Origin of the sequence: Henriciella mobilis, assembly GCF_003576315.1 — a bacterium.
Taxonomy (GTDB): Bacteria; Pseudomonadota; Alphaproteobacteria; order Caulobacterales; family Hyphomonadaceae; genus Henriciella; species Henriciella mobilis.
The window spans coordinates 1-57296 of record NZ_QWFZ01000015.1 but is presented as its reverse complement, the minus strand read 5'-3'; the positions used below and the strand labels follow the sequence as shown (position 1 = coordinate 57296).

The following is a 57296-nucleotide window of genomic DNA, read 5'->3' as shown; positions in this document are numbered from 1 at the left end:
GGCGGCCTGCACGCAGGCGATCACGGCAATCACAAGCACGAGACAGGAGAGGACACGCCGCATCAGGTCTGCTCTCCGAGCAGCGCCCTCAAGGGTTTGAGCCCTTCTTCGTAGCGCCGCCACTTGCCGACCGACGAGGCGTAAAGCGGCTGGCGGACTTGCGCTGCGCTCGCCGTTGCAGAGGGTGATGTGTTTTCGTGGAAGGCCAGGCACGCCGGGTCCCAAGCCAGGCCGAGGAAGTCCAGCATGCGTTCGGTCTCAGACCGCAGGTCTGAAACCACCGCCTCATAGTCGATATCAAGGATGCGGCCCGGCAGCAGCGCCCTCCAATGGCGCATCAGCCGGTCCTTCGCATTCATGTAGGCGGCAAGATCATTGAAATCGTAGGAGAATGGATACCCCATCCGGAACAGCGTCTTGTACATCGCGAAGGCATTATCCATCGGATCGCGCCGCATATGGATGATCCGGGCATTGGGCAGGGCCTTCGCGATCAGCCCGATATAGAGGTAATTGAGCGGGGCCTTGTCGATCATGTACCGGCACTTTCCCGACGCCCGCTCTCCGATCCGCTTCAGATAGGCCTGCCCGAGCCGTTCAGGGTCGAGCTTTGCAGCGGCCGGCACAAGGTCTTCTCCTGGAAATCCCTGCCGGCAAAGCGCTGTCAGCGCCATGGGAAAATCGGTCAGCTCACCGAGGCTCTCGACCTCTGCATGGGCGCTCAGAATACGATCGACCAGCGTGGAGCCACTGCGCGGCAGGCCGAGAATGAAGACCGGCCCTTCCGAAGTGTCCCCTTGCGGACCTTCCTGCAGAAAGTCCGCGTCGAAGACGGTTTCAATCTGCTGCATGCGCTGAACGTCACGCTCAACCTTGTACGCCATTCCGGCACGGCGCGCGGCCGCCCCGGACTGAAGGGCCGTGAAACTTTCGGCATACCGGCCGAGCGCCTCCAGCTCGTGGGCAAGCGCATAGTTAAGCTGCACACGGCCCAGGCCCTTGGCGCGGCCGGATCCAAGTGCCGCGCGCATGGCGTCGACGTGATTGTCCTCTTCGGTTGGCTTGCGCAGCGTGGCCCGGTTGTACCAGGCATCAAAGTCATCCGGGTCGCGTTCGATGATGGCGTCGAGTTCGCAGGCGGCGTCTTCGAGCCTTCCGAGGGCTACGAGGGCCGACGACAAGGCGAAGCGGAAGGCGGTTTCGTTCGGCCGGAGCGCCACAGCCCGCCGCGCGCATCGCTCGGCGGCGGCAAAATCACCGCATTGAGACCACGCCTCGCTCAGCCGGCCCAGCCATGCGGCATCGTCAAACGCAGCCAATTCCATCTTCTTCAAGGCGTCTTTCGCCTCCAGGATACGCCCAAGATGGATGAGTGCTTCGGCCTTCATCAGGCCGACGAGTGGAGAGCCCGGTGCCAGCTCGTCCGCCTTCTCCAGGCTTGCGTGCATCGCCTCGAAATCAGCCAGCATCTGCGAGAGACGCGCCCTTGCAATCCAGCCGTCCACCTGGTCCGGCGACGATGCCAGCATTGCTTTGATCAGCTCATTGGCCTGGCCCAGCTGCCGCTGCTTGAGGGCCCTGTCTATGGCGGCAAGTGCGCGCTTGTCTGGTTCCGTGAGCATGGCTGAAGGCATGAAGGTTTCCGGCGTAGCGGAGCAAGTCCGCTACGCCGGCCCTGGCTAGAATTTGTAGCGCACCGTAGCACCAATCGTCCTCGGGAGCGCGATCAGTTGCTTGTTCGCGTTCCCGAAGTAACCGAGGCTTGGCGCCGTGCCCATATAGGCTTCTGTGAACACGCCGGTCACACCGTCTTCGTTCGCAATGTTCTTGATCCATAGCGAGAGGTCGAAGTCGTCATTCGACAGTGTCGTCGTGGCGTTCCAGATCGCAAAGCCATCAAGCGGAACATTGAACCTCGGCGATGTCGTCACGGCATTGCGCGTTTCGGACTGGTAGTAGCCATCGACACGCGAGAACCAGGTCCAGTCCGACCCGACCGTTGTGGTGTAGTCGAGCGCCCAGTTGAGAGCGTGCTCCGGCGTGCCCGGAAGCATGGCCCCGTCCAGCGCGATGGGCGCGGCTGGCGCTGGCCGGTCCGGCGCATAGAAGTCGCTGGTCAGCTCGGCATTCACATAGGCATAGCCGAGCGAATAGTGCCAATTGTCGCTGAGATAGCCGTCGAGGGAGGCTTCAAGGCCATAGGTCTGGGCCTCCTCGCCGTTCTGGACCACGAAGAAGCCCCAGTTGGTCGTGGAGGTGTTCAGCTGCGGGTCCTGCCAGTCGACCAGGAAGGCGCTGACATCATAGCGGATATCGCCCCGCTGGGCATTGTCAAAGGAACTGAAATTACTACTTCGCACCGCAATTTTTTGCCGCCCGTGCGAGGCAAAAATCCAATAAAATCCAGCGCCCTTGGTAGCGGCTTAAGCCCTCGAATACAGTATTTGATTTTCCCCTGACAATACCGCATCAAGCCTTTTAAACACGACAACCAACCTGGCCCAGAAAGCCGAGGCACAACTAGACATTGCTTCGGCTGTGTGGGTACGATCTGTCTAAGTCCGGGGACGCCAGATCATGAAGTCGCTAACTGCCATTATTAGCTTGATGTCCTGTTGCGCGGTTTTTGCGATTGCAAATGCGCAACAAGCGGAGTTGAGCGTTTCTCCAGATGATTTTTCAGAAAGCTTCATGGGAGCGGCCGAGGTCTCCAGCGCAGGCGTGCTTGTCGGTTACTCTGTCGGCACTGATGTGGACTGGAAGGCAAATCAGATCCCAGTCGCGATCCCGAACAACTACGACGGAGAACTCTGCCTGAGAGCGAGCAGTCTGGATGGTCGCTTCTGGTCGTTTAACCCTTACCGCATTTCGGCCTCCTCCACCAAAGTTGAGCTTGGTCCGGTATCACGAGGCTTTATGCAAACGTTGCGACGAATGCCGGATAGCTACATGGCTTTGCGAGCGTCGACCAAGAGCGGCGACGGATGCGACGATCTACGAGAGGTGCGCTTCTTTCCCGTGATTGGCGCCACTTCGGACGAGATATCCTTCCTCGTAAATAGCAGTGGTCGAAAGGCATATGCGCGGATTCGCTTTGATGAAGATACCGTCACAGAAGTCGTGGAGTGTACCCAGATAACCGACGTCATTCCCGTCGCGGCCGACAAGAGGTGCACTCTGGAGCCTTCAGACCGAAAGGGACAGGCGCAGGTCGAGTTCGCTTTCATTGGAAGCACAGGTCAGCCTGAAGTGCTGCAGTACGAAATCAGCGTGCCGTAGAGAAATTACCATCTTCGATAGGGGGAATTCGTGCTGAAGCGATCACTATTTGTGTCGGCCATCCTGGCACTAGCGGGCCTGATTGGCTTGTGGATGCTGCCAAAACCAGATGCGTTGCTGTCGCTTTCGGCGCAGACGAATTATGTCTCGTATCGTGTCATGGACCCGAACGCTTCGGCCTTGCAGCTCATCAATGCGCGTCTGATCCAACGACCATCCGACCCTTTTTCAACGGAGCCTGCGTCAGAAACTTGCGTCTCCGGCCGGCTACTCCCTCAGCTTGGCAATCAAGTGAGCTATGAGACGATCGGATCCGACGTGATATCGATTTCGATTGCCGGAAATGGCCAAGCCGGATCGACCGCAAGAATTGAAACCGTCGATAACCAGATCCTGGAGCTGAGCGAACTCGACCGCCTCGAACTTTCGGCTGAACGCGAAAACTGCAAGTCAGAATTTGGCGCGCTGCCGGTATGGGGGCCTGGCGAGATTGGAAGCGTGCGAACCTTCGGAGCGACGCAGTCGTTCAGCAAGGAACTGCTCAGCGGAGAAATTATCATTTCGGCAAAAGCCATCGAAAAGCTGTTCTTCGTGATCCCCGGCGCAACAGGTCTTTATGAAGCAGGAAGAGTCACTCTTCCTGCCGGCTCTCAGGTTCGTCTGGATGAAGGGGGCTGGATAGGGTCGGTGAGACTGCGTCCCGACGTGGGAGGAACACTGCTTCAGGCTGACTTGTCGACAGAAAGCGATACAGTCTGGTTATGGCGTGCCGGAGCCTCATCGGACGCAGGGGCGATCCCAATTGGCGCGTCGGCATTTGTCCGCCAGACTCGCGACCCTGGCGTGATCGGGCTTCAGATAGCGCTCGCGATGATATTGCTGATAACTCAGACGGTCTCCGGGTTGGCGCAAACTGTCCGGAGTTGATCACGCCATGCTTTTTCCAAACGCCAGTCGTATCTTCGCTATTGGACTTATGGCAGCTCCAGCCAGCGTCTTCCCAATGGGACCTGTTTTGCAGGATGCCGCAAACGCTCAGCCGGTTCGGGTTTTGCGTGCCGACGGCTCAGGCAGCTTCGGTCATGGATATGTATTTGGCGACAGGGCGACTGGCGATTGCAGGATAGTTTTACCGGCGCACGTCGTTCGCACGATCGACGGCCGGCTCTCTTCAGCGTCATTAACAGGCCTGGACGGGACAGGCGGCGCCGCACAAGGGTTTACGCAGCCGGATGCAGACATTGATATAGCTTTTGGTCGCGTGGAAGGCCTCGGAGGCGAGTGTCTGTCCCGTCTCCCTGCACAGCCAATCTCCGACAGCCTACGGGCTGGAACGACTGCACGGCTGACCTTCTCGGATACCGCAGGTGGCGGAACAAGAACGATGCCGGTTCGAATCCGAGACCAGGGATTAAACGGTCATTTCTCAATCGAACCGATCGCCAGCAGCGCGGACGAAAACCCACGGATACTGCCAGGCTTCTCGGGGTCCCTGGTAGACAAGCTTGGAGGGGCGGCGCTCGGGGGCGATCTTCCTCTCGGACTCGTCATAAGCGTCTGTGACGGTGTGGGTGCCTCTGAGGCTGCACTGGATTCCGTCTTCAGCGATGCGCCGTCTGTAGTCGCGTGCGGTGACGGCCACTATGCGACAGTCGTTGGGTTCGACATCATACGTGAGCTCTCGAACCGCGCGCCAACTGTTGGCGCTAAATCAGAATCCAAAACAGCTGATTGGCACATAGTTGGATATGAAGCAGATGTTGTCTCAGGCACTTCAGCAACCCTTGCCAGCGGAGATGACTGCTTTCTCGTAAAACCCCGCTCTGGTGATTCAGCGATCTCGCTTGATTTCAATCTACTTGGAGAAGGTGCATTGACGGCTGTTACGCTGGAGTTCTGCGAAGAGCCTCTCAGGCAAAAAACTGTCAGCGTCGGCTCCGCAGACCGAACCTACAGAACCGTCAATGCAAGCGACCGATCAGTTCAATTCACGGTCGGTCGTCGTCCAAGAATTGAGACCTGGGTAAAGATTACACCTGAAACGACCGACACAACGGTGGGCCTTCGACAGATAACGTTCCATAGCGATCAGTGAGCAAGTACTAACCGTCAGGCTGTGAGGGTTGTTCAATTCAGTTTGATCGAGGCCGCTGCAGAGAAACGAGAGTCTTCGCACTGCATTGTACCCACAAATTCTGGTGCATTTTCGGCCAGTTGGAGGTCGAGCCTGCATTTATCGACCATTCCGGAGACACTGCAGTGATGCTGAAGCGTTACGGAGTCACCCGTCACATTCCCGATAAACGTATAGCGCTCATCCGGTTTGGACGTTCCAGTGAGACACAAACCTTGAATAACTCCAGAGTCTTCATCGTAGCCGCCAATCAGATAGTTAACGGCCGGCCGATACAGCGTGACTGTCAAATAGCTTGAACGAAACTCGCTTTCTACGCTGTCCGGCTTCTCACCCGCGCTCAATCTTCGAGCCTCCTCGGTTGCAAGAGCCTCGGATTTATCAATGCGAACAGAGAATGACTTCTTGGTCTTGAAGAAGTGATTCACCGCGAGAGATCGCACGGTCGAGTCGGCACTTGCGAACGCCTGCGTAAGAGCAAATTCACGAACGGCTTTGGAGTCGTCCGCGAGTGCTTCATCCAATGTACTCAAACGAACGATTGCACTTGCATCATTCAATCCTGCCTCGACAGCAAGAAGCTTGTCCTTCGTTGACTGCGCGTATGACGGAAGTCCCGCAAGCAGCAGACCCGCGACAATGACTCTCTTCCAATTAAACTCAAGCATGTCGGTGCTCCCCCTCACGTTTCCGCAAACGTGCAAAAGTGAATCGCAAAAAGCAACTCTGGATTTCCGATTTCATCGACAACTCGTTTTCTGAGGGAGTGGAAATGACTGGACAGACCTAAGACACGCCTGATCCACGCATCACGCCTTGAAAACCTGCACCACCAAAGCAGCCGGCCTGCTCCAAGGCTCCAATCGGTGCTGTCAGTCTAATGCGAACCCGTCTCCAGCGTCGTTAGGCGCGCCGTCGCTATCCAGCCAAAAGCTGACGCCATTCGAGGAGAGCGGCATCACGCTGGGATTTGAAAGTCTGTCGGCGGTTGATGTGGCGGTCTAGATTGAAGTGATTGTGGAACGAGGCATGGGTCGAGGCGAATTTCTGGAGGCTCGACATCCGCCTGAACCTCAGCATCGCCCGCTCTCGTCGTCGGAATGGAAGGTGGCTGTTTTCAGCCCGATTATTGATGTGGCGACCGACCTCCTGTCGGTCTTGGTTGCCAATCTCTTTCATCGCAGCGCCGTAGGACCGCAGCCGGTCCGTGACGATGGTTCTGGGCGCGCCGTAGCGCTTCATGGCTTTCTTCAGGAAGCGCAAGGCCGCTGATTTATCACGTGTTTTCGTGACGTAGCTTTCGAGGACTTCTCCCTCGTGATCGACTGCACGCCAGAGATAATGCGTCTCGCCTCGGATCTTCACGAAGACCTCGTCGAGGTGCCACTGCCATTGCGTGATTTGGCGCATGTAGCTTGCCCGCCGCACCCGGATCTTGCCGGCAAACATCGGCCCAAACCGATCTACCCAAGTTCGAACACTCTCATGGCAGACGTCAATTCCACGCTCGTGAAGGAGGTCTTCGACGTTGCGAAGGGACAGCGGAAAACGAACGTACATCATGACCGCGAGCTGGATAATCTCGGGCGACGTTTTGAAGTAGCGGAATGGATTGCGGGTCATGAAGCGAAGCTAGCGAGGCTGCCCTCCTCGCTCAATCGGCCTGTTCTCCTGACAATGCCTCACCGCAAGCTGGATGATCTCAGGCGATGTCTTGAAGTAACGAAAAGGCGAGTTGGGCATTCCCTACCCTAGCGGATCCGACGAAATCGGGAAGTTCCGCTGACAATGCCCCCTTCAGAGCAACTCGACAACTGCATCATGATTTCCGCATCGACAGGCGACATCGGACATGCGGGCCTTCACGCCAGTGCCAAGGTCGACCACCGGTTCAGCTCTGACCTGTCTAGATGTCAGTCGAAGCTCATCACCTTCGGCCGAACCTGCCCATTCACGGGAGTCGAGATGGAGGTTGCCGCTCGCACAGTCAAACAGCAGTACCGGTCCAGCAAGAACGCAACGTCGTGCATCTAGACCTGGCATCGCTTTTACATCCTCGTAGGCGTCCGGCCGTGCCCAAATCGTCCTGCCCTTGAACACGCGTGCCGCATCGTGGCCCAACATCTTCAGGCCATCAAGCGTTTCCCTACCAACGCCCATCATCGCCACCGGATTGAATTGACGACTAAGCGATTCAACGCGCCCCGCATCGTACGGGCTGAGATCAGCGTTCGTGCCGTACATTCCCAGAATCTGGACAGCGTATTCGAAGGGTGCAAACTGAATGACTTCTGGTGTCGTCGAAACATTGGTGATCACGCTGCCGGGACTGAAACCGAAACTTTTCAGCGTACGGACCATGTTCACGCCCGCACGGTCGAGTTCGGTCCGGCGCGACCCGTAAAAGTGCATTCTTCCACCGACCGTATAGCTGCCGATGACGTCTGGCCGTGGTGTATTCATGACTTTGTTACCCGTGGAATCTTGTGAGGAGGTCCAAGCTTCAGTAATTCCTGTTCGTCGACGAGCTCGACAATCAGAGGCACACCAATCTCACTGGCGATTTTGTCATGAAGCCGGCCGCGAAGGGCGCCAGGCGACCCCGCAAGTCTCTCGGTGTTATAACCGATGCGAAGTTTCAGCGTGTCCATTTCGCGATGTGTACGGACGATCTGGAACAATGCTGCACGCGTTTCGCTCTCATTCTCAACCAGCCCCATGATTTCGCGAGGCAGAATGGAACGACCCTCAACAAGGATCTGATCCGTGGCGCGACCGAGCAGGTTGAATTTTGCATGAGTGCGTCCGCATCCGCAGGGTGTTCGGTCGATGACAACAAGATCCCCGGTTCGATATCGCACCAGCGGCGAGAGGCGATCCACCAGCGTTGTTACAACGAGTTCGCCAACTTCTCCATCTGCGACCGGTTCAGCAGAGATTGGATCGACGGCCTCAATGAAAGCGAGGTCCTCATACGCATGAAAACCGTCGTGCATGCGACATTGGCTGGCACCAGCAACATCGCCAAGGCTTGTAGTTTCGAAGATTTCCAATCCCCAGGATTTGGTCAAGTTCTTCAGCCTTTCGCCAAGGGGCTCACCGCCAAAGACCGCGCCTTTATAGGACTTGAACACGTCGACAGGATCGTCGCCGGTCTTTTCGAAATATTGCTCCATCGCCAAGATCAATGGTCCTGGGAATATGCTCATTGTGACCGGCCGATAGATTTTTGAAGCCTCGATCAGGCGAGGAATTTCTGTCGGTGACATCGAAAAGGCAATCTCGCACAGACCGAGTTCCATGGATGCACGACGCCTGTGACCTCCGCGAAAAGTGAACATGATATGGCAGATATGATCGCCGGGGCGCGCGCCGATATGCCAAAAATCACGACTGTAACTTTCTTCGGAGGGCATGCGCCGCCAATTGGGCACGGGCGTTGGATCTCCGGTTGTTCCGGACGTCGTTCCAATCGAAACGGTCTGACCCGGAATGCTCACGCTCATTCCACCCGATGGGTCACCGTTACGATCGCGAAACTCGCGGATATCATCCTTGGTGATGAACGGCGCCTTTTCCATGAAATCAGCGGTCGACTTTATGTCGGATGGACTGACCCCCGCTCTTTTCCATACTTCGTTTATCAGGGGGGCATTTTCGAAAGCATGCCGACTCATCGCCCTGATTGCGGCTTCCTGATGCGCGTCGAGGAATGAACGCGGCGCAACTTCGATCGGATCAAGTACGTCTGGCCATTCTGCTTGTGATTGTGACGCCATGATTGGTCGCCTCCTCCTTTTTCGGTGCCGGCTTTAGCCGACTTTTGGATAACCTCCGCCACCGTAGGCTTGGTCAACCTTTGCCCGGTCAACAACTCCGCCTGGACCGCGCGGAAGCGCTTCAGCGAATTCAACAATCTTCGGCTTTTTGTAGGATGCCAGGCGTTGGCGGCAGTGCTCGATGAAGTCCTCGGGCCCATGTTCGCTGCCAGGCTTCCTGACTATGATGGCCTTCACATTCTGGTCCCAGGTCGGGTCCGGCACACCGATGACGCAAACATCAGCGACCCCGTCGTGAGTTTTAAGGCAGGCCTCAACTTCCGCAGGATAAATGTTTTCGATGCCAGATTTGATCATCGTGGTTTTCGGCCCGACGAAAACGATTGATCCATCCTCCAGCCGCTTGCCCAGGTCATTGGTTCGATGCCATCCATTAACGACTCGTCGGGCGTTTTCCTCGGGGCGGTTCCAGTAGCCGCACATAACGAGCGGACCTCGCGCCAGGATTTCTCCCGTCTCGCCAATCGGTAATTCCTCGCCATTATCATCGGCGATCTTTGCCTGGAGGAAAGGCGATGGACGGCCGGCCGCTTCGCCTCCCATCCATTTGGTGATCGTCAGGCCGCCGATTTCCGTCTGGCCGTACCCACCCGGTGCACTCATCATAGGTGATGATCCAGGCATCACCAGAGGGATCCTGTAATCGGACATTTGGGCATCCCTGAAGATGCTCGAAACGTCGTATTTGCCATCCTTGTTGATAGCCCGCATCTGTTCGATCGTAGGCGGCGCAATAAAGGCATGGGTAAGCTTTTCGGATTCGATAATCTGCAGGAGTTCTTCAGGATCAACCCGGGCCACAAAGGCGTTCCGGCCTCCGGCCATGAATGTGGCGAGTGCGCCCATCAGCACACCGACATGAAACATGGGACCTGATACGAGGTAGCCTGATGTTTCCGTAACCCCCTGCCCCACCTGGTTCAACCAGGACACAATCAGCAGGGATTCATGACTGAGCAGAGCTGCGCCGGGTTTGCCGGAAAACCCGGCCGTATAAATCGCCAGCAAAGGCTTTGATGTCTCAACAGGGTCGAACTCCCTTGTCGGGTCGGCAGTCGCAATCAGATCCTCGTAATTCGTTTCGCCTTTACAACCATCATGGCAGATCCAGTTAGAATCAGGACGCCAAGCATCCCGGGCCCCGCGATTGATTTCACCAACGTCCTTATTTTGCCACAGGACGACCTTGGGATCGAAATCATCCAGCGCAAACGCGATCTCTTCAGGCGACCATCTCCAGTTTGCTGGACACATGATTGCGCCGACCCGGGCACTCGCCAGAAGAGCTTCCAGAACGCGGAAGCTATTTTGTCCAAGCCATAGCACCCGGTCACCCCGGCCAACGCCATGATTGCGAAGAACCGTGGCAAGCCGATTTACACGGTCGTCGACTTCTTGGAATGAAAAGCGGTGAGCACCTTCGACGATGGCGGTCAGGTTCGGGCGACACCGCGCCTGTTCTTCCAGCAGATCACCCAGCCCATAGGCATGGACACTGAGATACGGTGCAAGCGCCTGATGCTGTTTCATGACATCTTGCTCCTTAAACTGGTCGGAAAACTGGCAACAGCCAGCCATCCTGAATCGGGTTCCAGTCGACCTTGACCTTCATGCCAATTTCGACTTTCTCCGCGTCGATGCCGACAAGATTTGACACGAGGCGGGCGCCAGGGGCACCGTCAAGATCAACAACAACCGGGACATAGATGAGTGGCTCGCCAGAATATGGCGAGCGGGTGCAAATCGCGAAGCTGAAGACGGTCGCAGTCCCAGGCAGCTCGGGCCAGTTCATTTCCCGACTCTGACACTCAGGACAATAAGGCGTCGGCGGCATACGGAAATGACCGCATTTTGCGCACTGGCAGGCCGTGAGTTTCTTCTCCTTAGCCATCTGCCAGAAGGGCTCTGTCGACGTGTCTGTGCTGATCGCAATCTTGTCGCCGGGCAGCAATTGCGCGGGTCCATATTCCAGAGACATATCAGGCCCTCCTCAGAATGCAGCCGGACACGGGAAGGGACGCTGGCCCACCGGTTACGAGAGCGAATTCGGCGTCGTCGACCTGATTCACGGCAACCCCTCGCAATTGCTCGACCGCCTCGCGGGTATGGGTGGCGCCGATAATGTAGGCTTCCGACAATTGGCCACCATGAGTGTTTACCGGAATCGAACCGCCCTTGTAGCGAATGGCGCCGCTCAGAACGAAATCATTGCCCTCACCCTTTTCGCAGAAGCCGTAGTCTTCAAGCTGCATGAGAACCATCGCGCTGAAATGATCATAGATCAGCGCCACGTCCATATCGGCAGGTTTCAATCCGGATTGTTGCCAAAGGCGATCGCCGATCGGTTTGTGTCCGGAGGATCCGAAATGAGGGTCCGGCATGCCCATCCAGGCAAAGGCTCGCCCCCATTCGCGCTGCCCGCCATGCGCTGCCGCGTGGATGAGGACCGGCTTTTGCTTCAGATCCCTGGCTCTTTCTGTACTCGTCGTGATCCAGGCCACCGCGCCGTCCGTTTCGAGGCAGAAATCGAGTCTGCACAGCGGGTCGGCCAGCATCGGGCTGGCAAAATACTCTTCCTTTGTCAGCGGGGTCCGCCGCATCGCGCCTTCCCGGTTCAAGGCATTCTCACGCTGGCTGATGACGATTTCAGCAAATGCGTCCCGCGTCGTGCCGTAGAGATGCATATGCCGGCGCGCGAGGACGGACATCAGATGGCCCGGCCCGACAAGGCCGGAAGGCTGCAGGAACGAATTTTCAGGGCTGGGCGCGCTCGCGCCGAATACAGTGCCAAGGCGCTGCTTATACTGCTGCAACGCCATGACGGTAACGACATGCGTCGCATCTTCATTCATGATGGCCGCCGTGGCGAGGCCAACAGCTCCAGCTGCACCGCCGCCGCCACTCGTCAGCGCCGCGGTAAATTTCACCTCGGGAATACCGAGCATTTCCATCAGGGACGCTGTGTCAGCCTTGTCTCCATAGCCCATCTGGGCACCAGAATAGTAGGCGAATCCGTCAATCTGTTTGACCGAAATACCGGCATCGTCGCAAGCCTTCAGAATGGCTTCGCCGACCATGTCGTTGATTGTGCGCGGATGGCTCTGTCCGCGGACATAATAGTCCGTTGCCCCGACGCCGACGATTGCGCACCTGTCCTGATTGATCCAGACCAAAGCTGGCCTCCCTATTATCGGATCCTCGGATCACTTATATAACTAGGTTATAGATAGACAGAATGCGCTTTGTCCAGCGCTACACGCCAGAAATTGCGATAAATCGACCTAAGAGAAGTGAAGGCGGCGGTATTTGCCACCAAAGTAGAGCAAGGGGTCTCGCCGCGGCTCAAACTTTGCGCGAAGCACTTCACCAATCAGGATTTCATGGTCGCCACCGTCAACGATCTCCTGTTGGCGGCACTCGAAGTTCGCCAGTGCCCCATTGATGAGAGGCACGTCATGGTTCCCCCGCTGCCAGGGGGTTTGGGCAAACCTGTCTTCACCTGGTTTCGCGAAGGTGTTCGAGATACCTTGCTGCCCTATGTGCAACACGTTGACGCCGAAGTGCGACGCTGCTTTCAGGGAGCTGAGAGAACCGGCCGATTTGGCGATACAGACTAGCAGTAGCGCCGGATCAAGAGACACTGATGTGAAGGAGTTGGCCGTCAGTCCGATTGGCGACTGTTCTCCAGTCATGGCTGTAACGACTGTAACCCCGGTCGCGAAGCAGCCAAGCGCATCCCGAAGGGTTCGCGCATCCGAACCGGATCTATACTCAGGCGTGAACCTCGGAACTCGCCGCTCCAGGAAATCGACAATCGCGGCATTGAAAAGATCTGAGCGTTCTTCTGTTACAAGATGACGCGATTCCTTGATCTCGGCGAATTCCGGATTCTTGAAGCTCTCAAGAAAGCGGGTCGCAGCTTCATGTTCAGTAAGCTCTGAAAGCGCACCCCGGACGAAAAGGACAGGAAGCTTGATATTGGTCGCGCTGCGCGTGATGCGGGCCAGGGTCGACTCGATATCAAATCCATCCAGAAACCGAACATCCCAGGGCAATGATCCGGCGTCCGTTTCAGCGCGTTTCTTGAGCGCATCCGATATCTTCCGAGCCTTCCTCACATCTATTTCGGGCGGCGCATCAACCAAGACCAGACCCGTTGCAAGGTGACTGCCCTCTTCACCAAGTGCGACACTGGCAATCCAGCCGCCAAGCGAGGCTGCAACAATGACCGGCCGCGACCCAAGTTCATTGAGGACGGACTTGAGGTCGCCAACATACGCATCCAGATCGTAGCGCCCGTCTTCGGGCCAGTCGCTTTCACCATGGCCGCGCAGGTCAAGACTGATGACATAGCGACCGGCCTTGACCAGAGACTCCACGGTTGGCTTCCACATGTCCCGTGTCTGGCCTCCGCCATGCAACATCAGGACTGCGGGGTCCTCGGGCCATCCCTGCACATCCGCCTGAAGTCGTGCCCCTGCGAACCCGATATATTCCTGAAGTGGCATAAGATCTTCCTCCCTCATTCATGCTTTCGCAGATGCATCTCTGTTCAACCATTCGGTAATCATTCTGGACCGCCGCTTGATCATGAGACGAGCGATCTCCTCATCTCTCGCTAGTACAGCATCGCAAAGAGCCAACTGGAGCTCGCGGGCGCGGCGGCGATCTTCCACTGTCTGGAAGAAGCGCAGATTCTGTTCCTTGCGACCAAAGGTGTAGCCGATCTCGATAAACAGCATGAAAGCAGGGTTGCCGCTCATTTGCGCCAAGAGCCTGGCCAGCTCTGTTTCCTTCCTGATCAAAAGGTCGGGCGTTTCATCAGTCTGCAGCGCGTTTTCTGCATCCGCTCTGAACATGGCAAGCTTCTGCCAAAGCCCGGCATCGGCACAGCTACACGCCGCGGCAGCCGCTTCTTCTGCGAGAGGAAGAGTGACCGCCTGGATATTTTCAATTGTCGCTCCTTTTAGCCGAAGATACCGGGCGGGCGCCCTGATCACATCAACAGCATTGGGGCGCGATGCAAAGAACCCTCCGCCTTGCCCCTTGCGAACGTCGATCATGCGGTCTGCCGCCACAAGCTTGGCTGCCTGACGCAAGGTTGGGCGGGATACGTCGAAACGAGCGAGCAGGTCTGGCTCGGAACCGAGAAAATCGCCCTCGCCAGCGGTCATGGACATTTCGGTAAGCTGGCGTGCGGTTCGCTCCACGAGCGAAAGCCTTGTTTCATCAGGTTCGTCAAACGGCATCATGCGATCTCCGATATAATAGTTACCTTTTAGGTGAGTGATATCAAATAATCAATGTTGATATTTGTGGCACTTAGTTATATTAGTTACCCATTAAGGCGGACTGGATGAACCGCCCCAACTAAGCGGAGTGTTCCATGCAACCATTCGTATTCAGCGCAGACAGCCATGTCGTCGAACCGAATAGCCTCTTTCTCGACGGACTTCCGGCATCGCTAAAAAAACACGCGATCCACGCCTACAAGAAAGACGATTACATCATCACCGGCACCGAGGACAAAACCATCTACCGACTCCGGGTTGGCAAGAAAGGCGAGAAGGAACTCGGCGACCGCGAACGGCGCGGCGTTCGGGAAATTCCTGGCCGAATCCTCGACATGGAGCTGGATGGCATTGATGCCGAAATAGTGTTCCCATCGCTCGGCCTCTGGCTTTATTGCCTTGATGACCCGGAGGCTGAAGCTGCCTCGTGCCAGGTTTATAATGATTGGAACCATGACTACTTTGCCGACCATCTTGACCGGTTCGTCAGGTGCGGTGTCCTGCCAGTTCTAGATTTCTCAAACACGATGGCTGAAATGAAGCGCCTGGTCGGCATGGGGATCAAAGCGGCGATGCTTCCCGCAGTGACACCGAAAGCGATTGCCAAGTATAATGACCCTGCCTGGGATCCGGTCTTCAATCTGGCAGGCGAGCTTGGCATGGTCTTCGTGCTGCACACTGGCACAGGACTTGAAACCGTAATTCACGAGCGCGGGCCCGGCGCGGCCGTCATCAATTATTCAAATCAGATGAATGACGCCATCAACTCGTGCCAGTACCTCGTCGCCGGCGGTGTGCTCGATCGTAATCCGAAGGCAAAAGTAGCGTTTATCGAAAGCGGCGCAAGCTGGCTCGCAGCCGTTGCCGAACGCATGGACGAAGTCTATGTGGCGCACCATCATTTCGTGCATCCGAAACTCTCAATGATGCCGAGCGAGATCATCAAGCGCCAAGTATACGCCTCCTTTCAGCACGATCGGGCCTGCATCGTCCATCGCCATGAAATCGGCGTTGAAAACATCATGTGGGCGTCGGATTATCCGCATGCAGAAGGCACGTTCCCGAAATCCAAGGAAATCGTCGACGGGCTGTTCGCAGGCATCGATATTCCAGAGCGGGAAAAGCGACTTATTCTCGGCGGGAATGCAGCGCGCCTGTTTGGACTGAAGAATCCCGCTGTCGCCGATCTCGTTGCTAGCTGATCAAGGATTTCGGGAGCAGTCGTTTCTCCTCCCGTCCGGTCTTCACTCTGATCTGCCAAGCGGCGACCTCCGGGGGTGAAGGCTATAACTCGATGGACCTGGCCTCGTGGGCCAGGTCCTTTTTTTTGCTCCGATCATAAAGTTTATTCAGATGGCAACTGTCGCGTTCTCTTTTTCTTTAGCCCGCGCGACTGAACGTGCTGCCATGATGCAGGCAAATGCGCCAACGATCAGGCCACTGCTCATCGTCAGCAGAGCATATCGAAGCGAACTTGCGCCGAATGCCTGCGAATAGGCATCACTTAGCGCACCAGCGACTATGAAGCCGAAACCAATGCCAGACAGAATCACGATGGCATTCATCAGCGAATTAATCGTCGCCCGCATGCGAACCGGAACCAGGGTAAATGTCAGGGCAATTGTTGGCGCCATCCATAGTGTCATGGCAAATTTGAGCACGACAAAACATGCTATCGCAGCATAGGCATTAGGCAGGAGGGCAAACCCAGCTGCGAAAGGCACAGCGATCAGCAAGCCGCTGGCGGCAAGAATAGCATTGAAGCGGGGATGCCTGCTGCCATACCGATCCCCAAGCCAACCGGCCGTCAGATTGCCGGATACAAGTCCGGCAAGGATAGCCCAGCCAAACCAGGTGACCTCCTGCATGTTGAAGCCATGCACACGTTGCAGGAAGGACGGCCCCCACATCAGGAACCCGAACCCGGTCATGGGGACGGCTATACAAAGTAATGCGAGCCAGCGAAGCGCGGGGGTTCCTGCAATGATGCGGACAGCTTCGCCAAGAGGTATTGGAGCATCATCCGTCTTGCTCGAAGACGACGCTTCCAATTTCTCCTTCCGGCGTGGCTCCGCCGCGAGGAAATAAACCAGCAAGGCCAGCAGGATGCCCGGAAGACCGATGGCAATAAATGTGTGTCGCCAAGACAGGAACGTTGCCAGCCAAGCCGTCAGGACGACGCCCACAGACAGACCGATCGAGCTCGCCGCCTGGATCGTTCCAAGAACCAGGACTCTTCTGTTGTCTGGGAAGATTTCAGCGGCCAGAGCAACGCCGGCCGGTCCCGACCCGGACTCGCCGACCGCAATTCCCATCCGGGCAATCGCAATGTGCCAAGCGTTTGCAGCAAGACCGCAGGCGGCTGTCGCCAAGCTCCAGAAACCGAGACAGATCGCTATAACCAGAGGCCTGTCCGTGCGATCGGCGATGCGGGCAATCGGAATTGCCGCCAGGGCATAAATGACGCCAAAGACCAGTCCGCCAATGAGACCAAGAACCGTGTCATTCAGCACGAACTCGGTCTTGATATCTTCCATCAGCACAGTGAAAGCCTGCCGGTCGACGTAATTGATAATGGCGACAAGACCGATGAGCGCCAGCGTCAGATTTCGTCGAAAAGGCGATATCGACTTCGCTGCTTCGCTTTGTGGTCGCGCGGGCAAAGGCTGGGTCGCCATATATCTATCCCCCGATCTCTTTTAGGAGATCGCCAAGCAGATCCGCGGTCTGGTGCTCTCTCAGCGCATCTATCATGGTTGTTGCCCGGCGGCGGACCGCAGCATCGGCATGCCCGTACCCGCCTCGCGTATAAGTCTTCATGTGGGCATCCCACGAATCCAGAAGAAACAAGGCATATAGGCGTCGGGCGTAGTCTTCCTCCAGCTTCACGCCGTGGCGCTGCAAGGACATCAGGTAGGATGATATGAGCTTGTCTTCGAACTCTGCCCTTTGATCGCGAGTGAGGGCTGACAAAACAAAGTAAGCAACATCCCTCATTGCGTGCGACCGGAACACAACCTGCCAATCAAACATTCCGGCTTTTCCATCAGGATAGGCGAAACTGTTTCCAAGATGGCTGTCACCATGAATCAACGTCAACGGTTGGCTGTCCCACCAAGCATAGACGTTTCGAAATACCTCTGACCATGTTCCAAGCAGCGCACGAATATCTTCGGGTAGGGCCTGACCAAGATCCGTCTGCAGATAGGCGCTACGGGCCTGCACGAATGAAGCTTCGTGCCATCGCGCGCCGAATTTCAAAGCGCGGGGTCGCACCCATGCAAGGTCGGTTTGAAAACGGTCGGTTTCCCAATATCGCGCGTGCAATTCTGCGAGGGCCTCAAGAACTGCACATGCATGTTCGAATGAACAGTCATGATGCATCCAGTATGGCTTTAGCCCCCTATCCTCAAGTGCCTCAAGTACTAGAATAAAGCGTCCGCCGGCCCAGGATTTCCCGTAAAAGCTCTGCGGCGCGAGATGCGGAATTTCATCGCGCAGCTCGTTGTAAAAGCGCACTTCAGCTTCCGCCATGTGCAGCATTGACAAGGTTTCCCTGAGATAGGGTTGAGAGGGCGTTGCCTTGATGAAGACAGACGCCGGCAATCCAGCGGCACGGCCCTGCGCATTCCAACTTAGATTCCATTGACGCCGGTCGGTCATTCCATCATGACCTTCCTTCTGCACGGCGTTCTCTAACAAGGCCCCGTCGACATTCCCTCCGATCACGTGCCCAAGCCACTCCGAAGAAATCTTTTCGGCCGTGTGAACCTCTTCGATATCAAGAGAGCGAGCATGGGCCGCTGCCATGTCAGCGACCTCCAGTCGATCAAGCGCCTCACGATGGAGCGCTTCTAGTAATTCTGGCGACATGACACAGCTCCCGATCTCAAAGCATGAAGGCGGGGTCTTCAGGCCCCGCCCTCTGTTCCCCCCGAAATTAGCTCCGGGTTACTGTTGGCCGAAACGGTAGGTCGCCGTGATCCCATAGGTCAAAGGCTCGCGCGGGATAACCGACGCATATCCAAGACCGCCGATCAGGAGCGTATTCACGTACGCGTCTTCGTCCGTGAGGTTCTTGCCCCAGACCGTCAGGTCGAACTGGTCCGTCACTGACAGAGTCGCCCGCGCGCCGAGGATGCCGGCTGCTTCGCCGATCGCTACGTCCGTAACCTGCGGCAAGGCCGGATTATTGAATCCGTCATAAGGGGTTTCGCCCTGCCACGAATAGTCGAGACGAGCTGTGAGGTGACCGAACCGGGTTGGTGTTTCGTAGATGCCAGCCAGGGTGAACATCTCCTCCGGGACATAGGTGAAGTTCTCGTTCGAACGATCATTGCCCTGCCCGTCCACGAATTTGTCGTATTCCGGATTGTTCAATGCAGCCGATGCCTGGAACGTGAAATTGTCACTGAGCAACGCCACCAGCTCGGCTTCGATACCCTGATTTGATGCTTCAGCAGCGTTCTCAAGCAATGTATAATTGATGCCCCGACCATCGGTGAAGATTGTTGACCGCTGCAGGTCCTGCACTTCGTTGATATAAGCAGCGACGTTCAGGCGAACGCGCGACTGCATCAAGTCTGCTTTGAACCCGACCTCGACCTCATCCACGATTTCCGGGTCGAAGGGGGCCTGGGTCTCGGTACTCACGGCGCGAAGCTGCTGGCCACCGGCCCGGTACCCGTGACTGAACTTGCCATAGATGAGCCAGTCATCATTCGGACTATAATCCAGCCCGATCATGTAGGGCACCTCTTCAAATTCGTCCGTGCTCTTGGGCGCGACGCAATCTGGCGGTGTCGCGACATCGACAAGACAGAGATTCACAGCTCCGGTGGCCCGGACAACCCGAACGCCCGACGTGGTGATCCCTTTTTCGTCTTGCGCGAAACGCAAGCCAGCGTTGAGGTTAAGCTTGTCAGTCAGCTCGTAGGTACCCTGAACAAAAAGTCCGAGGCTCTGATTGTCGATGTCACCAAAGAAGGTTGTATCGAGTGGATTGAGCGGGGTCAGAGCGATCGTCGTTGACGAATCAGTACCCCCTTCCTCGAAATAGGTTGCGCCGACAACATAGGAGAGACGACCATCAAACGCCTCTCGAGCAAGCTGGACCTCAGCGCTGAACTGATCGAGCTCCTGTGTCAGCGTCGTTGCGTGAACAGGCCAGGGCGAACCATCAAGGTCGAGCTGGTTCTGATTTTCAACTTTCCGGTAGCCCGTAATGAAGGTCACTTCACCAATGTCGGTCGACCACACCGCCTCACCTGTATAGGTCTCGGTACTGATATCGATGAACGGAGCTGCGTTGAGCGCCACCTTGCTCTTGCCTTCGCTTGGCCCGGTCAGGTCAAGATAATTGTCGACCGTAACGAATGGCGTTGGAATGAATGTACTGAGCAGGCGCGGGCCTGGTGTGGGAGGAAATGGATAAGCATAATCGGTGACAAAGACACCTTGCCTGGTATCTGAATCGTACCATTCACCGGAAACGGTAATGTCCAGGTCGTTGCTCGGCTTCCAGCGGGCCTTGATCCGGCCCTGCGTATTGTCACGGTTCTGGTAATCCTGACCGGTCAGCACGTCTTCAACATAGCCATCACGCTGACTAACTTGCAGCGCGCCGCGAACAGCAAACTTGTCCTCAACGATAGGAATATTGACGACTGCAGTTCCGGTCCTCTCACTCAGATTGCCAACACGCCCCTGCAACATGCCGGAGATACCGCCGCTGAGCACCGGATCGTTTGTATTCAGCAGCACAGCACCGCCAGTCGTATTGCGGCCGAACAGCGTCCCTTGGGGCCCTTTCAGAACCTGGACATTCTGAATGTCGAGCAGATCCTGGTTTAGGCCATATGCCCGTGCCCAGTAGAGCCCATCAACGTAAGTGCCGATGGACGGCTCCAGTGTCGCCAGAACGTCGTTCTGGACTTGTCCGCGAATGGAGAGAGCGAAGGAGCTTGGATTGGCTGTACCCGGCACAGTTGCGAAACCGGGGGTGAAGGCGGCAACATCCGAGAACTCGACAGCCCCTTGAGCCTCAAGCTCCGCCCCATCAAATGCCGTAACAGCGACGGGCACATCCTGGAGGTTTTCTTCGACTTTCCGCGCATTGACCGTAACCGTGCCCAGCCGGCGCGTCTCTTCGGGCGCACCATCGTCGCCTTCTTGAGCATGAGCTGGCGCAAGCGAGACAGTTGACGCCAGAACGGCCAGCGACGCACTGCCAAGCCATATTCTCAGATTTCTCCGCCCGGAACCGGCGCAAAATTCAACTGCAGTGTTTTGTTTAAAAGACATATTTTCCTCCCATGGGTCAGATCAATTGCCCGACCTTCACTACTTGTATAACTAGGTGTACCCTGCAAAACAAGACGCAACGTCAAGCAGGCATCAGTTTTCTTGTTTCGGCTGCGCTTTTTCGATCACACTTATTGCACGCGGAATATCGGCCAGGGCCCTCAGGACATCATTGAGATGCGTGCAGCCGAGTGTGCCGGGAAGGGTCTCGATCACGTCCCGACGAAAAGCGCTTATTCGCTTGCCGAGCAAACGTTCCGTATGCCCCACAGCTCCTGAACATTCTGCATAGGGCAGAATTCTTGGGTCGGCTTCGAGGCTCGTCAGTATGAGATCCTGAGGGTCTATCAGCGCATCAACCCGGTATTCGTGGACTGCAACGCGCCCTCCGCCTGGATCGGTAGCGCTGTCCTGAAACCCTGTTTGGACCGCAATGCCGACACTGGTAGCCGACACATCCAACCAACGCGCCCGCCGCATGCCAACACCGGTCTGCCGCGGACAGACATGCAGGCCATCATGGTCGTCAGGGTTTCTCAGGTCGGGAACAGGCGCGGAGGACTGTATGTCATGTCGGGGCGTACCCTCTTCCGTCAACGATCCGGCACCCGGCCGAAAGCCAGCGCAGATACCAACCATTTTGGGCAATTTCGGCCTATCTGAAGACGAGCGCGATTCCGCCCACAGGTCAGTCCATCTTGACCAAGCCCAACCCGCAACCAGGCTCGCTCCTGCGAAATCGTCGAGCAGCTGATAGATAACTTTCCCATCAGCCTGTTGCTCGGCGAGCGCTTCGGCGAGCAGGGCGCGCGAGTGCCCGCCGGCACGAGCCCCGACGAGCTGTTCAAAGCAACCAACAAGCGGGTCGCACGCTATTTCCAGTATCTCTCGACGCGGCGATGCAGTGATGTCGAAGCGAGCTTCGTCGATCACTTCAAAGCTCGTGGCATCCGATCCCGTGAAAATGTCGCGGCCCAGCCCGACCATCTTCATTGGTCCTTGCCGCCCCTCCGGCCAGCTGGTGTCGATCGATGTCGTGCGCCTGAAGGAGTTTGCCGACCTTGCGGGAATATGACCGCCGGGCGAACGAGGAGCTTGAGAAACCGTATCGGGCAAGTTTTTTTCTTCCATCAGCCTTATCTTGGTGCCATGCGAATGGCGCCATCCAGCCTAATGGTCTGGCCGTTGAAGTATGAGTTGCGAACGAATTCCATGACCAGCGACGCAAACTCTTCCGGATGCCCCAGTCGCTTGGGAAACGGAACTGAAGCCGCAAGCGATTCAAGCACCTTCTCCGGCACCCCGAGCATGGGCGGAGTGCGGAAAATACCCGGCATGATGGAGTTGATCCGAATACCTTCATTCATGAGATCGCGAGCGATTGGCAAGACGAGGCCATTAATCCCAGCCTTTGCCGCAGCATAAGCCACCTGCCCGATCTGTCCGTCTTGCGCAGCGACAGATGCTGTCAGCGTAATGACGCCGCGCTCCCCATCCTCAAGAGGCTCAAGAGTTGCCATGCCGGCGGCGGTCATCGCCGCGCATCTGAAGGACGCTACTGTGTTCAGCTTGATAACCTGTTCAAACCTGTCTGTTGGACACCGCTTGATCGCGCCGGTTTCCTTGTCCCGTGAGATGATCTTGCCAGCATTACCGCCACCGGCGCATCCGACGAAGATCCGCTCCTGACCGTTGGCAGCACGCGCCTTTTCGAAGCCGGCTTCACAGCTGGCTTCGTCCATGACGTTCACCTCACAGAAGACAGCGCCGATTTCTTCGGCGGCAGCCATGCCTTTCTCGGCATCGATGTCGAAAATAGCGACTTTCAGGCCCGCATTCCTCAACGCTCTGGCCGTGGCATTTCCAAGCCCGGACGCCCCACCCGTCACAATAGCAGCCGTGTTTTGATCGACCTTCATTCAGCAGATCTCCTCGTTCACATTTCTCCAGTTATATAACTAGGTGCTACTTTTCGGAGTGGGACGCAAACAATTTCTTGAGCGGCAACGTGGCAGGCTTCATGCTTGGCGTTCGAGGAATGTCATCGACGATGCGGTAGTGAACAGGCACCTGATAGGGAACCAGGCGCTCGCGCAGATAAGCGCGCATGTCGTCACTCTTCAGCGCCTCGGCCCCATCTTTCAGGATAATGGCTGCGGCAGGCACCTCGCCGAGACGTTCGTCAGGGACTCCGACAATTGCTGCTTCGCGAACTGCTGGGTGAGACTCTATCGCCCTGACAATGTCATCCGGATGAACCTTGAAGCCACCGCGAATAATCGCATTGTCAGCGCGCCCTCTGATGAAAAGAAATCTGTCTTCATCAATCACTGCCCGGTCCGTGGTCCGCAGCCAGGACTCGCCCGTCCCGAGCTGGGCCCCTTTGAGTTCCAGCACACCCTCTTGCCCATCTGGCAGGATCTTCCCTGATTCAGGCTCAACAATCCGAGCTTGCAAGCTCGAATGAAGCCGTCCGGCAGCGCCCTTCTTGTCTCTCCAATGGGCCTTGAAATCAGGAAGAGACCAGGCGGCTACGGCGCCTGCGAACTCCGTTGCCCCATAATTAGAAAGGACCGGAACCCCATATTTTTCGAGAAAGGTATCCACGACATCCGGCGATAAAGGCGCCGTTCCACTGATGATCGCCGACAGGCTTGAGAAGTGCTCCCGTGGGAGGTCTGCTTCAATCAGCATTCTGAGCGCGGCTGGTACGGCCGGGGCCACTTTGGGCCTATGACGGGTCACGGCCCGAACCCAGTTTTCCACTGAAAAGCGTTCAACCAGGCAAATCCTCCGGCCCGCCATCAGAGCCCCAATGACACCATAAATGCCACCGATGTGGGTTACCGGATTCAGTATCAGTGTCGTTGAAGAGCGAAGCTTGACCTCTTCATCAGGATCGCGGCTTTTGTCATGGCTCGCAATTGCAGCGAAGCTTGCGTCGAAGGCCGATCGGCTGAGGGGGACGCGTTTTGGTTTGCCAGTGGTCCCGCTTGTCAGCATTTCAATTGCGACATCCCCATTAGAACCAGCTGCCGCATTTCGACCAGTGCGCGCCAGCTTCACCGTCTCGAGGTCTGGAGCAATCTCAATTACGCTAGCATCGAGAAGATCGATCGCAGCCTGAACGCCCACCCGCTCGAGATCTGACGGCTCGCCAATAACAAGTGGAATATCAAGCGCCTGAATATCAGGACCCAGAGTTTCATCCGGATAAACCGGATTAAGAGTGACGAGACAACGATCCGACGCGAGCACCGCGAGTATGGAGGCAACATGACCTGGTCGGTTGTGCAGCAACGCACCAATCCGCGCGCCTTGCGGGAGACCCAGTTCTGCAAAGATCACCTCAATGTCGTCGACTCGGGAAGCAAGTTTCCCCCAATCAATCCATTTTTCATTGAAGTCGATTGCCTTCGCGGCGTGATCAAGTGCCATGACCCGCCTCAGTCTCTCGGTTATCACCGCCATATCTTACGTCTCCTGCCCTCGTACTACCAGCCTACACCTATATGACCTAGTAATCGAGCTATATGACAGGAAACATCGATGCCCGCGCGCGGACCGAAGGCTAGCCATTGTCTATCGCGGACTGAAAACAATTGGCGAGCCACTGTCTTGTCGCTGGATCAAGCGGGCCGGTCATCGACGCGAGCGGCAACAGACTTCGATAGATAAAGAAGCCCGAAGCCACCATCATGACCCGGGCCGCGCGCGTTTCAGCATCATCTTCTCCGAGCCACGCCGATAGCGGCACGACAATCCGATCCTGCAACAAACGCAAAGCCATGGACTGCAGGCCCGCTTCGGCCGTCGAAAATATCAACATTGACAGGGGATTCACCCGACCTCGATCGGGGCTTAAAAAGGCGCTGACCACCTGCTCGCCGAATGATTCACGCGATGCGGGCATGAGTGGACCAGCATCAAGTGAAGCTTCTAGCGCCGCTTCGAAGAGTTTTTCCTTCGATCCAAAATAACGGCTGACAAGGGCGGGATTGGCTCCCGCCTTAGCAGTAATCTCCTTGAGTGATGCCTCTGCATAGGGCCGTCGTGAAAATATTTCCTGCGCGGCAGAAAGGATGGACTGGCGTGTCCGCTCAGGATTCCGCCGCCTGACACTGTCTTCCATGTTTGACCTGGTTAGATACCTATTGACCCGCAAGTAAATCTGAATTTACTTAATGGCACAAGAACGGAAGGGAGAACAAGATGGGCGCGATGCCAGAATCCGACATTCCTGAGCATGTCCCGCGAGAGAGGGTCGTCGAGTTCGATTTCTATAATGACGCACGCATCCAGAAGGACATTCATGATGGTCTGATTGCGTTGCGATCTGAAGCGCCCGGCCTGTTCTGGACCCCTTTCAATGGCGGACACTGGGTCGTTCTGGATACGAGCGCGATCTCGACTGTGCTTCGGACGCCGAAAGTGTTCTCAAGCCGTCAGCTTCAGATTCCACCTCGGCAGAACGCCCCAGTCATGATCCCGGAATCGCTCGATCCCCCTGAGCATTTGCTCTACAGACGCCTCATGATGAGCTGGTTTGAACCGCGCCAGATTGCGCATCTCAAATCTCGCGTCGATCACTGGACCAAACATTTCGTTGCAAACGTAAAGGACAAGGGCGGATGCGAATTCGTCGAGGCTGTCGCCTCCCGCATACCTGTTACGGTTTTCATGGAGTTCGTTGGCTTTCCACTCGACCGACATGAAGACTTTCGAAGTCTGATTGACGGCATGTTCAGGTCCAGCTCACCGGAAGAGTCACAGACCTATGCCATGAAGATCATGGGCGAGCTGCAGACCCTGATTTCGGCGCGCATGGACAAGCGCGAGGATGACCTTCTATCTCGCCTCATCGACGCAGACTTTGAGGGCCGCAAACTCACATTCGAGGAGCTGATGTCGATCGGCTTCCTGCTGTTTCTCGCAGGGCTCGATACGGTGACCAATGCGATGTCATTCGGCACGCGCCATCTCGCCCGATATCCAGACTTCCAGACACAGCTTCGCGCCCATCCTGAACGATGCGCCGAAGCAGCTGAGGAGCTGCTGCGCCGGTATACATTTCCGAACCTGCCAAGGCAGGTCGCCAAAGATACAGAACTCGATGGCGTCGCGCTCAAAGCTGGCGAAATGGTTCTTTGCGTCATCGCCATGGCCGGTCTCGACGAGTCGCTCAACCCAAACGCCACGGACGTCAGGCTGGATCGCGAAAAGCGCAACCATTTCGCATTCGGGTATGGCGGGCATACCTGTCTCGGCCGCCACCTGGCGAAAATGGAGCTTGAAGCTTTCTACCGGCATTGGCTCGCCGAAATTCCACCCTTTCGGATCGATTCCTCAAAGCCACCAAGCGGCGTTCGAGGCGGATCCGTTATGGGTCTCTCATCACTACACCTGACCTGGTCCTGAACCTAAACCCCATCATAGAAGAAACACCCATGCCCGACATAACCGCCCTGGCTCCGATAAAACTGCGCATCGGCCACACTGACATAGAAGAAGGCTCTGGTGGCACTTATCAACACCTCAATCCGGTGACACAAGACGTGCAGGCTTCGTTCCCGCTTGCCGGGAAAAAGGAGATTGACGAAGCAGTAGCAAAGGCGGAGACGGCCCGCGAAGCTTGGCGAACGACGCCCCCCGAAGTGCGCCGGGACATTTTGTTCAGGCTCGCGGATCTCATCGAACAGAACGCCGAGGCCTTTGCACAGCGCGGCGCGATCGATGGCGGCACACCGCTTATCAACGGGTTACGGATGGTGGAAACATCGGTGGCTTGGGCCAGGTATTATGCTGGCTGGTGTGACAAGCTTTCAGGCGAACTCATCTCCACGCTCGATACAAGGGGTGAGTTTTCCTACACAGTGCCCGAGCCAAAGGGCATTGTCGGCATCATCATTACCTGGAATGGCCCCCTCATTTCGCTCTGCATGAAAGTTGTCCCCGCCTTGGCTGCAGGTAATTGCTGTGTGGTCAAACCGGCGGAACTGACGCCGTTTGCACCTGATCTGTTTGCAACGCTCTGCCGCGAGGCCGGCATTCCAGATGGCGTTGTCTCAATCCTGCCCGGCACAGGCGAAGCCGGACAGGCGCTGGTTGCGCATCCGAAAGTAGCGCTGATCTCGTTCACCGGTGGTCCGATCACGGCACGGAAGATCATGGCGACCTGCGCCGAGCACATCAAACCGTCGATAATGGAATTGGGTGGCAAATCCGCCTCACTGCTATTTCCAGACGTTGACATCTCGGCAGCTTGTCAGCGCGCCATCTTCTGGACGATTGGCATTATGGCTGGCCAAGGATGCGCGCTGCCAACCCGTCTGCTCGTCCACGAGGACGTCTTTGACGAAACCGTTGAAAAGCTCAAGGCGATTGCGTCTGGGTTCAAGGTCGGCGACCCTTTTGAAGAGGGCGTCTTGGTCGGCCCTGTGATCAACACCGCTGCCCGGGACCGCATCATGGGCATGCTCGAACGGGTCAAGTCGAATAGCGACGGAAACATTGTCTTGGGAGGAAACCTTTGCGGCGGCCCACTTGCCGGGGGCAACTTCATTGAGCCCACAATCATCGTTGACGCTCCACTGGATAGCGAGATTTCCCAGCAGGAAATCTTCGGGCCAGTCTTGCTGGTGAACCGTTTCAAAGATGAGGACGAGGCAGTGGAAATGGCCAATGCAACGGCTTATGGACTGGCCGCCTATATCCAGACCAATGACCTGAAAAGAGCCCATCGTCTCTCGGAAAGACTCGTTGCGGGGGGCGTCTACATCAATGGCGCGACCCAGATCAATCCACACACACCATTCGGCGGCGTCGGTATTTCCGGTTTTGGAAAGGAAGGCGGCCGCGCCGGGATTGATGCTTACCTCCACTACAAGACCGTAACGATAGCCAACAACTAGGGCACCCTTATATGATCAAGCCCACCGCTGTTCATGCTGTGCGTTTCTTGTCGGCAATAGCCTGGCTGCTGACTGCCTTCATGACCGTCCGTGCAATAAGTCAAGCCGGACTATCGGGAGCCGGAGCGCTCTTTTTCGGCGACTTTGTCCATCCATGGCGCGGCCAGTTTAATCTGGATTTCGCATGGCATCTGGTCTTCATGGCTGCCTGGGTTGCGTGGCGTGAAACTGCTTCCGTGAAGCGTATTGTTTTTGGGCTGGCCTGTATCTTCCTTGGGGGCCTCTTTTCGTTCGCCTACATTTTCGCCGCATCTTTTGCGCCAAACGCCTCGATCCGTCGCTTGCTCTTCGGACCTCCCCTCACCACAAACAAAGGATAGCCGATATGGCATTTTCACTCGATCAATTCCGTGTCGACGGGCAGGTCGCCATCGTCACTGGCGCTGGCGGGCGCGGCAATTCAATTGGCCGGGCATATGCACTTGGCCTTGCCAGTGCTGGCGCGAAAGTCGTCGTCGCAGACCTTAACAAAGAAGGTGCGGCAAAGGTCGCCGACGAGATCAGGCAATCGGGTGGAGAGGCGATTTCGGTTCAGGTCGACATTACTGATCGATCCAGCGTGAACGCCATGGTGGCAGAGACCACGGCCGCATTCAGTGGGGTCGATATCCTCGTGAACAATGCCGCCCTCATGGTCGAAATTGTTTCCAAACCGGCCATTCAGATCGATCTTGAATCGTGGAACAAGGCGATTGCGGTCAATCTCACAGGGGCGCTCAACTGCTCTCAGGCAGTCGCGCCGCTTATGGCTGAACGCGGTGGCGGACGCATAGTTAACCAGGTTTCCGGCGGTGCGTTTCCCGCACAAACAGTGTATGGAATCACAAAGATCGCACTCGTTGGACTGACAACCACGCTGTCGCGGGAGCTGGGCAGCCAGAAGATCGCCGTCAACGCCATCGCGCCTGGCAATACCATGTCGGACGCGGGCGCGACCCTGACGCCTGAGGATTCGCCCTTTGTGAAGATGCTTGAAGGTATGGTGACGTTGCGACTGCGCGGTGAACCCGACGAACTGGTCGGTGCACTTCTTCTGCTTGTTTCTCCGGCCGGCGGCTGGATTTCCGGACAGGTCTTACACGTCGATGGCGGCTGGATCCTGCGCCCCTGACATGAATTGGCCTATGGATGCCCTTGCTGAGAATCCGAGCGATCTACGCCGAGACAAGCCCCATAAACATACGCGGCGTAGTCGCTGGCGAGATAGGCCGCGAGCGCACCGAGCGCACGTAGCTTCTTAAGCGGCCCACCGTACGCATAATTGGTCGCGATCGCATTTGCTCTAAGCCTTGGGCCCGACAGTTCAACAAGCGCCTGCCTTGCATCCGTCCCGGCAGGCTCGAGCAGCAAGAATGCACCATTCAGCTCCCTGTTCTCGAGATAAACCGTAAACGCCTTGCCATATGCGGTTGCAGCAACATCCTGGCCGCCAGATGCATGCAGGACGATGGTGACCGGGTCCCTGGCCGCCTTTTCGGCAGCTTCAATTGCGCCAAGCGCGGCGGCCGGGTCTGACGTGATGGGTCCTCGCGCGATCGTTGCGCCGGCCGCCGCTAACTCATGGGCGGCTGCCTCAACCCCATCTCCATGACCAACGACAACGCACACAGGATCATCAAGCCAGCTCGGAACTGTGCGGCTCATACCATTCCCCCATCAAGCCTTAGCCTTTGACCATCGATCTCACGGGCATAGGGAGAACAGAAAAAGGCAACGGCCCATCCGAGCTCGAAGGTCCCGCCGGCCCGGCCCACCAGACCTTCCGCGCCTCGGCATAGATCAACCTCAATATGATTTATCCGAAATTGTCTCGTCCCGTTTGTAACCTGGTCCGATTTACTAGGAGACGAGATGATCACACAGTTTCGCATCATTCCCGGATCGGACGGAACCCCTTCAAAAGCCTTGAGGAATGCCGAAAGCACTTTGTCATCGACGTTAACTGAAACCATGTGGTTTATGGGTCCCAAGTCCCCGGCGGCCTTCCTGAGAAGGCTACTTGGATCTGCTGCCCAGGCTGCCTCGAGGCTCTTTCGGCCATGCCCGGCCGCAATGCCCGAAACCCGTTTTGCGGCCGGTAGGTCGGGCCCGACTGCGGCGACCGATGCGCCTACAGATGCGAACGCATCGGCAATAGCCTGGGCGCTTTCGCTTCCGTCAGACAGGATCATCACAACGTCTTCGGAAAAGACCGCATCTGGCAGAAAATTGCGGTCCGGCCCAAAAGCGGGCGGGTCAAGTTTAAGCACATGTTCGCTCATCGCTTCCGGTCTCCCTTTGCTGGAATTTCGTCTTTAAAGTCCGCGCGCGATCAACACTTTCATGATCTCATTCGACCCGCCGTATATTTTCTGGATTCGGGAATTTCTGAACTGGCGAGCGATGGGGTATTCGTTGACATAACCATAGCCGCCGTGGAGCTGTAGGCATTCGTCAACGACCTCCCACTCGGTATCGGTCACCCACATCTTGGCGATGGCCGAGGTATCATTGTCGAGCGTGCCGGCGATTGCTTTCTCGATGCAATCATTCACGAAGGTTCGCGCTACGACCGCTTTCGCCTTGCAGTCGGCAAGCTTGAATTGCGTGTTCTGAAAGTCAAACACAGGCTGGCCGAACGCCTTGCGCTCCTTTGTGTAATCAATCGTCCAGTTGATCGCCTTTTCCATGGAAATCACGGAATTCACAGCAATGATGAGCCGCTCTCTCGGCAACTCGGCCATGAGCTGGAAGAAGCCCTTTCCTTCTTCCCCACCAAGTAGGTTATCAGCCGGAACGAAAACGTCGTCGAAGAAGAGCTCCGACGTATCCTGTGCTTCGTGACCAATCTTGTCGAGTTTCTTGCCCCGACGGAATCCTTCCAAGCCTTCGGTTTCGATGACCAGGAGCGAGACGCCACGCGCTCCTTTTGTCGGGTCGGTCTTGCAGACAACAACGATAAAGTCAGCAATCTGTCCGTTTGAAATGAACGTCTTTGATCCATTCAACCTGTAGCCATTCCCATCACGAACAGCCGTGGTTCGAATGGCCTGCAGGTCAGAGCCGGCGCCCGGTTCACTCATGGCGATCGCGCATACCCGGTCACCGGAAACGAGTTTCGGAAGCCAGCGTTCCTTTTGCTCTTTTGTGCCGTGGAGCTGGATATAGGGCGTGACGATGACGTTATGCAAAGTAATTGCAAACCCTTCCAGACCTAGGCGCTGGCAGGTCTCGCACAGGACGATATCATGGCGAAAGTCTCCGCCAGGTCCACCATATTCCTCGGGCACGCTAACGCCCAGAAAGCCGGCTTCTCCCACCTCTTTCCAGAATTCACGCTCGACCTGCCCATCCTCGACCCATTTGGACACGCGTTCCGGGGGCGCAGCGCGAGAAAAGAACTTCTGAGCTGCGTCTGCGAACATGCGGATTTCCTCATCCTGCATGAACGCGGCCTCGGGGAGTTTGAGATCGCTCATTCCGGTATCGCCTTCCTATCGCATCTATCGCGGCGGCGCCGCGACCAGCTCAATAGAAAGCACACCTAGTTAAATAACTCAATGCGCAAGGTAGCGTTAGTAGCGACGATTGCGCAGCTCGACCTTGAGCACCTTGCCGTTGTCATTGCGAGGCAACGAATCGATTATCTCAAGAAATTCTGGAATTTTCTGGGAAGCTACGCCTTGCGCACGGTAATGGGCCTGCATTGCGTCCAAATTCATAGTCTCGCCGCTCTCCATCTCGACAAAAAGTTTGATGCGCTCGCCCAGACGGTCATCGGGGACAGCAACCGCCGCCGAATCGCGAACTCCTGATATCAACCGAGCGACATCCTCGACATCACGAGACGAGATATTCTCACCGCCCCTAATGATAATGTCCTTCTTTCGGTCAGTGATCAGAAGGAATCCATCCTCGTCCAGACGACCTACATCGCCGGTGCGATACCATCCCCCCGGAAGAAAGGCCTGCTTGTCGAGGTCCTTGTCCAGATAACCCAGGAAGCGTTCGGGCCCTCGCGTGAGGATTTCCCCGGGCTCGCCAACAGGCAAATCACTTCCAGCCTCGTCGACGATCCGGATTTCGTTTCCGTGCATTGGGCGGCCTTCGGTGTGGAGGCGCTTTTCCAGCGGGTCATCATTAGCCGCCATCGTCACGGTCGGATGCTCACTGGACCCGTATGAGTGAACCGTCACAATCCCTCTATCCTCGCACGCCTGGACCAGCGCAGCAGGCACAGGCGCCGCGCCAAGGACGTAGCTTTGAAGACTGGACAAGCTACGCCCATCCTCTTCTGCCGCGTCAAGCAAGCCAGCCATGTGGAACGGCGTACCGGACGATGTGGTCGCCTTGTGCGTCTCAATCAGCCTGGCGGCTTCCGCTGCGTCCCATTTCTCCATGACAATGAGCGGCGTACCGGAAACCAGAAAGCGCAGCATTTGCAAAGCGCCTGCGACGTGTCCGGGCGGCCAGGGGCAGAGGATAGTCTCGTTGGAAATGTCTGCGCGAGCAGCTTTTTGGGCTTCAATCTCGCCAAGCAATGTGGACGCAGAATGAAGGACGCCTTTCGGAGCCGATGTCGTACCCGATGTGAAGACCATGAAAGCAACGTCGCGACTCGACGTTTCTGCAGGCGTCGTTCCTGCGCTTTCGCTTTCTTCGAGCGCATGCCAACTGCTGGGAGCGGAAGGGTCGACGAGGAAACGGTGATTCAGCGCCGGCAAGTCTCCGCAATCTTCGAGGAGACGCGCATAATCGACGCCCCGATAGCTTGTAGGTGTCACGATGACGGATGCCCGCGACTGGCGAAGGATGAAGCTCAATTCCCGGGTCTTGTAGATTGTCGAAACCGGCATGAACACCGCTCCGGCATAGCTTGCCCCGATAAAGGCCGTCAGCCATTCAGGCCAGCCTGGAAGCATGGTGGCGACCACGTCTCCCTTGCCAATTCCCATGGATTGCAGGGCCCGGCCGACACGGCAGCCCTTCCGGTAGATGTCGACAAGCATCATCACGCGTTCGCCGGCATCGGGTGAATGGAACCGGACCACGGCCTCCGGTTGCTTTTCAGCCGCTACCGCAAAAGCGTTTATAAAGCCCCGGTCAGTAGGCATTAATGGCATCGACGACGCGTTCGCCTTCGCCAGCTCTCGCCCAAGATGCGTGAGCGTTCTTCAGGTGCAGTCGCCAATGCGCCACGGCAGCCTCTTCTTCTTTGTCAGCAATCAGCTTGATAAGCTTGCGATAGGATTTGATCGCACTGTTAAGCCGCTTCTTACGCGCGTCCTTTTCAATGGGGTCACGTCGCATAAGGTCTGCTTTATGGTTGGCCATCAAATCCTGAAGCAGCTGCGTGATCAGGGTAAGAGTCTTGTTCCCTGTCAGCTTCACAAGCAGGCTGTGGAATTCCGCAACGCCTTTAGTAAAGGCGTCTATCCGTTCGTCCTCAATGAGGGTGACAAGGTATTCGCAATGCTCACTGAGGGCCGTCACAGCAGCCTTATTGTTTCGCATCCGGCAAAGGCTTCGTACCGTGAACGGCTCGATTGCCATCTGTGATGCGTAAAGATCTGCAATTGTTGTGCCCTGAGATTGAAGGATATAGCCTGCGTATCGTGCAGCAACTTCGACTTGAGGCTGATGGACTTGCGCGCCTGATCTGGAACCACGAGTTACGCTGATGAAGTTCTCAGCTTCCAGTATACGATAAGCCTCTCGCAGAGTCGGACGTGAAACGCCGAGTGTTTCCATGAGCTGCCCTTCAGGCGGCAGCGTATCACCTTCCACAAGTTCACCTCTGACGATTTGCGCCCGGATCTGGTCAGCAACGACTTCCGATGTCTTGGGTGTGCGAATACGCGGGGTTGTCCCTTTCCGGGCTCCGGTACGGCTACTTACTGCAGTCGTCTTGGTGACCATGTCTCAATTCCTTCCGCCATACCTGTCTATTAAGCAGCGCTCTTTCCGCTTTGTGACATAATATATATAACTAGGTCTAACAGCTTGATCGTTTATTTGCCAGTTTGTGGCGACGGGACAGTCCAGGGAGCAATAGCATGTCGCATCCAAGGGAACACGCCGCGCGAAACCCCGACCATCCAGCCGTAATAATGGCCGCGAGCGCAGATTGTCTGACGTATGGCGATTTGGAGGCAAAAGCAAATCAGGCCGCCCATCTTCTTCGAGAGCTCGGCCTCAATGCCGGCGACACGATTGCCATCTTCCTGAAGAACGGTGTCGACTATTTTGTAGTTTATTGGGCCGCCCAGCGCATCGGCCTTTATATTGCTCCCATTTCAACATCCTTCAACGCAGACGAAGCTGCCTACATCCTGTCCGACAGCGGAGCACGGATATTGGTCACAAGCGCAGACGTGCAGCACGCCAGAAACCTGGCCGAAGACCATCTTCCCGAATGCGTAGAACATGTCTTCTCGATCAATGTCAGCCTCGCGGGCAGTGATGACTGGCATGCCGCGATCTCCGGACAGCCTTCGCATCCGCTTTCGAATGAAACTGCCGGATTCCACATGGTTTATTCATCGGGCACCACCGGCAAGCCGAAGGGCATTCGCCAGCCTCTGTCAGGCGGCCCCGCAACCGCGCCTCACCCGCTCGCCGAAAGGGCGAGGGAGAATTACGGCATAGGACCGGATACCGTCTATCTCAGTCCAGCCCCGCTTTATCATACCGCACCGCTGGCGTTTTCGACCTCATGCCATCGCTTGGGGGCCACGGTAATTGTCATGGAGCGATTCACGCCCGATCGTGCGCTTGCGGCAATCGAAAAATACAAGGTGTCAGTCACCCAGATGGTGCCAACCATGTTCGTCCGTATGCTGCGCATGCCGGAAGAGGAAAGGCTGAGCTACGACGTGTCGAGCCTGACAACAGTCATCCACGCGGCCGCTCCCTGCCCTGTCGACATCAAACACCAGATGATCGAATGGCTCGGTCCCATCCTTCTGGAATATTATGGTGGCTCGGAGGGCAATGGATCGACATCCATCACATCTGAAGAGTGGCTTAAAAAGCCGGGCTCCGTAGGCAGGGCCAATTGGGGCACGATCCACATTTGCTCGGATGATGGAACGGAGCTGCCCGCCGGCGAACCAGGACTTATCTATTTCGAGGGTGGCTGGGACTTCAAATATCTGAACGACGACAAGAAAACCCGCGAGGCACGTCACCCAGATCACCCCGGCTGGTCGACACTGGGTGACGTCGGTTATCTTGATTCAGACGGATATCTGTTCCTGACCGACCGCAAATCGTTCATGATCATATCGGGCGGGGTAAACATCTATCCGCAGGAAATCGAAGACAGGCTGATTTCCCATCCGGGCGTGCTCGACGCGGCCGTAATCGGCGTGCCGAATGCTGAGATGGGCGAAGAGGTGAAAGCCGTAGTTAAGCCAGTCAATGCGACGGATGCGAACCCAGACTTTGCTGACGCGCTCATCGAATGGTGCCGGGCGGATCTGTCAACGGTCAAATGCCCGAGATCAATCGATTTCGCAGCATCGTTGCCGCGTGGCGAGAACGGCAAGCTCTACAAAAAGAAAATTCGCGAAGCCTACTGGGCTGGTCACACTTCAAGGCTCGTCTAACGTTCGGAGCCAGTGCCACCCAGCAAACAGTCGACGGATGGCGCTGGCTCGGAACGTTTTCAATTGTCACGACCTCCCCGTTCGAGCTGACAATCAGGCTAGCTCAGCTGCTCGCGCGGCGACTTGCGACTCCAGACCTGCTCTCTTGAAAAGCCTTGCGGCGTTTCCACCAAGAATGGCCACAAAATCATCTGCACTAGCATCCGGATTTTCTTCCATCATCCGCTGCACAACATTTCTGGAGAACGGGAATGTCCCTTCAGAATGAGGATAGTCGGTCGCGAACAACAGGGCTTCAACGCCGACCCCTTTCCGGGTTGCGACTGATCCCACGTCATTCTGCAGGGCGCAATGAACCTGGTCACGGATGATTTCGCTCGGCAGCCTCGACAGCTTCGGATGCACAACGGGGGCGTGCCCGTGATAAATCTCATCCATCCGCTCGGCCAACCCCCACAGCCAGCCCGCAGAATGCTCGGCAAACAGGATATGGGCGTTCGGGTTACGGTCCAAGACGCCTCCAGCCACCAGCTGGGCAATGATGTCGACCGCGTCATTCATCTGGCGGGTATAGTTGAACATGGCACTGCCCGGCCCTTTCAGGGCCCTTATGTCTGTCACGCCGACGCCAGTATGGAATACAAGCGGAATGCCATGGTTGCCGGCAAAGGCAAAAATCGGGTCCCAACGCGGGTCATTGTAATTGTTCATGCCCTCCCAGAGGCAGAAGGCTGCATAGCCCATGGCGGCGGCGCGCTTGCATTCAACGAGGGCATCTTCAAAATCGATGCAGGGGATCATGGCGGCGGGCACCAAGCGCCCGTCGGACTCTGAACAATAATCCCAGGCCCAGTCATTGTAGACCTTGCAAGCTTCGCGCTGACCGTCGCGGTCAGCTATTCGTGGTAGCATCAGGCCGAGAGACGGAAAGACGAGTTCAGCATCAACCCCGTCTCGGTCCATATCCTCAAAACGCAGATTCAGGTCGCGAGCGCCTCGCCGTGTTGTATCGACGTCATTTGACATCGCCTGCTGAGCAAATCCGGCATCGCTCTGGCCGGTCTTGTGGCTATGAAAATTCGCTTTGACCTTCAGGATGACCTGATCTCCGATCCGCGTAATCCTGTAGTCACCATCTTTCTGGCCATTGATTGCATACTGTTTAAGCGAATCCGGCATGGCACGCGTGAAAAGATCGGGGGGCTCCGCAATGTGCGCGTCGCAGCTGAACACAAAAGGTCTCATCGGCTTTCTCCTTAGACAGTCAGATGACACCCGAAAGAGTAAGCACGCCCCCCAAAACCGGAATAAGGAACACTACGTAATTAGGTACCTTTTAAAGGGCTACATTTAACAATATCAGCTACGAAACGAAATTATCATGACTAATAGAAACCTTTTAAGGAAGTGATGCTCTCATTTTGACGAGTCTGTCATCGAGAATGGCATCCGCCTCGCCAATGATCCGGTCTACAAGTTCCTGAACTGTCGGAATATCGTGGATCAGGCCCTGGACCATGCTTGCCCAAAAGACGCCCTTCGAGAGATCTCCCGTTTTCAGAAGTTCGCGTCCTGCGGAGCCGGCAACAAGTTCTGCTACGTCCTTGAACTTCGAGTCCGGTTCTGCCAGCCGACGTACAACCTCGTCTGACACTTCGCTCTTGCCGACGCGAGCCGTATTCTTGAATTTGCGGAAAATCAGATGCGTGCCGCGCTCGTCATTGTCGACGTAGGCCTGCTTCACATTGGGATGGATTTGCGCTTCCTGGGTTGCGCAAAAACGCGTCCCCATATTGATGCCGTCGGCGCCAAGCGCCAAGGCAGCAACCAGTCCCCGTCCATCCCCAAAACCGCCTGAGGCAATCATGGGAATTTTGACCTGATCAGCAGCGCAGGGAATAAGAACAAGGCCGGGAATATCATCTTCACCGGGATGTCCCGCGCATTCAAAACCATCAATCGATATAGCATCCACACCTTTTCGCTCAGCAGACAGGGAATGGCGCACCGAAGTGCATTTGTGCAGGATGCGAATACCGTGCGGTTTCATCATGTCCCAAAATTCGGCCACCGCTGACGTTCCGGCCGTTTCCACAATCGTCACACCACTCTCGATGATGGCATTCGTATAGGCGGCATAGTCAGGAGAGTTCATCGTGGGAAAAACGGTCAGGTTCACGCCGAATGGCTTGTCCGTCATCGACCGGCATTTCTCGATTTCTTCTCTCAACGCATCGGGAGACGGTTGGGTTAGCGCAGTGAGGATGCCCAGTCCTCCAGCATTTGAAACTGCTGAGGCCAACTCGGCGACGCCAACGCTCTGCATGCCACCCTGTACGATTGGGTGCTCGATATCGAGAAGCTCGGTAATACGTGTCTTGAAGGCCATTTGCAGCTCCCTGAAATTCGACATACTTATATGACTTGGTTATATAATTGTCTATCAAAGAAGGATATGGGGAATGTCGTCGAGAATAGCGCAATTTGGCCTACGCTTACCTCTTATGGCGGCCCCCATGTCGATTGCTTCTGTTCCGGCGCTCATAAAAGCTTGTATGGAAGCCGGCATTATCGGTTGCTTTCCTACCCACAATGCAGCGCAGGATCGCGGTCTGCGCGCCTGGGTCGAGGAGCTGCTCGACTTTCAGCGAACGCTCCGCGACGCAGGCGGGTCACCGCCAACCTTTGCGGTCAATATCAATGTTTCCCGCCACAAGCCCGCTGACCGGCTCAAACATGAGATCTCGGTCTGCAGAGCGTCGAGATTACCAATCATAACCAGCAATGCCGGGAACCCGGCCGAGCTCGTCAAACAGGTGCATGATTGGGGGGGCATCGTCATTCACGATGCAACGACAGTCGAACAGGCCGAGAAGGCGGTCGCTGTCGGCGTCGATGGACTGATGCTGGTCTGCGCAGGTGCCGGCGGCCTTGGCGGCCTGCTCAGCCCCTTCGCCTTTGTGCCCGCAGTCCGCCGCTTCTTCGACGGAATTATCCAGCTGGCAGGCGGTGTCGCCAGTGGTGAAGGCATCGCGGCCGCCGAGCTTCTTGGAGCAGACATGGTCTGCATGGGTACCCGCTTCATCGCGACCAAGGAATCGGGTGTGCCACCGGGTCACAAGCAAATGCTGGCAGAAGCATCACTATCGGACGTCTATTGGACTGAGAGATTGGTTGGGATTGGAGCGAATTTCCTCAAACCCTCGCTTACCAATCATGGAATCGACCCGAACGGCAAAGGCGACGCCCGTTACATCCTACCAGATGGAGTGAAGCCGTGGCGAGACATCTGGAGTGGTGGACACAGCACCGCCCTGGTCGACGACATTCTTTCCGTCGAAGACGTTATTTCGAAACTAGAGCGCGAATATGTCGCCGCTCGATCATACCAGATTGCTCCTGTGGACTGACTACCAACCGGCAAGCGTAGCGGCGCGCTCTCGATGGACTGAGGGACTGCCAAGCACAGCCCGGTCAAAGACCGATCGCCGGAACCAGATATTCAGTCCGTATTCCCACGTGTAACCTATACCGCCATGCGCCGCGATGGCGTCGCGGGTCACCTCGACGAAACGATCACACAAGTGCGCCTTTGCCAGCGCAGCCGTGCGAGATGCATCTTTCTGTTCCTCGTCCCAGGCATGCGCGGCATACCAGACGAGCGAGCGAGACGGCTCCACGTTAAGCGCCATAGTCGACAATTGGTGCTTCAGGGCCTGAAAACGGCCAATCGGCTGACCAAACTGCTCACGTTCCTTCGCATAGGAAACCGACAGATCCGCGCAGTATTGCGCGCCGCCGAGCGCGTCAGCCGCGATCAGGACCAGCGCCGCATCAAAGAGGCGCTGGACCAATGGATCACCCGGCTCGAACAGAGTGTGGGCGGCAGCTTCATCGAACTTAACCGCTGATGCAGGCCTGCTGCGATCAGTCGATCGATGACGATTTATGGCTACCTCGTCGCCCGCTTCAATGAGCGCGATCCCGCCATTCTTTGTGCCAGTCAGGAAGAGACTGGCCGCGTTCGCCGAAGGCACAAAACGCACCTCGCCGCGAGCGCTCTTTCCATCCGATTCGACACTCCAACTCTCCGGCAACCAGTTGCCGCCAAATGCAAATGTCGAGACTGTTTTACCCTTGGCAACCCCATCGAGAAAAGCATCCCTCGCCGTCTCATTGGTTGTGGATGAGAGGGCGATAGCAGTCAGGAACTGACCGATGAATGGCCCCGGGGCCGCAGCACGTCCAAGCGATTCCGATACGAGGGCTGCCTCTAGGAGGCCAAGGCCCGATCCGCCCAGCGCCTCAGGTACCATAAGGCCGAAAAATTCCAGCTCGCTGACCGCAGCCCAGCTATCGGGTTCGAAATCACCTTCGCCATCAATGAATGCATCGAGTTTTTCACGAGTCAGGACTTCTGAGACCACACCGAAGAGCGTGTCCTGTATGGCGATCTGATCGCTGTCGAGATGAAATCTCATTGGCCTCGCTCCATGGCAAGGTCGCGGGGAAGGTCGAGGCCCCGCTCCCCGATAATGTTTCGCTGTATATTGGTCGTGCCGCCAGCGATCGAATTGCCAAGCGAGCCCATGATCTGATCCAGCCACTTTTCAGGGCCGCGCCCACGCGTGCCGGCTGGCGCTGGCTCGACAAGGCCCTCATCACCAATGAGATCCTGCGCAGTCAGCGCGATATCGTGACCGATTTCCGTCAGAAGCAGCTTCATCATCAGCGAGATTATCCCTGCCTCGTCGCCATGAATGGCATTCGACATGATCCGGTATGATGAATATCGGTGAGACATGACCCAGCCCTCGATCCGCGTTAGCGCCTGGCGGACTTCGGGGTCCTTGATGGCCGGCTGCCCGTTGCGGGTCATTTCCTTGGCAAGCTCGACCAGTTTTTCAAATTGATTGCCGAGCATTGCCGCGGAACCGATCGACGCGCGTTCGTGCTTCAGCGTGGTACGCGATACATTCCAGCCCTGCCCACGTTCGCCGACAATCCAACTTGCAGGTGTTTCGGCATTATCAAAGAAGAATTCAAAGAAGCCGCTCTCGCCTGTCATCTGGCGAATGGGTCGGCGTGATACGCCGGGCTGATCCAGATCAATCAGAAGATAGGAAATACCATCATGCTTACCGGCATCTGGCTCCGTGCGGACCAGCGCGAACATGTGTGTTGCCTTGCCGCCCTGGCTCGTCCAGATCTTCTGGCCATTGATGATCCACTTGTCACCAACCAGTTCAGCCCGGGTTCTGACGGACGCCAGATCAGAACCGGTCCCCGGTTCTGAATAGCCCTGTCCCCATACATAATCCCCTGCCATAGTCGGCGGTATGAACAGCCTTTTCTGCTCTTCGGTTCCGCGCTCCAGCAAGGTCGGCACCAGCATGTTCATGCCGTTGCCCGGTACTTCCATGGGCGCCCGTGCCCGGGTAAATTCCTCTCGGATGACCTGCGCCTTGATCACATCTGGAGACTGTTCCGAACCGCCCCACTTTTTTGGAATTGCCCGGTAGAGGTAACCCGCTTCAGTTGCTGCTTTTCTGAAGGCAGCCACATAAGCCTTCATGTCACTTCGTTCGACGGACTGGGGCGCCCATCTTTCCTTGATGAAAGCGCGAACTTCCTTGCGAAACGCTTCCGCAGCCTGACCATAGCTGAGATCCATACCTATCTCCCGGTGATTTTCGTCGCGCGGCGTGTCCAGACGGCATCGAGCAGTTCACGAAGTTCGGCGAGAGCGTGGTCGCGCAGCTCATTCCGTCCGTCAAACCGGCTGGCTGTGACCGTTGCCTCAACATCGTAGCAACTGACTCGAATGCCCTCGAAATCCGTCACGGCTTTTCGCTTTTCATGGCCTTGTAGATCCGAGCCGTCGCTTGCGTCGACAGGCCCATGAAAAGGCTTTCCTGGTCGAGATGGGCTTCAAACTGCGCATCCTCGGCGAGATTGAGATTCGCCTTCATGTAGCGCCAGCCCATCCGCGGCCCGGCCGCCATTTTCTTTGCGAACTTGAGCGATTCCTCGCGCAAGGTTTTGTCCGGAAAGACCCGCGTATAGAGCCCGAACGCGAGCGCGGCGTCCGCATCGAACTTTTCGCCCATGAACATGAGTTCACGCGCCTTCGCTGTGCCGAGAATCTTGGTCCAGAACCATGTCGAACCGAAGTCACCGCCCCCCCCAATCCGGTCAAATGCCGACAGGAAGGTTGCGGACTGGGCCGCGAAGCGAAGATCGCAGGCACCCGCAATGCCGATACCAGCGCCCGCGACTGGACCATTGATCATGGCAATGGTCGGTTTGCCCATTTCGTGCAGAAGACGCGGCGTTTCCATATGAGACCGCAATCTAGCGTGTCCCTGCTCCACAGGACCACCAAGTTCCGGTGTCACATCAGCCGGCGCCCGGTCACCTTTAAGATCGCCGCCCGAACAGAAGCCCCGGCCGGCACCTGTGATCACGACACACCCAACAGCGGGGTCCTGAGCCGCCTCGCGCGTCGCATCCGCCAGCGGCGCCATGATGGAATCGTTAAGAGCGTTGAGCCGGTCTGGCCTGTTCAACGTGATGATCCGGACGCCATCAGTGTCTTCAACGAGGACCGTTTTCTCGTCGCTCATCCCTTTGACAGTTCCCAGTGGCGGGCCATCATTCGCGCCGCTTCTTCAGCAAGGTCAGCCGGAACTTCCGGATACATCGCCATTCTACCTTTCTTGGGCAGCGCGATGGTTGCTGTTGCCTTGACGGTGACCTCATCGCGCTGGTTCACAAACTGCGCCATAACGTCGATCAGCGCTTGGCCGTTTTCCTCGCGCTTGCCGACAACTTCACCCGTGATGAACTGGGTGTCGCCCATATAGTTGAATTTCCGGATTTCATCATGGACGTGCGTGATGATCCCATCGTCTCCGGCCCAGTCCTGTAGATAGTGGAAGAGATAGTTTTCACGCATGACGCCGTAATCATAAGCCATCGGATTACCGATTGCCTGCGCCCAGACCGGATCCCAATGGAGGCGCTGGGCAACGTCAGGAATTCCCTGCTCGTTCTTGATGTAAAAGGGCGCAATGCGCTGTCTGTTCTTGTAGGCAAGCCGACCGACCGTCGGCGCATACGGAACAAATCCGTAGCCTCCGGAATGGAAACAGATAACGTCCGTGACAGTCAGCGGCCCCTTGGCCATTTTGCCGAGACTGTCACCGACCTCCACATCGTCCCAATAGCGGGGCACAGCGCCACGCACCTGTTCCTGCTCATAAACAGCATCGATGGCGGCAATATCCTCATCGGTATAGGTTGCAGGTTCGATATGGCTATACTTGCCCTTTTTCTTCGCAGTCTTGCGCTCTGTCAGAATACGGAGAATTCGATAGACGGCCACTACCTCCGCATTCTGATTGACCTTCACATCCTTTCGGACGCAAATTACAGATCGTCCGCCGAACTCCGAACTTTTTACCTCGCATGTCTCGTCGCCATTGTACGAGTAAATCGTATCTCCAGGCCTCATCGGCCGATAGAAATCCCATTTCGAGCCTGACACGAAAACGTGGATGCCGCGGAAGAGTGACTTTCTCAACTTCTTGATATGGTCGGGCGTCGGGTCGCCTTTCATTGGCGAGTTTACCGAACCAATCATCATCCCAGGCGCGATCACGCCGCCCCAGCGCGTTCCCTGCGCATAGTCCGGATCGCAAAAGAGCGGATTGTCGTCCCCGCAGCCATGCGACCAGTTACGGATATTGTCGACCGTTGCGGTCTGGTTGTACTCGCGATGTTTCGAAGGCGACATGAATCCAAGCAACTGGTTCTGCCGCTCGATATCTTCATCGGTGATCTCGTACTCGGTGGCCTTTTGCCATTCTTCGCTTTCGAGGATGTCAGACTTGCTCTTGGCCATCTCGGGCCTCCCTGTTTTATACGTTTGCGTGATCGTTTTCAGCCGCAAGGAACATGTCCCGGACACCAGGCAAAGCCGGCTTCAGGGACGGAGTGCGCGGAACGTCCTCGACGACCTTCCATCGCACGGGCACCTGGTAGGCAGTGAGGTGTTCCTTAGCGAATGCCTTGAGCTCGTCATCGCTTGGTACTGACGCGCCTTTCTTGAGCATAACCGCACAGACCGGCACAGCACCCAGGCGCCTATCGGGTATACCTACGACGACTGCTTCCCGAATGGCCGGATGCTTTTCCAGGGTCGCGGCGACATCGTCCGGATGGACCTTGAATCCGCCCCTGATAATGGCGTTGTCAGCCCGGCCTCTTATAAAAAGAAATCCGTCTTCGTCGATCACGGCCCGATCAGTCGTCCTTAGCCATTTGTCGCCAATGCCGAACTGGCGTGCCTTCATCTCCAGAACGCCCTCTTCGCCGGGCTTGAGAACTTCACCAGTCTCAGGATCGACGACACGTCCTGTCACACCTGGCTGAAACCGACCGACACTACCGGGTTTGTCCCTGTAATACTTACGAAAGGCACCGAGCGACCACCCGGCCACGGCACCCGAAAATTCCGTCGCCCCATAATTCTGGAGAACCGGTAAGTCGTAGCGGTCAAGGAATTCCTGCGTGATGGCCGGATCAAGTGGCTGCGCACCTGTTCGCAAGGCTTTTAGGCTGGAGAAAACATCCGCCGGCAAGTTTGCGTCGAGGATCATTCGCAGTCCGGTCGGGACAGCGCCAGCGACCACCGGCCGGTGCCGGGTCACAGCGTTGACCCAAGCTTCGACCGAAAACTTTTCGACAATGCAGAGCTTGCGTCCACCGAGTATAGTATTGAGCGCGCCCCAAAGCCCACCAATGTGAGCCATAGGATTTGTCAGCAGCTGTACGCCGCTTCGCAATTGTGGCGGATCATCGGGTGAGCGGTCCTTCTCATAGGACATGGCAGACCGAAAACTCTCGATGAAAGCATCGCGCTTCAAAGGGATACGTTTGGGCGCACCTGTCGTACCACTTGTCAGCATTTCGATGATGACGCCCGGCTGGGTATAGACTGTTTGTGTGCCTGTTATCCGCTCAAATCCAGGCTTCAGACCCGCCCCCTTCAGCACGGATTTTGTCTCTATGACCGCTGTGCCCGCCTTTTTGAGCACGGGCAGGATGCCCGGCCGCTCGAGATCGGAGCGGGTTCCGATGACCACGGGAAGATTCAGGCTCTCGAGGTCTGCCCTAAGCTTGTCTTCCGGGAGCATCGGATTGATCGAGACCATAACCCCATCAATCCCGACCGCGCTTAATACACCGGCCAGCACATCGGGATGATTACGAACAAAAACCCCTATTCTGGCCCCTTCGCCGAGTCCGAGCCCGTCAAGCTCGGCCTTTATTGCCCTGATTGTTCGCGCAAGATCACCCCATGAGTACCACTGGCCCTCATAGTCGATGACATCTTTAGAATGATCAATATCGAGAACGCCATTCAGCAGGTCCGATAGAAATGACATGAGTGAGCCTCCGGGACCATTAAAACCGCGTTCCCGATTTCTTATATAACTAAGTGCACCTTCTGAAAAGGGGCAAGGCTTGAATGTTGTATTTTATTTCAGTTGATCGAACGGTACGCCCTTATCGGCGCGCATTTCTCCCGGCATGCCAAGAACCCGCTCGGAAATCTGGTTTCGAAGCACTTCATCGGCACCGCCTGCGATACGCAGGGCAGTAGACCAGATATAGTCATGCCAGATTTCCCTCGTGGCGACGGCGTCACTATCCGGCGCGAGTGCATCTGTGCCTCGAATCTCCATCGCCAGTCCTGACGTCTTCTGGAGACGGCTTGCATAGGTGAGCTTCATCATCGACGCTAATGCCCCCGGGTTTTCACCGCGTGACACCATGGTTCGCAGACGCGCCTGGAAATACTTCGCAGCGCGCTCTTCTGCATATGCGGTTGCAAGCGAGAGGCGAACAGCTGGATCATCGAGCGCTGTGGCCCCATCCCGCGGCGTCTGCGCCGCATACTGCATCAGCTCCTCGATCCGCCCTTCTTCACCCTGATTGAGCCGCTCGCCCATCAGCACCGTCATGCAGCAGGCCCAGCCCTCACCTTCCGCTCCGATCCTGCAGTCTTCTGGTACTCGGACATCGGTAAGGAAGGTTTCGTTGAAGTCGGATGCGCCGGAAATTTGACGAATGGGTCGCACATCCACGCCCGGCGACTTCATATCGAGAACAAAGAAAGTAAGCCCCTTGTGCTTGACCACTTTGGGATCGGTACGCACGACGAGAATACCCCAATCGGAATGGTGCGCCCAGGACGACCAGACTTTCTGACCGTTCACTACATAGGCATCCCCATCCTTTATCGCCCGCGTGCGAACGGCCGCCAGATCCGAGCCTGCGGCTGGTTCGGAAAACAGTTGGCACCAGGTCAGCTCGCCTTTCAGCGTGGGCTCAACAAACTTTCGGATCTGATCTTCAGTACCATGCTTGCCGATGACCGGGAGCGCCATGCCAAGGCCGATGCCTATATATGGACCTTTTGGCAGATTGTACTTGCGCTCCTCCTCATCGAACACAACGGCTTCAATGATCGTTCCGCCGCGCCCACCAAGCGATTTCGGCAACAGGATACCGGCATAGCCGCCATCATATAGCTCCCGTTGCCAAGCCTTGCCCCGCGCCACTTCCTCGGAGTCGTCCAGCACGGCTCCGTCCGGCAACTCGTGTGCTGGCGCGTGCGCGGCGAGCCAGGCTTTGACCTCAGACCGGAATTCGGCCTCTTCAGCCGTGTCGTTGAAATCCATGTCAAGCGGCCTCCATCTGATTGCCCGGAATCTGGCCGACAAGCCTGTCAGCCCAATACTGGCGCGGCCCGAGTGTGAGCGCGAGCGTGCGTTCGCGGCGATAATGAAAGTGACAGTCGGCCTCGAATGTATAGCCGATGCCGCCATGTATCTGCAGGTTTTCACGAGCTGCCTGCTCATAGGCGTTGCTTGCGCTCAGGCGTGCGGCAGAGGCTGCCACGGCGAGGTCATCCGGCGAGTTATCTGAAGCCCAACCCGCAAAGAATGCATTGGAACGAGCAAATTCGGTTGCTACCAATATATCGGCGAGCTTGTGCTTGATTGCCTGGTAGCTGGCCAAGGGTCGTCCAAAAATCTGGCGATCCATAGCGTAGTCTCGGGCCATGTAGACGCAGGCTTCTGCGCCACCAACGGCTTCAAAGGACGTCTGCACCGATATCCGGTCGATCAGGGATCGGATCGCTTCCTCGTCGTCCACGCTTGCATCCAGCAAGGAGGCGGGCGCGTCATGAAATTCGATCGCATAATGGGCGCGAAGCTGGTCGAAGGAATCAAGCTTCCGGCGCTTTACCCGATCTGAAGTGAGGTCCACCGCCGCGAGTGCGGGCACTCCCTTAACGTTGCAGTAGACAACCGCCATTTCCGCAAGGCCAGCGTCTCCGACAGGTGTCTTGATGCCGGATACTGTACCGTTTTCAAAGCTGACCCCTGCCCCGCGCGGCCACCAACCTTGGCGCCCCTCAGCATGCGCGAGGGTTCCGACGGTGTCACCAGATGCAAGTCGGGGAAGCCAGACCTCTTTCTGATCTGCGCCCCCGAATGTCTGGATCGCGTCTGCGGCGCAGACAATCGACGCATAGAAGGGCACTGCAGCAACGGCGCGCCCCATCTCCTCGCTGATGACGCCAAGGTCCAGAGCACCAAGGCCGAGGCCGCCATACTCTTCGGAAATACTCGCTCCCAGAAAGCCAAGCTCTGCGACGGCGCGCCAGAGCTGCTCGTCCGATTCTGCGTTGCCATCAATAAGCTCGCGAAGCCGGTCCGGCGGGGATAGCTCGGCAAGCAGGCCTCTGGCCTGTTCAGCCAGCATCTTCTGCTCTTCAGCAAGGTCGAAATTCATGCTTGCCTACCCTCCTTGGCGTTTTACGCATAATTACCCACTTATATAACTAGGTCAATTAACACTTCCCGTTTTGAAGGCATCATGTCAATCTGAATAACAGAACAGAAATCCAAGGGAGTCCCTGATGAAATTTGAAACAATCCTGTTCGAGGTGAATGATCACGTCGCCACAGTTACCATCAACAGGCCTGGCGCGATGAACTCATTCACCCGGCAGATGATGTCCGACTTTTCCACAGTCTGGCGTCATATTGCCGAAACGAGTGATATCCACTGCACCGTGTTGCGCGCTGCGCCGGGTCGGGCGTTTTCGAGTGGGGTCGACGTCAAGGCCGCAAACCAGCCAGGCGGCGCTGTGATGCATGACGATATCTGGGTTGCCGAAGATCCGGGAGAACAGCTGGGTCCGAAGTCCAACCGTTGCTGGAAACCTGTCATTTGCGCCGTACACGGAATGGCCGCCGGCGGGGCGTTCTACTGGATCAATGAGAGCGACATCGTAATCTGTTCTGAAGATGCAACCTTTTTCGACCCACATGTCACCTATGGCATGACGGCGGCGCTCGAACCGATCGGCGCCACCTACCGAATGCCGCTCGGCGACGTCATGCGGATGACCCTTCTTGGAAATGACGAGCGCATTTCGGCGCATACCGCGTTGCGGCTCGGTCTTGTTTCTGAGGTTACTCCAAATGAGGAATTATGGTCACGCGCGGCGGAACTGGCGGCAATCATTGCGTCCAAGCCACCGGCTGCAACAGCCGGATCGGTCAAGGCGATCTGGGAATCCCTCGATATGCCACGATCCGTGGCCCTCAGAACCGCGCTGAAATATTGCCAGATCGGTAATCCGATAGGCACTGCACAGGTCGATAGGGCTGCCATTATGGGAAAAGCCAAGTCATTCACAACTCGATGACAGAGATAGATCCATTAGGCTTGCCGAATTCTTTCACTTATGTAACTAGGTAATACAAATAAACCTTGTGTGAGGATTTCGATATGCCGGAAGCATACATTATAGACGCCGTTCGTACCCCGCGAGGCATCGGCAAGGTGGGGAAAGGATCCCTGGCCCATCTTCATCCTCAAGTACTGGGCGCGACCGTGCTCAAGGCCATCAAGGATCGCAACAATCTCAAGACCGATGAAGTCGACGACATCATCTGGGGCTGCGCAACCCAGGTGGACAAGCAGGGCGCGGACCTTGGACGGATGTCCGCCCTTCTTGCAGGATATGATGTGAAAGCCTCTGGTGTCACTCTGGACCGGTTTTGCGGCTCTGGCATTACCTCTGTCAGCTTCGGCGCCGGTCAGATCATGTCAGGCATGGAGGACCTCGTCGTTGCCGGCGGAACTGACATGATGTCCTTCACGGCCTCACTGGCAGATCCGACGCGTCTGCCCCTCATGGACAAGGACAATCCGCAACTTCGGGAACTGCATCCTCAATCCAATCAGGGTGTGTGCGCCGACGCCATTGCAACGATTGAGGGCATCAGCCGCGAAGCAACCGAAGAGCTCGCTGTCGAAAGTCAGAAACGTGCAACAAGAGCCATAGCGGAAGCCCGGTTCGAAAAGAGTCTTGTAGCCGTCCATAACGAAGACGGCTCGGTTGCACTTGATCACGAGGAATTTCCTCGTCCCAACACAACCAGGGAAAGTCTTGCGGGCCTGAAAGCTTCCTTTGCCGCTCTTGCGGACATCCCTGTCGATGACAAGGGCAATACGTATCGGTCGCTGATCAACAAGAAGTATCCCGACGTCGATATCCAGCATATTCACCATGCTGGAAATTCCTCCGGCGTGGTTGATGGATCGGCCGCAATTCTCTTGGCTTCGCCTGAATACGCGAAGAAGCACGGGTGGAGACCGCGGGCCAAGGTCGTGACCGCGGTCAATGTCGGTGACTGCCCGACCCTGATGCTCAACGCGCCCGTCCCTGCTGCGAAAAAGGCCCTTCAGCGTGCCGGTCTGACGAAGAACGATATCGATGTGTGGGAAATCAACGAAGCTTTCGCCGTTGTGGCTGAAAAATTCATCCGGGATCTCGACCTGCCGCGCGACAAGGTCAACATCAATGGTGGCGCGATGGCCCTCGGCCATCCGATCGGCGCGACCGGCTCGATACTTATAGGCACCGCGCTCGACGAACTCGAACGGACAGGAGGCAAGTACGCGCTTGTCACCATGTGCGCTGCGGGCGGCATGGCTCCTGCCATAATCATAGAACGTCTCTGAGCTGCTCCGGCTTCGGTGAACTCAGGAAAAGTCCCTCTGTCGCGATCAAGACTGTCTTTCGTCTCAGAGACGCACTGGTGACACGGTCTTACAAGGTGTGCAGCAAGCTGGAGCATCCGAGTGATCTCACAAACAACAGTCAGAGGCCCGCTCAAGGGTGTGAAGGTCGTGGAATTTGCGAGCATTGGCCCGGGCCCATTCTGCTGCATGCTCCTCTCGGACATGGGGGCCGACATCCTCCGCATCGACCGACCATCTGGTGTTGCTGGAACAGGCCCAAACCCCGTCCTGCAGCGGGGCCGTCCCTCGATTGTTTTGGATCTGAAATCGCGGGACGGCCTGGCGCGCGCGAGGCAGGCTTGCGCAATTGCAGATGTCGTGGTCGAGGGCAATCGGCCCGGCGTCATGGAGCGATTGGGTCTGGGTCCGGACGACCTTCACTCTATCAATCCATCCCTAATCTATGGCCGCATGACGGGCTTTGGACAGGAAGGGCCGGATGCCTCTCATGCCGGCCATGATATCAACTATCTCGCCGCGACCGGCGCACTTCATGAGCTGTCTGAACCTGGTCGGCCACCCAAGCCTCCACTCAACCTGCTTGCCGACTTTGGTGGCGGAGCGCTCTATCTCGCGCTCGGAATTGCGGCAGCTTTATTCGAGCGGACCTCATCCGGAAGAGGACAGATCGTAGATGCAGCCATCGTGGATGGCGTGACCAGTCTTCTTGGAATGGTCACGGGCGCGTACCAATCTGGTTCCTTGAAGCCTGGATATGAGCAGAACATCCTCAGCGGCGCAGCGCCCTTCTATCGCACATATGAATGTTCCGACGGTCGCCATGTCGCCGTCGGCTCGCTCGAACCACAATTCTACGCGCGCTTTTTGCACGCCATGGACGCAACTGACTTTCTTGAATTCGAGCAACGCGACACCGGCCACTGGCCCGCGCTGACCGCGCTGCTTGAATCCAGGTTCAGGAACAAGACAGCCGATGAGTGGATGGAGGTGCTCGTGCCGCTCGACGCCTGCATCAATAAGGTGCTTACGCTCGACGAGGCCCAGAAGAGCCCCGCTTCTCGCGAGCGAGGGATGTATGCGAATATTGGCGGGTTTGAGCAACCCGTTCCCGCTCCCCGTCTTTCGCGCACACCCTCGGCCATTCAGTCACCAGCCGCCGCGCCCGGTGAAGCCGGCGAGCAAACTCTTCTTCGCTGGAAAGAAACGTCACCTAGCAATCCTTAGGAGCCCCCAAGCCATGCCACGTGCCGCTATCGTCAGCCCTGTTCGAACACCAGTTGGTTCCTTCGGAAAATCGCTCCTACCCGTCCCCGTCGAAAAGCTTGGCGGCATTGTTACACGCGAAGTCCTGAAACGTTCCGGTATCGAACCTTCGCTTATCGAGGACGTTGTCTTCGCGCAGTCCTATGCAAACAGCGAAACGCCATGCGTCGGCCGGTGGATAGCGCTTGATGCGGGACTTCCAATCGAAGTACCGGGGCTGCAGATCGACCGCCGCTGCGGGGGCGGCCTTCAGTCCATCGTCACAGCCGCAATGATGGTCGAGTCGGGGGCATGCGACGTCGTCCTTGCTGGCGGCGTCGAAAGCATGTCCAATATCGAATACTACACCACGGATATGCGCTGGGGTGCACGTTCGGGCACCACCCGCTTTTACGACCGACTGGACCGTGGTCGCGAACGATCTCAGCCCGTCGAACGCTTCGGACCGATATCCGGTATGATCGAAACAGCCGAAAACCTGGCGCGCGATTTTCAGATTTCCCGGGAAGACGCCGACGCATTCGCGGCCCGGAGCCATCAGAGAGCCGCAGCGGCCTGGGAGAGCGGCAAATTCGATGATGAAGTCGTTTCCGTCGAAGTTCCTCAACGCAAAGGGGATTCGATTACCTTCGATCGCGACGAGGGTGTCCGTGCCGAAAGCACGCCGGCGTCTCTAAGCAAGCTGCGTGTCCTGATGAAGGACGGAACCGTGACAGCTGGAAATGCTGCGCAGCAGAACGATGCCGCTGCCGCCTGCCTTGTCGTTTCCGAAGACAGACTCCAGGAGTTCGGACTCGAGCCGATGGCCTTTCTGAAGGGGTGGTCGGCGGTAGGATGCGATCCGTCGAGAATGGGTATAGGCCCTGTGCCGGCAACCCGGAAAGTGCTCAAGAAGACCGGCCTTTCAATTCACGACATGGGATTGGTTGAGATAAATGAGGCCTTTGCCGCTCAGGTTCTGGCTTGCCTGAAAAGCTTGGACTGGGATGACCAATCCATCCTCAATGTAAATGGATCCGGCATTTCCCTTGGTCATCCTATTGGCGCTACCGGTGTGCGCATCATGGCCACCCTGTTGCATGAGATGAAGCGTCGGGACGTCCGCTATGGACTTGAAACCATGTGTATTGGCGGTGGGCAGGGAATGGCTGCGATATTCGAAAGAGCCTGATTAATCACGCTGACATCACCAGTTGGCCATCGTGAAAAAGCCGGAAAACTCTAACCGGCAGTGGTCCAGACTTGGGTCTCAAAGCACAAACAATATAAACACGGTCTGACAGTGCGGGGAAGCGCGGGACGAAGGAAAGCAAAGCTTCTCAATGTCTGCTTTCGGGATCTAGCGGACGGCAGAAAGTAAACTCTCAGCTTTTTCGATTTTCCGTACAGCATTTTCGATCCGCTCCCTTAAAGCCGCCAGGCTAAGCGCAATCTCGCGCTTGCCTGACGCCGGCGCCTGCGCCGGAAGACCAGCAACCAACGCCTCCTCCAGCTCGGCCATCGCTTCAACAACCAGTTCGCGAATGGGATCTAGTTCGTCCATGCCGGCAACATGGCGCGACCTCTCGCCGATAGTCCACGCAGCTTTTTCGCGGGTCGCTGGACTTCGCCCGCATTCCGAGCATTGCTGTCTTCGACAACAGGAAGCGTGGCCCGGTATCGGCCCGGGCTTGTCTCAGTGGGAGCGGATGACCGCGCCCGCAACTCCGAAGGAGACAAGCCATGACTGACCAACACACAATCGACGCTCCGAAAGACGGCACGAAGGAAGCGCGCCTGGTCGCGGCCCTGACCGGTAAAGGCCAGACCCTCAAACATCTATCCAACTTGCTTGCCTGGCAGCCACACACGGTCCGCGCTGCGATGACCCGGCTCCGCAAACGCGGTTATGTCATTGACCGCATCGCGAAGACCGAGAAATCCGCTGCCCGGTTCAAGCTGCGCGGAGACAAGGCGTGAGCCGGAACGACTTCGAGCGTCTTTCCCGACAGGAGCTTATCGAGCGCTGGATCGAGATGATCGGTTCAGCGCCGCCGCCCAAGCTCCGCTCGCCCATGATGGCGAAGATCCTGACCTGCGAAAACCAATGGCAAGCCTCGGGTCGGCCACGGGCGGCGCTGGTTCGCAAGCTGCGACGGCTAGCTGGGACCGCGCCTGATAGCACCTTGCCGGCCAGCAGCGGCCAACGCCTCATTCGGGAATGGAACGGCGTCGAGCAAACCGTCGATATCACCGAGGCCGGCTATCGCTGGAACGGCAAGACCTGGCGATCGCTCAGCGCCATTGCGAGGGAGATCACTGGGACCAAGTGGTCTGGGCCTCGCTTCTTTGGTGTGCAGACATGAAGAAGGTTCGCTGCGCAATCTACACGCGGAAGTCCTCCGACGAAGGCCTCGACCAAGCCTTCAACTCGCTGGATGCGCAGCGGGAGGCCTGCGAGGCCTATATCCGGTCGCAACGACACGAAGGCTGGAAGCTTCTGCCGCAGCGATATGATGATGGCGGGATATCCGGCGGGACCATGGACCGCCCTGCCCTGCTGTCCCTGCTCACTGAACTCGAAGCCGGTCGCATCGACATGGTCGTGGTCTACAAGATCGACCGGCTCACCCGTTCGCTGGCCGACTTTGCCCGGCTGGTCGAGCGGTTCGATGCGACAGGGGCGTCCTTCGTCTCTGTGACACAGCAGTTCAACACCGCCTCCAGCATGGGCCGGTTGACGCTGAACGTCCTGCTCTCCTTCGCCCAGTTCGAGCGGGAGGTCACGGCCGAGCGGATCCGCGACAAGATCGCGGCCTCCAAGAAAAAGGGCATGTGGATGGGCGGCGTTCTGCCGCTTGGCTACGACAAGACAGATGCGGGTCTCGTGATCAACAAGGAGGAAGCTGAGACGGTCCAGACCCTATTCAAAACATACATCGACGTCGGCACGGTCCGGAAACTGAAAGACTACGCTGATACCGAAGGCCTGCGGACCAAGCAGCATGTGTTCGCCTCGGGCCGTGTGGCCGGCGGCAAGCCATTCACTACCGGCCATCTCTATCAACTGCTCTCCAATCCACTCTATCGCGGCAAGATCAGGCATCGCGACCAGGTCTATGATGGCCTGCATGAAGCGATCATTTCGGAAGCGCTTTGGGGCCGGGTTCAGGAGACGCTCGCGAACAACCGTGTGGCCAGGACGACAAGGAAGAATGCCGCCAATCCGTCCCCACTCGCTGGCAAAGTGTTCGACGAGAATGGACGGTCGTTCTACGCCCATCATGCTCAAAAAGGGCAGCGGCGATATCGCTACTATGTCTCAGCCGACGATGAGCTCCGCTTACCCGCCAGCGAGCTCGAACAGGCCGCGTTCAGTGCGCTGATCCATCGCCCTGACGTCCGAAAGCTATCGGCGGATCGCGCCCTATCGCAACGCGAAACGCTGGAACAGATCGACCGGCTGGTGGTTGGCTTAACTGAGCTGGAAATCCACGTCGCGGGGCAGGAGAACGCGCACCCGATCCGCGCTCCGTTCACGCAGCGCCGTCGCGGCGTGGAACGGAAAATCGTACTCGAAAATGCTGGCATATCGCGAAAGGTCGACCTGGCCCTTATCCGTCGGATCGTCCAGGCCATGGACTGGCTCGACTCCATCAAGGCCGGGCGCGCGATCAGCGATATCGCGGCCGAGCAGAATGTTTCGCCATCCTACATCACGCATAATATCGATCTGGCATTTCTGTCGCCGCGAATTCTCAAAGCGATCAGTGAAGGCCGCCAGACGCCGCATATCTCAGCGTATCAGCTTTCCAAGATTTCGATCCCGGTGAAGTGGGAAGATCAGGAACCGATTTTTTTGGGCTGATCGGGTTCCCTGATCCATTGGTGAAGCTTCCCTGTTATCGTAAGCGTCCAGTTCTCACACGTCCTTGTGTGAGCCCGCCCAGTTCCAAGGCAGCAGATCATCGACCCGGTTCATCGGATGGCCCTGGCTGAGACGGTCGAGGACATCACTGAGATAGGCATGCGGCTCGACATCATTGAGCTTTGCCGTGGTCAGCAGCGAGGCGATGACGGCCCATCTTTGAGCGCCGCCTTCGGAGCCGGCGAACAGGTGGTTCTTTCGGCCCAGTGCGACCGGGCGGATGGCACGCTCAACCGTGTTTGTGTCAAGTTCGATCCGGCCATCATCCAGGAACCGGCTGAGCTCAGCCCAGCGGGTCAGCGCATAGCGGATCGCATCGCCGAGCCCGCTGCGCGGTGGGATACGCTGGAGTTCGGTTTCCAGCCAGACCTTCATGGCCCTGACGAGCGGGCGGGATTTCCGGGCCCGCACGATCCGGCGCTTGTCCGCACTCTGGCCCCGGATAGCCGCATCGATGGCATAAAGCTCTGTGATCCGCTGCAACGCTTCGGCTGCGATCGGCGAGCCCGTCGCCTGGTGGACCTCGTAGAACTTGCGCCGGGTATGGGCCCAGCAGGCAGCGAGCGCGATGTCCCCGCCAGCAGTCAGCCGCTCGAACCCGGCATAGCCATCGACCTGCAGCACACCGTTGAAGTCTTTCAGATGGTCTTCCGGTCGTTCGGCGCGCCGGTCCGGGCTGTACATGTAGACCGCGGCCGGCGGACCGGGCCCATTCCAGGGCCGATCATCACGGGCATAGACCCAGAGCCGGCCGGTGCGCGTGCGGCCCCGGCCGGGATCGAGCACGGGCAGCGGCGTGTCATCGGCGAACAGCATGGTCGACGCGAAGACATGTTTCGCCAGACGCTCATGCAGCGCTTCCAGCCACCAGCTTGCACCGCCGACCCAGTTGGCGAGCGTCGACCGGTTCAGCTTCACGCCCTGGCGGGCAAAGATCTGCGACTGGCGATAGAGTGGCAGGTGATCGCAATATTTGCTGACGATGACATGCGCGAGCAGGCCGGGCGTGGCGAGCCCCTTCGCGATCGGGCGCTCCGGGGCCGGCGCCTGGTGGATCTTCCCGCAGCCTCTGCAGCCATAGCGCGGGCGCTTGATCCGCAGGACCCGCAACCGCGCCGGCACATGATCCAGCATCTCGCTGACCGTCTCGCCGATGAAGTGCAGCGCGCCGCCGCAGCATAGACAGGCGCTGGTCTCGGTCTCGATCGCGACATCCTCGCGCGGAAGGTGGTCCGGCAGGCTGAACGCGCGGGTACGGGATAGGCGCGCTGCAGTTTCAGCTGCCAAGTCGGGAAAAGCCGCTTCGAGCCGGGCGACATCACCATCGAGATCCTCCAGGCTGAGCTGGAGCTGACCGGGATCGAGGCCTTCGGCCCGGCGGCCGAACTGGCTGCGCTGCAGCGTCTTCACCATCTGGCGCAGTCGCTCGATCTCCGCCCGTGTCTCAGCGCGCTCGCTTTCGCGCGCCGCGGCCAGCTCGCGGATCATGCCATGCAGCACATCCACGTCTTCAGGCAGGGCGGTGAGATCAAGCTCCATGGCATGGAGATTACGCTGGAATCAGCTCGCTTCGCACAGCTTTCTGCGGCCTGATTCAATCGGTCGCATCTGCGTTTCAGCCCGCCCGATCAGGACGCCAGCGCTCGTCCGGTGATCGCCAGTCGATCCCGTCGATCAGCATCGATAACTTCTCAGAGGTCAGGACGATGGATTTGCCAGGCTCGTTTTCTGACGGCCAGGGGAAAACGCCATGCTCGAGCCGCTTTGTGAACAGGCAGAGCCCGGTCCCGTCCCAGTAGACGATCTTGATCAGATTGGCCTTGCGGCCGCGGAACACGAAGAGATGCCCGGTGAACGGATCGCGCTTCAGCACCTCCTGGACCATCATCGACAGTCCATCGATCCCCTTGCGCATGTCGGTATAGCCGACCGCCAGGTGCACCCGCACACCTTCTGGAAGCAAGGTCATGATGCCACCTCGACCGTGAGGAACCGCACGCCCGTGTCAGCAACAGCCAGCTCCGATTTCCAACGGAACAGAACCCGCGGGGCAACGCCATAGTGGCGAGCAACATCTGAAATGACAGCCCCCGGTCGGCAGGCCGCCCTGACGATCGCGTTCTTGTCTGAGGCGCTGAACTTGCGCCGGCGTCCTTCCTGAAGAGGCTGGAGAATCGGATCGCGATTTGGCGTCGGCCGGATCTCAGCCTGGTAGTCCAACTTAGGACTAAGCCTATGACTTAGCTTATGACTAAGGGTATGACTAAGCCTATGACTAAAGCTATGACTTAGGCCTCCGCGCCGGTAAAGCAGGTCCACTGGCTCAGGCCGCGGCTCCCGCTTGAACTGGGCGCGCCAGTTGCCGAACCGCTTCAGCGGCAAGCCGTTCACTTCGCAATATTCGCGTTGATTCAAGTCACTGCGTTTCCAGGCCTCATGATGGGCCCGCCAGAACGCTTCCAGCGCGGCACGTTTCTTCGTCTTGAGTTTCGGCATCGGTATCTCCTTTCAGCTTTTGAACACCAGCCGAAAGAGATCGAATGCCCGCTACCGCGCACAAGCGTGTCACTATTGGACGCTTACC

At 57.1% G+C, this 57296-nt stretch carries 54 protein-coding genes (1 of these 54 running past the window's edge); 17 read left to right on the top strand and 37 right to left on the bottom strand.

Translation table 11 applies throughout. The features are described 5' to 3' along the window. The 3 genes in view from D1227_RS08410 to D1227_RS08400 are tightly spaced (at most 45 nt apart) and all read right to left on the bottom strand, a layout consistent with a single transcriptional unit that may run on beyond the window. Positions 1–63, bottom strand: partial view of a serine hydrolase domain-containing protein gene (locus tag D1227_RS08410; protein WP_119404506.1) — the start only. The gene continues 2127 nt to the left of window position 1, outside the view; only the first 63 of its 2190 coding nucleotides appear in the window; its start codon is at positions 61–63; the stop codon falls past the left edge of the window. Further along, positions 63–1634, bottom strand: a complete 1572-nt coding sequence (locus tag D1227_RS08405) for a tetratricopeptide repeat-containing sulfotransferase family protein (RefSeq protein ID WP_119404505.1) — start codon at positions 1632–1634, stop codon at positions 63–65. The genes D1227_RS08410 and D1227_RS08405 overlap by 1 nt, the downstream gene beginning before the upstream one ends. Before the next feature lie 45 nt (positions 1635–1679). Beyond that, positions 1680–2360 carry a porin family protein gene (locus tag D1227_RS08400; RefSeq protein WP_233349633.1) on the bottom strand — a complete coding sequence of 227 codons (681 nt, stop codon included), beginning with the start codon at positions 2358–2360 and terminating at the stop codon, positions 1680–1682. A gap of 217 nt (positions 2361–2577) precedes the next feature. On the opposite strand from D1227_RS08400, the gene D1227_RS08395 reads away from it, so the two are divergent. From D1227_RS08395 to D1227_RS19785, 3 genes are read left to right on the top strand one after another with little or no spacing between them, the layout of a single operon-like run. Beyond that, on the top strand, positions 2578–3279 hold the full coding sequence (locus tag D1227_RS08395) for a hypothetical protein (RefSeq protein WP_147373287.1): 702 nt from the start codon (positions 2578–2580) through the stop codon (positions 3277–3279). Positions 3280–3309: 30 nt separating this feature from the next. Next, positions 3310–4206: a hypothetical protein gene (locus D1227_RS08390; protein WP_147373286.1), complete on the top strand. Its 897-nt coding sequence runs from the start codon at positions 3310–3312 to the stop codon at positions 4204–4206. Between the two features lie 7 nt (positions 4207–4213). Next, positions 4214–5374: a hypothetical protein gene (locus D1227_RS19785; RefSeq protein WP_147373285.1), complete on the top strand. Its 1161-nt coding sequence runs from the start codon at positions 4214–4216 to the stop codon at positions 5372–5374. A 32-nt stretch (positions 5375–5406) separates the two neighbouring features. Here the strand turns inward: D1227_RS19785 and D1227_RS08385 are convergent, their stop codons facing one another. From D1227_RS08385 to D1227_RS08345, 9 genes are all read right to left on the bottom strand, one after another. Further along, positions 5407–6081, bottom strand: coding sequence for a hypothetical protein (locus D1227_RS08385; RefSeq protein WP_119404501.1), 675 nt, complete (start codon positions 6079–6081; stop codon positions 5407–5409). Positions 6082–6331: 250 nt separating this feature from the next. Then, positions 6332–7036 carry an IS6 family transposase gene (locus tag D1227_RS08380; RefSeq protein WP_119404500.1) on the bottom strand — a complete coding sequence of 235 codons (705 nt, stop codon included), beginning with the start codon at positions 7034–7036 and terminating at the stop codon, positions 6332–6334. A gap of 174 nt (positions 7037–7210) precedes the next feature. Continuing rightward, the gene (locus D1227_RS08375) at positions 7211–7876 is read right to left on the bottom strand and encodes a hypothetical protein (RefSeq protein ID WP_119376144.1); all 666 of its coding nucleotides are present in this window, start codon (positions 7874–7876) and stop codon (positions 7211–7213) included. Beyond that, positions 7873–9192 carry a phenylacetate--CoA ligase family protein gene (locus D1227_RS08370; protein ID WP_119404498.1) on the bottom strand — a complete coding sequence of 440 codons (1320 nt, stop codon included), beginning with the start codon at positions 9190–9192 and terminating at the stop codon, positions 7873–7875. Before D1227_RS08370 ends, D1227_RS08375 begins: the two co-directional genes overlap by 4 nt. A gap of 33 nt (positions 9193–9225) precedes the next feature. Beyond that, on the bottom strand, positions 9226–10782 hold the full coding sequence (locus D1227_RS08365; protein WP_119404497.1) for an AMP-binding protein: 1557 nt from the start codon (positions 10780–10782) through the stop codon (positions 9226–9228). A gap of 13 nt (positions 10783–10795) precedes the next feature. Continuing rightward, the gene (locus D1227_RS08360; protein ID WP_119404496.1) at positions 10796–11230 is read right to left on the bottom strand and encodes a Zn-ribbon domain-containing OB-fold protein; all 435 of its coding nucleotides are present in this window, start codon (positions 11228–11230) and stop codon (positions 10796–10798) included. A gap of 1 nt (position 11231) precedes the next feature. Beyond that, a complete protein-coding gene (locus tag D1227_RS08355; RefSeq protein ID WP_119404495.1) occupies positions 11232–12425 on the bottom strand; it encodes a thiolase C-terminal domain-containing protein in 1194 nt (397 codons plus the stop codon). A 108-nt stretch (positions 12426–12533) separates the two neighbouring features. Continuing rightward, on the bottom strand, positions 12534–13760 hold the full coding sequence (locus tag D1227_RS08350) for an alpha/beta fold hydrolase (RefSeq protein WP_119376139.1): 1227 nt from the start codon (positions 13758–13760) through the stop codon (positions 12534–12536). 18 nt (positions 13761–13778) lie between these two features. Next, on the bottom strand, positions 13779–14504 hold the full coding sequence (locus D1227_RS08345) for a FadR/GntR family transcriptional regulator (protein WP_119376138.1): 726 nt from the start codon (positions 14502–14504) through the stop codon (positions 13779–13781). Between the two features lie 134 nt (positions 14505–14638). On the opposite strand from D1227_RS08345, the gene D1227_RS08340 reads away from it, so the two are divergent. Continuing rightward, on the top strand, positions 14639–15745 hold the full coding sequence (locus tag D1227_RS08340; protein ID WP_119376137.1) for an amidohydrolase family protein: 1107 nt from the start codon (positions 14639–14641) through the stop codon (positions 15743–15745). Between the two features lie 147 nt (positions 15746–15892). Here the strand turns inward: D1227_RS08340 and D1227_RS08335 are convergent, their stop codons facing one another. The 7 genes from D1227_RS08335 to D1227_RS08305 form a co-directional block, all read right to left on the bottom strand. After that, entirely contained in the window at positions 15893–17221 is a 1329-nt protein-coding gene (locus D1227_RS08335; RefSeq protein ID WP_119404494.1) for a spinster family MFS transporter, read from the bottom strand. Between the two features lie 4 nt (positions 17222–17225). After that, complete coding sequence (locus D1227_RS08330) at positions 17226–18416, bottom strand: phosphotransferase (protein WP_119404493.1); 1191 nt, start codon at positions 18414–18416, stop codon at positions 17226–17228. Between the two features lie 78 nt (positions 18417–18494). Beyond that, positions 18495–20846, bottom strand: coding sequence for a TonB-dependent receptor (locus D1227_RS08325; RefSeq protein ID WP_119404492.1), 2352 nt, complete (start codon positions 20844–20846; stop codon positions 18495–18497). Positions 20847–20939: 93 nt separating this feature from the next. Continuing rightward, a complete protein-coding gene (locus D1227_RS08320; RefSeq protein WP_119404491.1) occupies positions 20940–21977 on the bottom strand; it encodes a DUF2889 domain-containing protein in 1038 nt (345 codons plus the stop codon). Between the two features lie 5 nt (positions 21978–21982). Beyond that, a complete protein-coding gene (locus D1227_RS08315; RefSeq protein WP_119376132.1) occupies positions 21983–22765 on the bottom strand; it encodes an SDR family NAD(P)-dependent oxidoreductase in 783 nt (260 codons plus the stop codon). Positions 22766–22811: 46 nt separating this feature from the next. Further along, a complete protein-coding gene (locus D1227_RS08310) occupies positions 22812–24284 on the bottom strand; it encodes a class I adenylate-forming enzyme family protein (RefSeq protein ID WP_158586607.1) in 1473 nt (490 codons plus the stop codon). Between the two features lie 133 nt (positions 24285–24417). Continuing rightward, positions 24418–24978 carry a TetR/AcrR family transcriptional regulator gene (locus D1227_RS08305; protein ID WP_119404489.1) on the bottom strand — a complete coding sequence of 187 codons (561 nt, stop codon included), beginning with the start codon at positions 24976–24978 and terminating at the stop codon, positions 24418–24420. An 80-nt stretch (positions 24979–25058) separates the two neighbouring features. Here D1227_RS08305 and D1227_RS08300 point away from each other — a divergent pair, with 80 nt between their 5' ends. Genes D1227_RS08300 through D1227_RS08285 form a run of 4 tightly spaced genes read left to right on the top strand, consistent with a single transcriptional unit; the run spans position 25059 to position 28928 of the window. After that, the gene (locus tag D1227_RS08300; RefSeq protein ID WP_119404488.1) at positions 25059–26264 is read left to right on the top strand and encodes a cytochrome P450; all 1206 of its coding nucleotides are present in this window, start codon (positions 25059–25061) and stop codon (positions 26262–26264) included. A gap of 29 nt (positions 26265–26293) precedes the next feature. Then, the gene (locus D1227_RS08295; protein ID WP_199288316.1) at positions 26294–27757 is read left to right on the top strand and encodes an aldehyde dehydrogenase family protein; all 1464 of its coding nucleotides are present in this window, start codon (positions 26294–26296) and stop codon (positions 27755–27757) included. 11 nt (positions 27758–27768) lie between these two features. Further along, positions 27769–28137, top strand: coding sequence for a hypothetical protein (locus D1227_RS08290; protein ID WP_119404487.1), 369 nt, complete (start codon positions 27769–27771; stop codon positions 28135–28137). A 5-nt stretch (positions 28138–28142) separates the two neighbouring features. Further along, entirely contained in the window at positions 28143–28928 is a 786-nt protein-coding gene (locus D1227_RS08285; protein WP_119376127.1) for an SDR family oxidoreductase, read from the top strand. 11 nt (positions 28929–28939) lie between these two features. On the opposite strand, the gene D1227_RS08280 is transcribed toward D1227_RS08285, so the two are convergent. From D1227_RS08280 to D1227_RS08260, 5 genes are all read right to left on the bottom strand, one after another. After that, positions 28940–29461 carry a hypothetical protein gene (locus D1227_RS08280; RefSeq protein ID WP_119404486.1) on the bottom strand — a complete coding sequence of 174 codons (522 nt, stop codon included), beginning with the start codon at positions 29459–29461 and terminating at the stop codon, positions 28940–28942. Next, positions 29458–30078 carry a hypothetical protein gene (locus D1227_RS08275; RefSeq protein ID WP_119404485.1) on the bottom strand — a complete coding sequence of 207 codons (621 nt, stop codon included), beginning with the start codon at positions 30076–30078 and terminating at the stop codon, positions 29458–29460. The genes D1227_RS08280 and D1227_RS08275 overlap by 4 nt, the downstream gene beginning before the upstream one ends. 33 nt (positions 30079–30111) lie before the next feature. After that, a complete protein-coding gene (locus D1227_RS08270; RefSeq protein ID WP_119376124.1) occupies positions 30112–31275 on the bottom strand; it encodes an acyl-CoA dehydrogenase family protein in 1164 nt (387 codons plus the stop codon). Between the two features lie 96 nt (positions 31276–31371). Beyond that, complete coding sequence (locus D1227_RS08265) at positions 31372–32910, bottom strand: class I adenylate-forming enzyme family protein (RefSeq protein ID WP_158586606.1); 1539 nt, start codon at positions 32908–32910, stop codon at positions 31372–31374. Further along, positions 32900–33715: a FadR/GntR family transcriptional regulator gene (locus tag D1227_RS08260; protein WP_119376122.1), complete on the bottom strand. Its 816-nt coding sequence runs from the start codon at positions 33713–33715 to the stop codon at positions 32900–32902. Before D1227_RS08260 ends, D1227_RS08265 begins: the two co-directional genes overlap by 11 nt. Before the next feature lie 137 nt (positions 33716–33852). Between D1227_RS08260 and D1227_RS08255 the strand changes: the two genes are divergently transcribed. Beyond that, entirely contained in the window at positions 33853–35406 is a 1554-nt protein-coding gene (locus D1227_RS08255) for an acyl-CoA synthetase (protein WP_119404483.1), read from the top strand. A 93-nt stretch (positions 35407–35499) separates the two neighbouring features. Here the strand turns inward: D1227_RS08255 and D1227_RS08250 are convergent, their stop codons facing one another. Together D1227_RS08250 and D1227_RS08245 are read right to left on the bottom strand one after the other, a co-directional pair. Beyond that, positions 35500–36651: an amidohydrolase family protein gene (locus tag D1227_RS08250; protein WP_119404482.1), complete on the bottom strand. Its 1152-nt coding sequence runs from the start codon at positions 36649–36651 to the stop codon at positions 35500–35502. A 154-nt stretch (positions 36652–36805) separates the two neighbouring features. Then, positions 36806–37795: an NAD(P)H-dependent flavin oxidoreductase gene (locus tag D1227_RS08245; protein WP_119404481.1), complete on the bottom strand. Its 990-nt coding sequence runs from the start codon at positions 37793–37795 to the stop codon at positions 36806–36808. 73 nt (positions 37796–37868) lie between these two features. Between D1227_RS08245 and D1227_RS08240 the strand changes: the two genes are divergently transcribed. Then, positions 37869–38816, top strand: coding sequence for an NAD(P)H-dependent flavin oxidoreductase (locus D1227_RS08240; RefSeq protein ID WP_119404480.1), 948 nt, complete (start codon positions 37869–37871; stop codon positions 38814–38816). On the opposite strand, the gene D1227_RS08235 is transcribed toward D1227_RS08240, so the two are convergent. The 7 genes from D1227_RS08235 to D1227_RS08205 all read right to left on the bottom strand — a co-directional run bounded on the left by D1227_RS08235 (position 38817) and on the right by D1227_RS08205 (position 47277). Beyond that, the gene (locus tag D1227_RS08235; protein WP_119404479.1) at positions 38817–39887 is read right to left on the bottom strand and encodes an acyl-CoA dehydrogenase family protein; all 1071 of its coding nucleotides are present in this window, start codon (positions 39885–39887) and stop codon (positions 38817–38819) included. It lies immediately after the preceding gene. Beyond that, on the bottom strand, positions 39884–41080 hold the full coding sequence (locus tag D1227_RS08230; RefSeq protein ID WP_119404478.1) for an acyl-CoA dehydrogenase family protein: 1197 nt from the start codon (positions 41078–41080) through the stop codon (positions 39884–39886). The genes D1227_RS08235 and D1227_RS08230 overlap by 4 nt, the downstream gene beginning before the upstream one ends. Positions 41081–41246: 166 nt before the next feature. Then, positions 41247–42032, bottom strand: a complete 786-nt coding sequence (locus tag D1227_RS08225) for an enoyl-CoA hydratase-related protein (RefSeq protein WP_119404477.1) — start codon at positions 42030–42032, stop codon at positions 41247–41249. Beyond that, positions 42029–43312, bottom strand: a complete 1284-nt coding sequence (locus tag D1227_RS08220; protein ID WP_119404476.1) for an FAS1-like dehydratase domain-containing protein — start codon at positions 43310–43312, stop codon at positions 42029–42031. The genes D1227_RS08225 and D1227_RS08220 overlap by 4 nt, the downstream gene beginning before the upstream one ends. Positions 43313–43328: 16 nt before the next feature. Then, entirely contained in the window at positions 43329–44858 is a 1530-nt protein-coding gene (locus tag D1227_RS08215; RefSeq protein WP_119404475.1) for a class I adenylate-forming enzyme family protein, read from the bottom strand. Between the two features lie 93 nt (positions 44859–44951). Beyond that, complete coding sequence (locus D1227_RS08210; RefSeq protein WP_119376112.1) at positions 44952–46157, bottom strand: acyl-CoA dehydrogenase family protein; 1206 nt, start codon at positions 46155–46157, stop codon at positions 44952–44954. Position 46158: 1 nt separating this feature from the next. Beyond that, entirely contained in the window at positions 46159–47277 is a 1119-nt protein-coding gene (locus D1227_RS08205) for an acyl-CoA dehydrogenase family protein (RefSeq protein WP_119404474.1), read from the bottom strand. A gap of 127 nt (positions 47278–47404) precedes the next feature. On the opposite strand from D1227_RS08205, the gene D1227_RS08200 reads away from it, so the two are divergent. From D1227_RS08200 to D1227_RS08185, 4 genes are all read left to right on the top strand, one after another. Then, positions 47405–48199: an enoyl-CoA hydratase/isomerase family protein gene (locus D1227_RS08200; protein ID WP_119376110.1), complete on the top strand. Its 795-nt coding sequence runs from the start codon at positions 47405–47407 to the stop codon at positions 48197–48199. A gap of 83 nt (positions 48200–48282) precedes the next feature. Then, complete coding sequence (locus tag D1227_RS08195) at positions 48283–49521, top strand: acetyl-CoA C-acetyltransferase (protein ID WP_119404473.1); 1239 nt, start codon at positions 48283–48285, stop codon at positions 49519–49521. Between the two features lie 120 nt (positions 49522–49641). Beyond that, the gene (locus D1227_RS08190) at positions 49642–50766 is read left to right on the top strand and encodes a CaiB/BaiF CoA transferase family protein (protein ID WP_119404472.1); all 1125 of its coding nucleotides are present in this window, start codon (positions 49642–49644) and stop codon (positions 50764–50766) included. 13 nt (positions 50767–50779) lie between these two features. Continuing rightward, positions 50780–51976 carry an acetyl-CoA C-acetyltransferase gene (locus tag D1227_RS08185; RefSeq protein ID WP_119376107.1) on the top strand — a complete coding sequence of 399 codons (1197 nt, stop codon included), beginning with the start codon at positions 50780–50782 and terminating at the stop codon, positions 51974–51976. 168 nt (positions 51977–52144) lie between these two features. Here D1227_RS08185 and D1227_RS08180 read toward each other — a convergent pair whose 3' ends face one another. Beyond that, entirely contained in the window at positions 52145–52348 is a 204-nt protein-coding gene (locus tag D1227_RS08180) for a hypothetical protein (RefSeq protein WP_119404471.1), read from the bottom strand. 179 nt (positions 52349–52527) lie between these two features. Here D1227_RS08180 and D1227_RS08175 point away from each other — a divergent pair, with 179 nt between their 5' ends. Genes D1227_RS08175 through D1227_RS08165 form a run of 3 tightly spaced genes read left to right on the top strand, consistent with a single transcriptional unit; the run spans position 52528 to position 54652 of the window. Then, the gene (locus tag D1227_RS08175; RefSeq protein ID WP_119404470.1) at positions 52528–52764 is read left to right on the top strand and encodes a DUF3489 domain-containing protein; all 237 of its coding nucleotides are present in this window, start codon (positions 52528–52530) and stop codon (positions 52762–52764) included. Further along, the gene (locus tag D1227_RS08170; protein ID WP_119404469.1) at positions 52761–53150 is read left to right on the top strand and encodes a DUF2924 domain-containing protein; all 390 of its coding nucleotides are present in this window, start codon (positions 52761–52763) and stop codon (positions 53148–53150) included. Before D1227_RS08175 ends, D1227_RS08170 begins: the two co-directional genes overlap by 4 nt. Then, positions 53147–54652, top strand: a complete 1506-nt coding sequence (locus tag D1227_RS08165; protein ID WP_119404468.1) for a recombinase family protein — start codon at positions 53147–53149, stop codon at positions 54650–54652. The genes D1227_RS08170 and D1227_RS08165 overlap by 4 nt, the downstream gene beginning before the upstream one ends. Before the next feature lie 54 nt (positions 54653–54706). On the opposite strand, the gene tnpC is transcribed toward D1227_RS08165, so the two are convergent. The 3 genes from tnpC to tnpA form a co-directional block, all read right to left on the bottom strand. Continuing rightward, entirely contained in the window at positions 54707–56251 is a 1545-nt protein-coding gene (gene tnpC, locus D1227_RS08160; RefSeq protein ID WP_119404467.1) for an IS66 family transposase, read from the bottom strand. 76 nt (positions 56252–56327) lie between these two features. Further along, positions 56328–56681, bottom strand: coding sequence for an IS66 family insertion sequence element accessory protein TnpB (gene tnpB, locus D1227_RS08155; protein ID WP_119404466.1), 354 nt, complete (start codon positions 56679–56681; stop codon positions 56328–56330). Next, positions 56678–57208 (bottom strand): IS66 family insertion sequence element accessory protein TnpA, encoded by a 531-nt coding sequence (tnpA, locus tag D1227_RS08150; protein WP_119404465.1) that lies wholly within the window; start codon positions 57206–57208, stop codon positions 56678–56680. Before tnpA ends, tnpB begins: the two co-directional genes overlap by 4 nt. Positions 57209–57296: the final 88 nt, after the last annotated feature.

Excerpts from the sequence above, each read along its gene's own strand:
- D1227_RS08405 (WP_119404505.1), bottom strand. The coding sequence starts at position 1,634 with ATGCCTTCAGCCATGCTCACGGAACCAGACAAGCGCGCACTTGCCGCC.
- D1227_RS08395 (WP_147373287.1), top strand. The coding sequence starts at position 2,578 with ATGAAGTCGCTAACTGCCATTATTAGCTTGATGTCCTGTTGCGCGGTT.
- D1227_RS19785 (WP_147373285.1), top strand. The coding sequence starts at position 4,214 with ATGCTTTTTCCAAACGCCAGTCGTATCTTCGCTATTGGACTTATGGCA.
- D1227_RS08385 (WP_119404501.1), bottom strand. The coding sequence starts at position 6,081 with ATGCTTGAGTTTAATTGGAAGAGAGTCATTGTCGCGGGTCTGCTGCTT.
- D1227_RS08380 (WP_119404500.1), bottom strand. The coding sequence starts at position 7,036 with ATGACCCGCAATCCATTCCGCTACTTCAAAACGTCGCCCGAGATTATC.
- D1227_RS08375 (WP_119376144.1), bottom strand. The coding sequence starts at position 7,876 with ATGAATACACCACGGCCAGACGTCATCGGCAGCTATACGGTCGGTGGA.
- D1227_RS08370 (WP_119404498.1), bottom strand. The coding sequence starts at position 9,192 with ATGGCGTCACAATCACAAGCAGAATGGCCAGACGTACTTGATCCGATC.
- D1227_RS08365 (WP_119404497.1), bottom strand. The coding sequence starts at position 10,782 with ATGAAACAGCATCAGGCGCTTGCACCGTATCTCAGTGTCCATGCCTAT.
- D1227_RS08360 (WP_119404496.1), bottom strand. The coding sequence starts at position 11,230 with ATGTCTCTGGAATATGGACCCGCGCAATTGCTGCCCGGCGACAAGATT.
- D1227_RS08350 (WP_119376139.1), bottom strand. The coding sequence starts at position 13,760 with ATGCCACTTCAGGAATATATCGGGTTCGCAGGGGCACGACTTCAGGCG.
- D1227_RS08345 (WP_119376138.1), bottom strand. The coding sequence starts at position 14,504 with ATGATGCCGTTTGACGAACCTGATGAAACAAGGCTTTCGCTCGTGGAG.
- D1227_RS08340 (WP_119376137.1), top strand. The coding sequence starts at position 14,639 with ATGCAACCATTCGTATTCAGCGCAGACAGCCATGTCGTCGAACCGAAT.
- D1227_RS08335 (WP_119404494.1), bottom strand. The coding sequence starts at position 17,221 with ATGGCGACCCAGCCTTTGCCCGCGCGACCACAAAGCGAAGCAGCGAAG.
- D1227_RS08330 (WP_119404493.1), bottom strand. The coding sequence starts at position 18,416 with ATGTCGCCAGAATTACTAGAAGCGCTCCATCGTGAGGCGCTTGATCGA.
- D1227_RS08325 (WP_119404492.1), bottom strand. The coding sequence starts at position 20,846 with ATGTCTTTTAAACAAAACACTGCAGTTGAATTTTGCGCCGGTTCCGGG.
- D1227_RS08320 (WP_119404491.1), bottom strand. The coding sequence starts at position 21,977 with ATGGAAGAAAAAAACTTGCCCGATACGGTTTCTCAAGCTCCTCGTTCG.
- D1227_RS08315 (WP_119376132.1), bottom strand. The coding sequence starts at position 22,765 with ATGAAGGTCGATCAAAACACGGCTGCTATTGTGACGGGTGGGGCGTCC.
- D1227_RS08310 (WP_158586607.1), bottom strand. The coding sequence starts at position 24,284 with ATGGCACTTGATCACGCCGCGAAGGCAATCGACTTCAATGAAAAATGG.
- D1227_RS08305 (WP_119404489.1), bottom strand. The coding sequence starts at position 24,978 with ATGGAAGACAGTGTCAGGCGGCGGAATCCTGAGCGGACACGCCAGTCC.
- D1227_RS08300 (WP_119404488.1), top strand. The coding sequence starts at position 25,059 with ATGGGCGCGATGCCAGAATCCGACATTCCTGAGCATGTCCCGCGAGAG.
- D1227_RS08295 (WP_199288316.1), top strand. The coding sequence starts at position 26,294 with ATGCCCGACATAACCGCCCTGGCTCCGATAAAACTGCGCATCGGCCAC.
- D1227_RS08290 (WP_119404487.1), top strand. The coding sequence starts at position 27,769 with ATGATCAAGCCCACCGCTGTTCATGCTGTGCGTTTCTTGTCGGCAATA.
- D1227_RS08285 (WP_119376127.1), top strand. The coding sequence starts at position 28,143 with ATGGCATTTTCACTCGATCAATTCCGTGTCGACGGGCAGGTCGCCATC.
- D1227_RS08280 (WP_119404486.1), bottom strand. The coding sequence starts at position 29,461 with ATGAGCCGCACAGTTCCGAGCTGGCTTGATGATCCTGTGTGCGTTGTC.
- D1227_RS08275 (WP_119404485.1), bottom strand. The coding sequence starts at position 30,078 with ATGAGCGAACATGTGCTTAAACTTGACCCGCCCGCTTTTGGGCCGGAC.
- D1227_RS08270 (WP_119376124.1), bottom strand. The coding sequence starts at position 31,275 with ATGAGCGATCTCAAACTCCCCGAGGCCGCGTTCATGCAGGATGAGGAA.
- D1227_RS08265 (WP_158586606.1), bottom strand. The coding sequence starts at position 32,910 with ATGCCTACTGACCGGGGCTTTATAAACGCTTTTGCGGTAGCGGCTGAA.
- D1227_RS08260 (WP_119376122.1), bottom strand. The coding sequence starts at position 33,715 with ATGGTCACCAAGACGACTGCAGTAAGTAGCCGTACCGGAGCCCGGAAA.
- D1227_RS08255 (WP_119404483.1), top strand. The coding sequence starts at position 33,853 with ATGTCGCATCCAAGGGAACACGCCGCGCGAAACCCCGACCATCCAGCC.
- D1227_RS08250 (WP_119404482.1), bottom strand. The coding sequence starts at position 36,651 with ATGAGACCTTTTGTGTTCAGCTGCGACGCGCACATTGCGGAGCCCCCC.
- D1227_RS08245 (WP_119404481.1), bottom strand. The coding sequence starts at position 37,795 with ATGGCCTTCAAGACACGTATTACCGAGCTTCTCGATATCGAGCACCCA.
- D1227_RS08240 (WP_119404480.1), top strand. The coding sequence starts at position 37,869 with ATGTCGTCGAGAATAGCGCAATTTGGCCTACGCTTACCTCTTATGGCG.
- D1227_RS08235 (WP_119404479.1), bottom strand. The coding sequence starts at position 39,887 with ATGAGATTTCATCTCGACAGCGATCAGATCGCCATACAGGACACGCTC.
- D1227_RS08230 (WP_119404478.1), bottom strand. The coding sequence starts at position 41,080 with ATGGATCTCAGCTATGGTCAGGCTGCGGAAGCGTTTCGCAAGGAAGTT.
- D1227_RS08225 (WP_119404477.1), bottom strand. The coding sequence starts at position 42,032 with ATGAGCGACGAGAAAACGGTCCTCGTTGAAGACACTGATGGCGTCCGG.
- D1227_RS08220 (WP_119404476.1), bottom strand. The coding sequence starts at position 43,312 with ATGGCCAAGAGCAAGTCTGACATCCTCGAAAGCGAAGAATGGCAAAAG.
- D1227_RS08215 (WP_119404475.1), bottom strand. The coding sequence starts at position 44,858 with ATGTCATTTCTATCGGACCTGCTGAATGGCGTTCTCGATATTGATCAT.
- D1227_RS08210 (WP_119376112.1), bottom strand. The coding sequence starts at position 46,157 with ATGGATTTCAACGACACGGCTGAAGAGGCCGAATTCCGGTCTGAGGTC.
- D1227_RS08205 (WP_119404474.1), bottom strand. The coding sequence starts at position 47,277 with ATGAATTTCGACCTTGCTGAAGAGCAGAAGATGCTGGCTGAACAGGCC.
- D1227_RS08200 (WP_119376110.1), top strand. The coding sequence starts at position 47,405 with ATGAAATTTGAAACAATCCTGTTCGAGGTGAATGATCACGTCGCCACA.
- D1227_RS08195 (WP_119404473.1), top strand. The coding sequence starts at position 48,283 with ATGCCGGAAGCATACATTATAGACGCCGTTCGTACCCCGCGAGGCATC.
- D1227_RS08185 (WP_119376107.1), top strand. The coding sequence starts at position 50,780 with ATGCCACGTGCCGCTATCGTCAGCCCTGTTCGAACACCAGTTGGTTCC.
- D1227_RS08180 (WP_119404471.1), bottom strand. The coding sequence starts at position 52,348 with ATGGACGAACTAGATCCCATTCGCGAACTGGTTGTTGAAGCGATGGCC.
- D1227_RS08175 (WP_119404470.1), top strand. The coding sequence starts at position 52,528 with ATGACTGACCAACACACAATCGACGCTCCGAAAGACGGCACGAAGGAA.
- D1227_RS08165 (WP_119404468.1), top strand. The coding sequence starts at position 53,147 with ATGAAGAAGGTTCGCTGCGCAATCTACACGCGGAAGTCCTCCGACGAA.
- tnpC (WP_119404467.1), bottom strand. The coding sequence starts at position 56,251 with ATGGAGCTTGATCTCACCGCCCTGCCTGAAGACGTGGATGTGCTGCAT.
- tnpB (WP_119404466.1), bottom strand. The coding sequence starts at position 56,681 with ATGACCTTGCTTCCAGAAGGTGTGCGGGTGCACCTGGCGGTCGGCTAT.
- tnpA (WP_119404465.1), bottom strand. The coding sequence starts at position 57,208 with ATGCCGAAACTCAAGACGAAGAAACGTGCCGCGCTGGAAGCGTTCTGG.